Origin of the sequence: Sphingomonas sp. Leaf34, from assembly GCF_001421805.1 — a bacterium.
Classification (GTDB): Bacteria; Pseudomonadota; Alphaproteobacteria; order Sphingomonadales; family Sphingomonadaceae; genus Sphingomonas.
The window spans coordinates 56,498-112,600 of record NZ_LMLC01000005.1; the positions used below are offsets into that span (position 1 = coordinate 56,498).

Annotated in this window: 57 protein-coding genes (1 of these 57 running past the window's edge); 29 read left to right on the forward strand and 28 right to left on the reverse strand. The window is 66.6% G+C overall.

All coding sequences use genetic code 11. The features are described 5' to 3' along the window. Positions 1 to 187: 187 nt before the first annotated feature. Positions 188 to 1,057 (reverse strand): metal-dependent hydrolase, encoded by an 870-nt coding sequence (locus ASF00_RS14650; protein ID WP_082463479.1) that lies wholly within the window; start codon positions 1,055 to 1,057, stop codon positions 188 to 190. 63 nt (positions 1,058 to 1,120) lie between these two features. Between ASF00_RS14650 and ASF00_RS14655 the strand changes: the two genes are divergently transcribed. From ASF00_RS14655 to lptG, 9 genes are all read left to right on the forward strand, one after another. Continuing rightward, entirely contained in the window at positions 1,121 to 1,720 is a 600-nt protein-coding gene (locus ASF00_RS14655) for a TetR/AcrR family transcriptional regulator (protein WP_082463480.1), read from the forward strand. A 67-nt stretch (positions 1,721 to 1,787) separates the two neighbouring features. Then, a complete protein-coding gene (obgE, locus tag ASF00_RS14660; protein WP_055880849.1) occupies positions 1,788 to 2,834 on the forward strand; it encodes a GTPase ObgE in 1,047 nt (348 codons plus the stop codon). A gap of 118 nt (positions 2,835 to 2,952) precedes the next feature. After that, on the forward strand, positions 2,953 to 4,050 hold the full coding sequence (gene proB, locus ASF00_RS14665; protein WP_055880852.1) for a glutamate 5-kinase: 1,098 nt from the start codon (positions 2,953 to 2,955) through the stop codon (positions 4,048 to 4,050). Positions 4,051 to 4,156: 106 nt separating this feature from the next. Continuing rightward, a complete protein-coding gene (locus ASF00_RS14670) occupies positions 4,157 to 5,068 on the forward strand; it encodes an NAD-dependent epimerase/dehydratase family protein (protein WP_055880856.1) in 912 nt (303 codons plus the stop codon). 58 nt (positions 5,069 to 5,126) lie between these two features. Further along, positions 5,127 to 5,372, forward strand: coding sequence for an acyl carrier protein (locus ASF00_RS14675; RefSeq protein WP_055880859.1), 246 nt, complete (start codon positions 5,127 to 5,129; stop codon positions 5,370 to 5,372). 120 nt (positions 5,373 to 5,492) lie between these two features. Then, complete coding sequence (gene spt, locus ASF00_RS14680) at positions 5,493 to 6,755, forward strand: serine palmitoyltransferase (RefSeq protein ID WP_055880862.1); 1,263 nt, start codon at positions 5,493 to 5,495, stop codon at positions 6,753 to 6,755. A 167-nt stretch (positions 6,756 to 6,922) separates the two neighbouring features. Beyond that, entirely contained in the window at positions 6,923 to 8,875 is a 1,953-nt protein-coding gene (locus ASF00_RS14685; RefSeq protein ID WP_055880865.1) for an ATP-binding protein, read from the forward strand. A gap of 89 nt (positions 8,876 to 8,964) precedes the next feature. After that, entirely contained in the window at positions 8,965 to 10,158 is a 1,194-nt protein-coding gene (gene lptF, locus ASF00_RS14690) for an LPS export ABC transporter permease LptF (RefSeq protein ID WP_200910274.1), read from the forward strand. Further along, complete coding sequence (gene lptG, locus ASF00_RS14695; RefSeq protein WP_055880868.1) at positions 10,155 to 11,255, forward strand: LPS export ABC transporter permease LptG; 1,101 nt, start codon at positions 10,155 to 10,157, stop codon at positions 11,253 to 11,255. The genes lptF and lptG overlap by 4 nt, the downstream gene beginning before the upstream one ends. Before the next feature lie 45 nt (positions 11,256 to 11,300). Here the strand turns inward: lptG and ASF00_RS14700 are convergent, their stop codons facing one another. Beyond that, complete coding sequence (locus ASF00_RS14700; RefSeq protein WP_235525891.1) at positions 11,301 to 12,416, reverse strand: fatty acid desaturase family protein; 1,116 nt, start codon at positions 12,414 to 12,416, stop codon at positions 11,301 to 11,303. A gap of 164 nt (positions 12,417 to 12,580) precedes the next feature. Here ASF00_RS14700 and ASF00_RS14705 point away from each other — a divergent pair, with 164 nt between their 5' ends. Then, entirely contained in the window at positions 12,581 to 13,732 is a 1,152-nt protein-coding gene (locus tag ASF00_RS14705; protein ID WP_055880870.1) for a hypothetical protein, read from the forward strand. A gap of 101 nt (positions 13,733 to 13,833) precedes the next feature. Here the strand turns inward: ASF00_RS14705 and ASF00_RS14710 are convergent, their stop codons facing one another. The 7 genes from ASF00_RS14710 to ASF00_RS14740 form a co-directional block, all read right to left on the reverse strand. Continuing rightward, on the reverse strand, positions 13,834 to 14,160 hold the full coding sequence (locus ASF00_RS14710; protein ID WP_055880873.1) for a hypothetical protein: 327 nt from the start codon (positions 14,158 to 14,160) through the stop codon (positions 13,834 to 13,836). Next, a complete protein-coding gene (locus ASF00_RS14715; protein WP_055880876.1) occupies positions 14,161 to 14,955 on the reverse strand; it encodes a transporter in 795 nt (264 codons plus the stop codon). Continuing rightward, positions 14,952 to 15,722, reverse strand: coding sequence for an exodeoxyribonuclease III (xth, locus tag ASF00_RS14720; RefSeq protein ID WP_055880879.1), 771 nt, complete (start codon positions 15,720 to 15,722; stop codon positions 14,952 to 14,954). The genes ASF00_RS14715 and xth overlap by 4 nt, the downstream gene beginning before the upstream one ends. Before the next feature lie 7 nt (positions 15,723 to 15,729). Further along, positions 15,730 to 16,068, reverse strand: a complete 339-nt coding sequence (gene erpA / locus ASF00_RS14725; RefSeq protein WP_055880881.1) for an iron-sulfur cluster insertion protein ErpA — start codon at positions 16,066 to 16,068, stop codon at positions 15,730 to 15,732. 193 nt (positions 16,069 to 16,261) lie between these two features. After that, positions 16,262 to 17,050, reverse strand: coding sequence for a M23 family metallopeptidase (locus ASF00_RS14730; RefSeq protein WP_055880884.1), 789 nt, complete (start codon positions 17,048 to 17,050; stop codon positions 16,262 to 16,264). A 270-nt stretch (positions 17,051 to 17,320) separates the two neighbouring features. Continuing rightward, entirely contained in the window at positions 17,321 to 17,773 is a 453-nt protein-coding gene (locus ASF00_RS14735; RefSeq protein ID WP_055880887.1) for a peroxiredoxin, read from the reverse strand. Beyond that, the gene (locus ASF00_RS14740; protein WP_055880889.1) at positions 17,766 to 20,450 is read right to left on the reverse strand and encodes a bifunctional [glutamine synthetase] adenylyltransferase/[glutamine synthetase]-adenylyl-L-tyrosine phosphorylase; all 2,685 of its coding nucleotides are present in this window, start codon (positions 20,448 to 20,450) and stop codon (positions 17,766 to 17,768) included. Before ASF00_RS14740 ends, ASF00_RS14735 begins: the two co-directional genes overlap by 8 nt. Here ASF00_RS14740 and ASF00_RS14745 point away from each other — a divergent pair. Beyond that, entirely contained in the window at positions 20,434 to 20,709 is a 276-nt protein-coding gene (locus tag ASF00_RS14745; protein ID WP_156348385.1) for a hypothetical protein, read from the forward strand. The two genes, ASF00_RS14740 and ASF00_RS14745, sit on opposite strands and share 17 nt — an antisense overlap. A 183-nt stretch (positions 20,710 to 20,892) precedes the next feature. Here ASF00_RS14745 and ASF00_RS14750 read toward each other — a convergent pair whose 3' ends face one another. From ASF00_RS14750 to ASF00_RS14760, 3 genes are all read right to left on the reverse strand, one after another. After that, positions 20,893 to 21,546: a sigma-70 family RNA polymerase sigma factor gene (locus tag ASF00_RS14750; RefSeq protein ID WP_055880895.1), complete on the reverse strand. Its 654-nt coding sequence runs from the start codon at positions 21,544 to 21,546 to the stop codon at positions 20,893 to 20,895. Positions 21,547 to 21,673: 127 nt separating this feature from the next. Continuing rightward, a complete protein-coding gene (locus ASF00_RS18870) occupies positions 21,674 to 21,811 on the reverse strand; it encodes a hypothetical protein (protein WP_055880899.1) in 138 nt (45 codons plus the stop codon). A gap of 118 nt (positions 21,812 to 21,929) precedes the next feature. Beyond that, the gene (locus ASF00_RS14760) at positions 21,930 to 22,733 is read right to left on the reverse strand and encodes a response regulator (protein WP_055880902.1); all 804 of its coding nucleotides are present in this window, start codon (positions 22,731 to 22,733) and stop codon (positions 21,930 to 21,932) included. A gap of 273 nt (positions 22,734 to 23,006) precedes the next feature. On the opposite strand from ASF00_RS14760, the gene ASF00_RS19090 reads away from it, so the two are divergent. The 3 genes from ASF00_RS19090 to ASF00_RS14770 all read left to right on the forward strand — a co-directional run bounded on the left by ASF00_RS19090 (position 23,007) and on the right by ASF00_RS14770 (position 25,294). Then, on the forward strand, positions 23,007 to 23,210 hold the full coding sequence (locus ASF00_RS19090) for a NepR family anti-sigma factor (RefSeq protein ID WP_156348386.1): 204 nt from the start codon (positions 23,007 to 23,009) through the stop codon (positions 23,208 to 23,210). 95 nt (positions 23,211 to 23,305) lie between these two features. After that, the gene (locus ASF00_RS14765; RefSeq protein ID WP_055880905.1) at positions 23,306 to 24,835 is read left to right on the forward strand and encodes a sensor histidine kinase; all 1,530 of its coding nucleotides are present in this window, start codon (positions 23,306 to 23,308) and stop codon (positions 24,833 to 24,835) included. Positions 24,836 to 25,159: 324 nt separating this feature from the next. Next, positions 25,160 to 25,294, forward strand: a complete 135-nt coding sequence (locus ASF00_RS14770; protein ID WP_055880908.1) for an entericidin A/B family lipoprotein — start codon at positions 25,160 to 25,162, stop codon at positions 25,292 to 25,294. Between the two features lie 79 nt (positions 25,295 to 25,373). Here the strand turns inward: ASF00_RS14770 and tatC are convergent, their stop codons facing one another. From tatC to ASF00_RS14795, 5 genes are read right to left on the reverse strand one after another with little or no spacing between them, the layout of a single operon-like run. Continuing rightward, on the reverse strand, positions 25,374 to 26,156 hold the full coding sequence (gene tatC / locus ASF00_RS14775) for a twin-arginine translocase subunit TatC (RefSeq protein WP_055880910.1): 783 nt from the start codon (positions 26,154 to 26,156) through the stop codon (positions 25,374 to 25,376). A gap of 58 nt (positions 26,157 to 26,214) precedes the next feature. Beyond that, complete coding sequence (tatB, locus tag ASF00_RS18125) at positions 26,215 to 26,739, reverse strand: Sec-independent protein translocase protein TatB (protein WP_082463481.1); 525 nt, start codon at positions 26,737 to 26,739, stop codon at positions 26,215 to 26,217. A gap of 38 nt (positions 26,740 to 26,777) precedes the next feature. Next, positions 26,778 to 27,023 (reverse strand): Sec-independent protein translocase subunit TatA, encoded by a 246-nt coding sequence (locus ASF00_RS14785; protein ID WP_055880913.1) that lies wholly within the window; start codon positions 27,021 to 27,023, stop codon positions 26,778 to 26,780. A 35-nt stretch (positions 27,024 to 27,058) separates the two neighbouring features. Next, positions 27,059 to 27,661, reverse strand: coding sequence for an SMC-Scp complex subunit ScpB (scpB, locus tag ASF00_RS14790; protein ID WP_055880916.1), 603 nt, complete (start codon positions 27,659 to 27,661; stop codon positions 27,059 to 27,061). Further along, entirely contained in the window at positions 27,658 to 28,395 is a 738-nt protein-coding gene (locus tag ASF00_RS14795) for a segregation and condensation protein A (RefSeq protein ID WP_055880919.1), read from the reverse strand. The genes scpB and ASF00_RS14795 overlap by 4 nt, the downstream gene beginning before the upstream one ends. 254 nt (positions 28,396 to 28,649) lie before the next feature. Here ASF00_RS14795 and ASF00_RS14800 point away from each other — a divergent pair, with 254 nt between their 5' ends. Further along, the gene (locus ASF00_RS14800) at positions 28,650 to 30,569 is read left to right on the forward strand and encodes a methyl-accepting chemotaxis protein (RefSeq protein WP_082463482.1); all 1,920 of its coding nucleotides are present in this window, start codon (positions 28,650 to 28,652) and stop codon (positions 30,567 to 30,569) included. A gap of 9 nt (positions 30,570 to 30,578) precedes the next feature. Here ASF00_RS14800 and ASF00_RS14805 read toward each other — a convergent pair whose 3' ends face one another. From ASF00_RS14805 to ASF00_RS14815, 3 genes are all read right to left on the reverse strand, one after another. Continuing rightward, a complete protein-coding gene (locus ASF00_RS14805) occupies positions 30,579 to 31,589 on the reverse strand; it encodes a glycoside hydrolase family 3 N-terminal domain-containing protein (RefSeq protein WP_055880922.1) in 1,011 nt (336 codons plus the stop codon). 108 nt (positions 31,590 to 31,697) lie between these two features. Next, positions 31,698 to 35,777 carry a translocation/assembly module TamB domain-containing protein gene (locus ASF00_RS14810; protein WP_055880925.1) on the reverse strand — a complete coding sequence of 1,360 codons (4,080 nt, stop codon included), beginning with the start codon at positions 35,775 to 35,777 and terminating at the stop codon, positions 31,698 to 31,700. Between the two features lie 62 nt (positions 35,778 to 35,839). After that, positions 35,840 to 37,810, reverse strand: coding sequence for an autotransporter assembly complex protein TamA (locus tag ASF00_RS14815; RefSeq protein ID WP_055880928.1), 1,971 nt, complete (start codon positions 37,808 to 37,810; stop codon positions 35,840 to 35,842). Positions 37,811 to 37,960: 150 nt separating this feature from the next. On the opposite strand from ASF00_RS14815, the gene ASF00_RS14820 reads away from it, so the two are divergent. Beyond that, complete coding sequence (locus ASF00_RS14820) at positions 37,961 to 38,158, forward strand: hypothetical protein (protein WP_055880930.1); 198 nt, start codon at positions 37,961 to 37,963, stop codon at positions 38,156 to 38,158. 224 nt (positions 38,159 to 38,382) lie between these two features. Here the strand turns inward: ASF00_RS14820 and ASF00_RS14825 are convergent, their stop codons facing one another. Next, positions 38,383 to 39,015, reverse strand: a complete 633-nt coding sequence (locus ASF00_RS14825; RefSeq protein WP_055880933.1) for a S24 family peptidase — start codon at positions 39,013 to 39,015, stop codon at positions 38,383 to 38,385. A 90-nt stretch (positions 39,016 to 39,105) separates the two neighbouring features. Between ASF00_RS14825 and ASF00_RS18875 the strand changes: the two genes are divergently transcribed. From ASF00_RS18875 to ASF00_RS14840, 4 genes are all read left to right on the forward strand, one after another. Beyond that, entirely contained in the window at positions 39,106 to 39,282 is a 177-nt protein-coding gene (locus ASF00_RS18875; protein WP_200910554.1) for a hypothetical protein, read from the forward strand. 2 nt (positions 39,283 to 39,284) lie between these two features. Further along, positions 39,285 to 39,605, forward strand: a complete 321-nt coding sequence (locus ASF00_RS14830; protein WP_055880935.1) for a hypothetical protein — start codon at positions 39,285 to 39,287, stop codon at positions 39,603 to 39,605. A 67-nt stretch (positions 39,606 to 39,672) separates the two neighbouring features. Continuing rightward, on the forward strand, positions 39,673 to 40,857 hold the full coding sequence (locus ASF00_RS14835) for an acyl-CoA dehydrogenase (RefSeq protein ID WP_055882315.1): 1,185 nt from the start codon (positions 39,673 to 39,675) through the stop codon (positions 40,855 to 40,857). Positions 40,858 to 40,990: 133 nt separating this feature from the next. After that, positions 40,991 to 42,133, forward strand: coding sequence for a CaiB/BaiF CoA transferase family protein (locus ASF00_RS14840; protein WP_156348387.1), 1,143 nt, complete (start codon positions 40,991 to 40,993; stop codon positions 42,131 to 42,133). Between the two features lie 80 nt (positions 42,134 to 42,213). Here ASF00_RS14840 and ASF00_RS14845 read toward each other — a convergent pair whose 3' ends face one another. Then, entirely contained in the window at positions 42,214 to 43,509 is a 1,296-nt protein-coding gene (locus tag ASF00_RS14845) for a sugar MFS transporter (RefSeq protein WP_055880941.1), read from the reverse strand. Between the two features lie 101 nt (positions 43,510 to 43,610). Between ASF00_RS14845 and ASF00_RS14850 the strand changes: the two genes are divergently transcribed. The 6 genes from ASF00_RS14850 to ASF00_RS14875 all read left to right on the forward strand — a co-directional run bounded on the left by ASF00_RS14850 (position 43,611) and on the right by ASF00_RS14875 (position 48,507). Further along, complete coding sequence (locus ASF00_RS14850) at positions 43,611 to 44,156, forward strand: (2Fe-2S)-binding protein (RefSeq protein WP_055880943.1); 546 nt, start codon at positions 43,611 to 43,613, stop codon at positions 44,154 to 44,156. A gap of 355 nt (positions 44,157 to 44,511) precedes the next feature. Then, positions 44,512 to 45,501, forward strand: coding sequence for an RcnB family protein (locus ASF00_RS14855; RefSeq protein WP_082463483.1), 990 nt, complete (start codon positions 44,512 to 44,514; stop codon positions 45,499 to 45,501). A 100-nt stretch (positions 45,502 to 45,601) separates the two neighbouring features. Next, positions 45,602 to 46,285, forward strand: coding sequence for a prolyl hydroxylase family protein (locus tag ASF00_RS14860; protein WP_055880950.1), 684 nt, complete (start codon positions 45,602 to 45,604; stop codon positions 46,283 to 46,285). 134 nt (positions 46,286 to 46,419) lie between these two features. Then, entirely contained in the window at positions 46,420 to 47,118 is a 699-nt protein-coding gene (locus ASF00_RS14865; protein WP_055880954.1) for a 50S ribosomal protein L25/general stress protein Ctc, read from the forward strand. 217 nt (positions 47,119 to 47,335) lie between these two features. Then, entirely contained in the window at positions 47,336 to 47,905 is a 570-nt protein-coding gene (pth, locus tag ASF00_RS14870; protein WP_055880957.1) for an aminoacyl-tRNA hydrolase, read from the forward strand. Beyond that, complete coding sequence (locus ASF00_RS14875; RefSeq protein WP_055880960.1) at positions 47,902 to 48,507, forward strand: TIGR02466 family protein; 606 nt, start codon at positions 47,902 to 47,904, stop codon at positions 48,505 to 48,507. Before pth ends, ASF00_RS14875 begins: the two co-directional genes overlap by 4 nt. A gap of 151 nt (positions 48,508 to 48,658) precedes the next feature. Here the strand turns inward: ASF00_RS14875 and ASF00_RS14880 are convergent, their stop codons facing one another. After that, positions 48,659 to 49,726, reverse strand: coding sequence for an NAD(P)-dependent alcohol dehydrogenase (locus ASF00_RS14880; protein WP_055880963.1), 1,068 nt, complete (start codon positions 49,724 to 49,726; stop codon positions 48,659 to 48,661). A gap of 353 nt (positions 49,727 to 50,079) precedes the next feature. Between ASF00_RS14880 and ychF the strand changes: the two genes are divergently transcribed. After that, positions 50,080 to 51,177 carry a redox-regulated ATPase YchF gene (gene ychF, locus ASF00_RS14885; protein WP_055880966.1) on the forward strand — a complete coding sequence of 366 codons (1,098 nt, stop codon included), beginning with the start codon at positions 50,080 to 50,082 and terminating at the stop codon, positions 51,175 to 51,177. Positions 51,178 to 51,209: 32 nt separating this feature from the next. On the opposite strand, the gene ASF00_RS14890 is transcribed toward ychF, so the two are convergent. Further along, positions 51,210 to 51,620, reverse strand: a complete 411-nt coding sequence (locus ASF00_RS14890) for an excalibur calcium-binding domain-containing protein (protein WP_055880969.1) — start codon at positions 51,618 to 51,620, stop codon at positions 51,210 to 51,212. A 122-nt stretch (positions 51,621 to 51,742) separates the two neighbouring features. Here ASF00_RS14890 and ASF00_RS14895 point away from each other — a divergent pair, with 122 nt between their 5' ends. Further along, a complete protein-coding gene (locus ASF00_RS14895) occupies positions 51,743 to 53,065 on the forward strand; it encodes an alkaline phosphatase family protein (protein WP_055880972.1) in 1,323 nt (440 codons plus the stop codon). 14 nt (positions 53,066 to 53,079) lie between these two features. Beyond that, entirely contained in the window at positions 53,080 to 53,547 is a 468-nt protein-coding gene (locus ASF00_RS14900) for a MaoC family dehydratase (RefSeq protein WP_055880975.1), read from the forward strand. A 12-nt stretch (positions 53,548 to 53,559) separates the two neighbouring features. Here ASF00_RS14900 and ASF00_RS14905 read toward each other — a convergent pair whose 3' ends face one another. The 4 genes from ASF00_RS14905 to ASF00_RS14915 form a co-directional block, all read right to left on the reverse strand. Next, the gene (locus ASF00_RS14905; RefSeq protein ID WP_156348388.1) at positions 53,560 to 54,210 is read right to left on the reverse strand and encodes a hypothetical protein; all 651 of its coding nucleotides are present in this window, start codon (positions 54,208 to 54,210) and stop codon (positions 53,560 to 53,562) included. 267 nt (positions 54,211 to 54,477) lie between these two features. Beyond that, positions 54,478 to 54,627 carry a hypothetical protein gene (locus tag ASF00_RS18610; protein WP_156348389.1) on the reverse strand — a complete coding sequence of 50 codons (150 nt, stop codon included), beginning with the start codon at positions 54,625 to 54,627 and terminating at the stop codon, positions 54,478 to 54,480. 156 nt (positions 54,628 to 54,783) lie between these two features. Beyond that, the gene (locus ASF00_RS14910; RefSeq protein ID WP_055880983.1) at positions 54,784 to 55,332 is read right to left on the reverse strand and encodes an adenine phosphoribosyltransferase; all 549 of its coding nucleotides are present in this window, start codon (positions 55,330 to 55,332) and stop codon (positions 54,784 to 54,786) included. Between the two features lie 138 nt (positions 55,333 to 55,470). Beyond that, positions 55,471 to 56,103, reverse strand: partial view of a cytochrome c1 gene (locus ASF00_RS14915; protein ID WP_055880987.1) — the 3' portion only. 210 nt of this gene lie beyond the right edge of the window; the window shows 633 of its 843 coding nt (coding positions 211–843); its start codon lies off the right edge, out of view; the stop codon is at positions 55,471 to 55,473.

A 56,103-nucleotide genomic window follows, 5' to 3' on the forward strand; every position in this document is an offset into this window, starting at 1 on the left:
CTCCGTTACCAGACCCTTTCCAAGTGGGCCCCGGCCTCCGCCGGGGTGGTACATCTGGTGACGCTGGAGCTCATCTCCGCGGCTCCCCCGCGAAGGCGGGGGTCAGGAGTCGCGGTCGGTGCCGTTTGCGATTCTGGGCTCCCGCCTTCGCGGGAGACCTAGGACGTGGTCGGGATGACGGACCGCGTCACGCCACCGCCGCCACTCGCTTCGCCACAGGCAGCACCGCCGCCTCATACTCGCTTTCGGCCAACCCGATCAGCGCGCGGTCGTCATGCTTCCAGGGGTGGAAACCCGGCAGGAAATACGCCGCCCAGACGCCTGCAACCTTGCGCGCCATTCCCGGATTGCCAAACGCATACCACGCCATCCGCGCCCAAACCCGCAGCCCGGTCAGGCCATCCTGCCGCAGCAGTTCAGCCATCCCACGCGCACGCCCGGTGAAGAAGCGCCAGGTCGTGATCAGCATCACCCGCGACTTGATCCGCCATCGCAGCAGCCGCGGCCAATCGCGAGTCGCATGCAGCCAAGTGTCGTAGGCGACGCCCTTGTGCTCGATCTCCTCCGCCGCATGCCAGCGCCACAATGCCGCCGCCTGTTCGTCGCCGCCCGCGAGATGCCTCGGGTTGGCGATCAGTTCGTGCGCGAGCATCGCGGTAAAATGCTCGAGCGCGGTGGTCGCCGCGAGACTCGCGATCGCGGGCTTGTCCTTGGTGATCGCCAACTGTGCATCGACATCCGCCATCAACGGCGCGACGTCATAGCCTTGGTCGGTCACATGGCGGTTGAACGCGACATGCTCGCGCGTGTGGATCACCTCCTGCTTGATGAAGGCGTTGATCTCGGCGGTCAGCTTGGGCGGCGTGCCCTCGCGGAACTTGCGCACGCTATCGACGAAATAGCCTTCGCCCTTGGGAAATGTCACCGACAGCGCGTTGTAGAACGCGGTCGCGATCGGATCGTCGTTCAGCCACCAGCGACGAATCACCGCGCCCCGACCGAAGCGGCGGTCGCGCGGGGTAATCGTCAGATCTGCCGGCGTGGTTGCTTTCGCCACGGAAACCTCCAAACAGGGATCAACATTCGTTACTTACATTGATGTAAATAGGTTTCCCGGTCCGTGACGTCAACACCGCGCAAGCGCCTCTCCCCCACCGAATCGCGTGACGCCGCCGTGGAAGCCGCGCGTGCGCTGCTTGTCGAAAGCGGCCCCAGCGCCGTCACCTTGAAGGCGGTGGCAGGCCGGGTCGGGCGAACGCATGCTAATCTGCTCCACCATTTCGGCTCGGCGGAGGCGCTGCACACCGCACTGATCACGCGGATGGCGGCGGACATCGTCGGCACGATCGGCGCCGCGGTGCTGCGCGTGCGTGCTGGCGAGCTCGATCCGCGCGAAGTCGTCGAGATGACGTTCGACGCGTTCGGCAAGGGCGGCGCGGGCGCGCTGGCGAGCTGGATGATCCTGTCGGGCAATACCGACGCGCTCGACCCGATTCTCACCGCGATCCACGATCTGGTCGACGAACTCGCCGAGGGTGACATGCCCGGCGACCAGCCGATCCAGGACCAGACGTTGACGCTGGTGCTGATGGCGCTCGGCGACGCGCTGATGGGGGCGCCGATGGCCCGCGCTCTGGGCCTGCCCGCGTCGAGAGCGCGCGAACTCGCACTCGACGCACTGCTCGCGAGCAAGGACGCCGCCGCCGGCCCATCGGCCTGAGCAACCCGGCCCGGGAACCCGAATCGCAGACACTGGCGATTTTCGCCAATTTCGCTATGTGGCGGCGATGCATTTTCTAGACCAAGCCAAGATCTACGTCCGTTCGGGTGAGGGCGGCCCCGGTGCCGTCAGCTTCCGGCGCGAGAAATATATCGAATATGGCGGCCCCGATGGCGGCAATGGCGGCAAGGGCGGCGACATCGTGTTCGAATGCATCGCCGGCCTGAACACGCTGATCGACTTCCGCTACACGCAGCATTTCCGCGCGCCGCGCGGCTCGGGCGGATCGGGCTCGAACCGCACCGGCGCGGGCGGCGAGGATCTCGTGATCCGCGTTCCGCTCGGCACGCAGGTGCTGTCGGAGGACAAGGAAGAGGTGCTGATCGACTTCACGCAAGTCGGCCAGCGCGAAGTGCTGTTCCGCGGCGGCGACGGCGGGCGCGGTAACGCCAGCTACAAGACCTCGACCAACCGCACCCCGCGCCAGCACGGCACCGGGTGGCCCTATGGCGAGGCGTGGGTCTGGCTGCGACTGAAGCTGCTAGCGGATGCGGGTCTCGTCGGGCTGCCGAACGCGGGCAAGTCGACCTTCATCAACCAGGTGACCAACGCGCAGGCCAAGGTCGGCGAATACGCCTTCACGACCACGCGGCCGCAGCTGGGCGTGGTGCGTCACAAGCAGCGCGAGTTCGTCGTCGCGGACATTCCCGGGTTGATCCAGGGTGCGGCCGAGGGTGCCGGCATCGGCGACCGGTTCCTTGGGCATATCGAGCGGTGCCGCGTGTTGTTGCATCTGGTCGATGCGAACGACGCGGACGTTGCCGAATCGTACCGGATCGTACGCGACGAGCTGGCAAATTACGGCGAGGGGCTGACCGACAAGAACGTCATCGTCGCGCTCAACAAGATCGACATGCTCGATGCCGAGCTGATCGCGGCGCTGTCGGCGGAGCTGGCGGAAGCCAGCGGCGCCGAGGTGATGGCGATCTCGGGCGCGAGCGGTGCGGGGATCGAGGCGGTGCTCGACAAGCTGATCGGCGCGATCGGCCCGGCGCCGGGCGCGGCGAAGGACCTCGAAGAGGGCGAAGTCCCGGTCGCATGGTCGCCGCTGTAGGCCTGCGCTTAGCCCTCTCCCCGTCGGGGAGAGGGTTGGGTGAGGGGCTGTTCCGGGCGGTACCGTCCGTGGCCGCCCCTCACCCCGACCCTCTCCCCGCAGGGGAGAGGGAGCAGTGATGTTTCCACCGTCGTCCTGCGCACGGCTGATCGTGAAGATCGGCTCGGCGCTGCTCGTCGATCCCGACGGCAGCGTCCGACGCGACTGGCTGACGGGCCTCGTCGCCGACATCACCGGGCGCACCGCTGAGGGCCAACAGATCGCGATCGTGTCCTCCGGCGCGATCGCCTTGGGCGCGCGCCGACTCGGGCTATCGAAGGGCGGCCGCGCCAGCCTTGAGGACGCGCAGGCCGCCGCGGCCACCGGCCAGATCGCGCTCAGCCAGGTCTGGGCCGAACTGCTCGCCGCGCGGGGGCTCAACGCCGCGCAGATGCTCGTCACGCTCGACGACCTCGAGGACCGCCGCCGCTACCTCAACGCCGCCGCGACGCTGAACCGCCTGCTGTCGCTCGGGGTCGTCCCGGTCATCAACGAGAATGACAGCGTCGCGACCGAGGAGATCCGCTTCGGCGACAATGACCGCCTCGCCGCGCGCGTCGCGCAGGCGGCGGGCGCGCAGGGCGTGATCCTGCTCTCCGACGTAGACGGACTCTATACCGCCAACCCGCACACCGATCCGTCCGCGACTCATATAGCCACCGTCCCCCGGATCGACGCGGTCGCGGGCATGGCGGACGACGGATCGGGCTCGGGGATGGGATCGGGCGGCATGGCCTCGAAGATCGCCGCCGCGCGGATCGCGACCGGGGCGGGCATCCCGCTGGCGATCGCGTCGGGTCGGATCGCGCACCCGCTGTCGACCCCTGCCCGCCACACGATGTTCACCGCCGAGCGCACGGCGTCTGCGCGGAAAGCCTGGCTGGCGGGTGGGCTGACCGCGAAGGGGGCGATCCATGTCGATGCGGGTGCTGCGGCAGCGCTCGGCCAGGGCCGGAGTTTGCTCGCGGCCGGCGCGACCCGGATCGACGGCGGTTTCACGCGCGGCGATCTGGTGACGATCGAGGGACCTGCGGGTACGATCGCGCGCGGGCTTGCCGAGTATGACGCGGCAGATACTGCGCGTCTGCTCGGTCGCCATAGTGACGATCATGCGGCGATCCTGGGGTACGCTCCAAGATCCGCGTTGGTACACCGCAATCACCTGGCGCTGGTATGACCAGCCGCGCAATGTTCACCCGCGAAGGCCGGTGCCCGGTCTGGGTACCGGCCTTCGCGGGTGAACAAGCTTCGATCTGGCGGACAGCTACCTCGAGAGCACGGTCATGATCCTCGCAATCACCGGCGGCACCGGGTTCGTCGGCAGCCACCTGATCGACCACGCGCTGGAGACCGGCCATACCGTCCGCGCGCTCGCCCGCAAGCCGCAGGCCAAGCGCATCGGCGTGACGTGGGTCGAGGGCGCGCTCGATCGTCCAAAGAGCCTCGCTACGCTGGTAGAAGGCGCCGATGCGGTGATCCACGTCGCCGGCGTGGTCAACGCCGCCGACCGCGCGGGGTTTGCCGACGGCAATGTCGCCGGTACCGAAGGGATCCTCCAGGCGACGAAGCATGCCGGCATCCGCCGCTTCGTCCACGTCTCCTCGCTCGCCGCGCGCGAGCCGGCACTGTCGAATTACGGCTGGTCGAAGGCAGAGGCGGAAACGCGCGTGCAGATATCCGCGCTGGACTGGACGATCGTCCGCCCGCCCGCGATCTTCGGCCCGCGCGATCACGACCTGCTCGACGTCTTCAAGGCTGCGCGATCGGGCTATGTGCCTATGCCCCCCAAGGGCACGCGCGTCTCGTTGCTGTATGTCGAGGACCTGACCGCGCTGCTGCTCGCGCTCGCCGAGAGTGCCGATACACCGGCGATCATGGAACCCGACGACGGGGTGCCGAACGGGTGGGACAACCGTGACTTCGCGCTCGCGATCGGCACGGCCGTGAACGGGGCGGTGGGCAAGCCGGTCAAGGTCTTCTCGACACCCCGCCCCCTGTTGAAGCTTGCGTCCGCCGCCGACCGGCTCGTCCGGCGCCGCAAGGCAAAGCTGACGCGCGACCGTGTCAGCTATTTCTGCCACCCCGACTGGGTCTCGCACAAGCCACCCCCGCCTGCGCTGTGGACTCCCAGCGTCCCGACCCGCCAAGCGCTGGCGCAAACCGCCGCATGGTATCGCGCCGCGGGGCTGCTATAGCGCCGAAAAGCCGCCGCAATTCCCTGTCAGGGATGCGTGCGAGACCGAAGGGATTATCATGAGCGACCGTCAGCAGATCTACGACACCGTCACCGCGCAGATCGAGCCCTTCAACAAGAAGGGCGTCGCGCTCACCGATGCGACCACGTTCCAGGGCGACCTGGAGTGGGACAGCCTTACCGTCATGGATTTCGTCGCCGCGATCGAGGACGAATTCGACATCATCATCACGATGAACATGCAGGCCGAGATCGAAACCGTCGGCCAGCTGGTCGACGCGGTCGCGAAGCTTAAGGCCGCCTGAGCACGCCCATACCCCCCACCCGTTCGTGCTGAGCGAAGTCGAAGCACATGGTACCAAGGCCCTTCGACTTCGCTCAGGGCGAACGGCAGGGGGCGATACCGTCCTGATCTGGAACCGAACATGACCGAAGCCGCCACCACCGCCCACGCCCTCCCCCTCGACATCGCCGAGGTCGCCCCCGAACGCGACCTGATGTCGAAGTTCGACGGCCTCATCGCCGAACGCGAGGCGCTGGTACGGTCCGGCGTGCGCAACCCGTTCACGATCGTGATGGACGAGGTGAAGTCGCCCACGCAGGCGGTGATCCGCGGCAAGGATACGATCCTGCTCGGCACCTACAACTACATGGGCATGACGTTCGACCCGGACGTCATCCAGGCCGGCAAGGACGCGCTCGATAAGTTCGGGTCGGGCACCAACGGCAGCCGCATGCTCAACGGCACGTTCCACGATCACATCGACGTCGAACAGGCGCTGCGCGACTTCTACGACATGACCGGCGCGATCGTGTTCTCGACCGGCTACATGGCCAATCTCGGGATCATCTCGACGCTCGCGGGCAAGGGCGAATACGTCATCCTCGACGCCGACAGCCACGCCTCGATCTACGACGGCTGCAAGCAGGGCAATGCCGAGATCGTCCGCTTCCGCCACAACGACGTGACCGATCTCGACAAACGGCTCGGCCGCCTGCCCAAGGAAGCCGGCAAGCTGGTGGTGCTCGAAGGCGTCTATTCGATGCTCGGCGACATCGCGCCGCTGAAGGAAATGGTCGCGGTCGCCAAGAAGCATGGCTGCATGGTTTTGGTCGACGAGGCGCATTCGATGGGCTTTTTCGGCCCCAATGGCCGCGGCGTGTACGAGGAGATGGGGCTGACCGACCAAGTCGATTTCGTCGTCGGCACCTTCTCGAAGTCTGTCGGCACGGTCGGCGGGTTCGTCGTGTCGAACCACCCGAAGTTCGAGATGGTCCGCTTCGCCTGCCGCCCATACATCTTCACCGCCTCGCTGCCGCCCTCGGTCGTCGCCACCGCCGCCACCTCGATTCGCAAGCTGATGACCGCGCACGACAAGCGCGCGCAGCTCTGGAAGAACGCGCGCGCGATGCATGCGGGCCTGAAAGCGATGGGCTTCAAGCTCGGCACCGAGACGTCCGATTCGGCGATCATCGCGATCATCCTGACCGACCAGGAACAGGCGATCGCGATCTGGCAGTCGCTGCTCGAAGGCGGTCTCTACGTGAACATGGCGCGCCCGCCCGCGACGCCCGCCGGCACGTTCCTGCTGCGCTGCTCGCTGTGCGCGGAGCACACCGACGCGCAGGTCGCGACGATCCTCACGATGTTCGAGGCTGCGGGCCGCGCGGTCGGCGTGATCGACTAAGCCCAGCTAACGGGCGGGGGGTAAGTTTCGTACCGGGACCGCGTCATCCTGGCTTTGGTCAGGATGGCGGCGGCTTTGGGTCATCTCCACCCCGGAGGAACCAGTCACTCTCCCCCCGAAATCGAAATCATTGCGCGGTGGCAACGACTCGCTAGGATGTACGCGTGATGCGAAGCGAGGCCAGAACCGCGACGTCAGGTGACGGAACGACATGGCGGATCGTCATGCTCGTCGCGATGGGGCTGCTTGGCGCGGCGGTTCTCGTCGCGCTCATCGTCACGCTGGGCAACGCCAACCGACAGCGCGATCGCGCGCTCGAATTACAGGCGCACAGCTATGACGTGATGATCCTCGCCCGCACGCTGTCAGGGACGATCGCGCGGTCCGAGGCGTCGCTCGGCCGCTATGTCATCAGCGGCGACAAGCAGCTCGGCCAGCTGTACGTCGACGAATGGCTGCTGGCGGGCACGCAGATCGACCGGCTCGACCAGGTCACCAACGACAATGCCGAGCAGCAACCGCGGATCGACCGGCTGCGCGCCGCATACGACGCACGCGGCCGCGAGCTGTCGCTGACCGCGCTCAACACGAGCTATGGCAAGAACGGCCAGGCGCTCGCGCGCTATTACCAGGGGCGCAAAGCGCCGACGCTCACCGAGATCAACACCACGCTCGACACGCTGATCGCGCGCGAACGTGCGCTGCTCGACGACCGGACGGCGGCGGCAATGGGCTCGGTCGAACGCTCCAGCTGGATCGCGGGGGTGCTCGCGGTGTTCGGCGTGCTGATCGTGCTGGGCGCGCTGATGCTCGGCTGGCTCACGATCCGGGCGGTCGGTGATCGCGCGGTCGCGCAGGCCGATGCCGAGCTCGAACGCGAGCGTGCCGACGAACTGACCGCCGCGGTCGCCACCGCCACCGCCGAACTGCGCGTGCAGGAAGCCAAGCTGCGGCAGATCCAGAAGATGGAGGCCGTCGGCCAGCTCACGGGTGGCATCGCGCACGACTTCAACAACATGCTGGCGGTGGTGCTCGGAGGGCTCGAACTTGCGCGCCGCTGTGTCGCGGTCGATCCTGTCACGGCGCGCCGCCACATCGACAGCGCGACCGAGGGCGCGAACCGGGCGGCAGCGCTGACCCGCCGCCTGCTCGCCTTCAGCCGCGAGGAGTCGTTGAAAACCGAGACGATCGACGCTGCCGCGCTGGTCTGCGGCATGTCCGACCTGCTCGATCGCACACTCGGCGATGCGATCACGGTCATCGTCCGCGACGATGCCGTCGGCGGCTGCATCCGCGCCGACCGTGTCCAGCTTGAGAATGCGGTCCTTAACCTTGCGGTCAACGCGCGCGATGCGATGAACGGCCGTGGCACGCTGACGGTCTCTACCGGCACGACGACATTGCTCGCAGAGCAGGTCGGACGGTGTGCGGCGGGCGACTATGTGACGATCAGGGTCGATGACGACGGTTGTGGCATGGCCCCCGACATCGCCGAGCGCGTGTTCGAGCCGTTCTTCACTACCAAGGAAGTCGGCAAGGGGACCGGGCTTGGCCTGAGCCAGATTTTTGCGCTCGTCCAGCAGTTGCAGGGCGAGGTAGGCATCGTCTCCGCGCCGGGCGAAGGCACGGCGGTCACGCTCTATTTTCCGCGCGCCGCAGCACTGCCCGCCGTTCCGCTATCGACCGCCTTGGTCGCGACAGCCGAGCCGGCCGCACCGACGACGCCCGACCTGTTGCATATCCTGGTCGTCGAGGACGATCCGCGCGTGCTGGCGGCGACGACCGGCGCGCTGGAGGAGATCGGACATCACCCGATCGCGTGCGATGATCCGCTTGCCGCCCCTGCCCTGCTGGCGGAGAATCCGTCGATCGGGCTGATCATCTCCGACGTGCTGATGCCACGCCAGACCGGCCCCGAGATGATCGCCGCGCTTGCCCCGCTCTACCCGCATGTCGCAGTGCTGTTCGTCACCGGGTTCGCCGGCGAGGTGAACGTCGCGCAGTTCGGTGGGCACGAGGTCTTGCGCAAGCCGTTCACGCTCATGGCGCTGGAGCGCGCGGTCATGACGGCGCTGGCCACGGATCGCCCGATGGCACGCGACCGGATCGCCGCTGAATGATCGTTCACTAAGCCGATGCGATTGGGGATGACGCTTTGCCCCCGCCCCCCTATACCCGCGCGACCCAGCATACCGAGCCCTATCCGCGCATGAAATCCATCGACCGCTACATGGCCCGGCTGATCGCGGTGCCGCTGTTCTCGACGCTGCTGATCGCGGTCATGCTGTTCGTGCTCGATCGCATGCTCGGGCTGTTCAATTTCGTCGCGACGCAGGGCGGGCCGATCAGCGTCGTGTGGCGGATGCTCGCCAATCTGCTGCCCGAATATCTGGGGCTAGGCATCCCGATCGGGCTGATGCTCGGCATCCTGCTCGCGTTCCGTCGGCTGTCGACATCGTCCGAACTCGACGTGCTGCGCGGCGTCGGCATGAGCTACAACCGGCTGCTTCGCGTGCCGTATATGTACACGATCGCGCTGGCGCTGCTGAACCTCGCGATCGTCGGCTATGTCCAGCCGATCGCGCGCTATTATTATGAGGGGCTGCGCTTCGAGCTGCGCACGGGGGCGCTCGGCGCGTCGATCAAGGTCGGCGAGTTCACGAATCTTGGCAGCAAGATGACGCTGCGGATCGAGGAGAGCAAGGACAAGGGCCGCGAGCTGTCGGGCATCTTCGTCCATGCGCAGAGCCAGACTGGCGACTGGCTGGGCGTGACCGCGGAGAAGGGCAAGTTCCTGGCGACCGACGATCCCAACGTCATCATTTTCCGGCTCGCCAACGGCACGCTCGTCCACAACCGGCCCGAGTTCAAGACGCCGCGCGTGCTGACCTTCACCAGCCACGATCTGCCGATCAACCTGCCCAAGTTCGAGAGCTTCCGAGTCCGCGGCGGGCGCAATCTCGAATACACGCTGCCCGAACTCGCAAAGCAGGGCCAACGCGGCGCGACGCTCGAGCAGCGCGACGGCAGCCGCTCCGAATTCCATTTCCGCCTCGCCGAAGTCGCGACGATGTTCCTGTTGCCGCTGCTCGCGCTCGCGCTCGGCGTACCGCCCAAGCGCTCGTCGTCCGCGCTCGGCGTGTTCCTGTCGATCGTGATGATCGTCACCTATCACAAGGTGAACCAGTACGCCGCCGATGTCGGCGAACTTGGCCGGATCGACCCGATCATTGCCTTGTGGGTGCCGTTCACGATCTTCGCCGGGTTGATCCTGTGGATGTACTACACGATCGCCTATGTCCCGGGCGGCCAGCCGATCGGTGCGCTCGAACGCGTCTTCTCGAAGACGTTCAAGGCCATCACGAAACGCATTCCGGGCTTCCGCAAGAGCAAGGCCGCATGAAAACCGTCAGCTTCTTCCCGTCGCGCACGGTCGCGATCTACATGGGCCGGATGTTCCTGGTGCGGACGTTCGCCGTGCTGGCGGCGCTCGTGCTCGTCCTCCAGGCGCTCGACCTGTTGAGCGAGTCGGGCGACATCCTCGCCTTTCCAGGCAATGGCGATGCGCAGGTGTGGCAATATGTATCGCTGCGCGTGCCGCAGATCGTCTCGCGCTTCCTGCCCTTCTCGGTGCTGCTCGGCACGATCCTGACGCTGATCACGATGAACCAGAACAGCGAGATCGTCGCGCTGAAGGGCTCGGGCCTGTCCGCGCACCAGGTGCTCGCGCCGCTGCTGGTCGCCAGCCTCGGCGTAGCGGTGATCAGCTTCGTCTTCAACGACCGGGTGGTGGCGCGCGCGACCGCGACGCTGAACCAGTGGCAGAAGGTGAATTATGGCAAGCTGCCGATCGATCGCGGCGACCGCGCCAATGTGTGGGTGCGCGACGGTGACGACCTGATCGAGGTGGCGCAGATCCGCGGCCGCGGCGATGCGACGCGGCTTGGCGGGATCACGCTGTACGATCGCACCGGCGGCAATCTCGTCGCGATCCTGCGCGCCGATCATGGCAAGCGCGCCCCTGCCGGCGGCTGGCTGGTCGGCCCTGCGACCCGGTTCGACGTCGCGCGCGGCACGGATACCAAGCTCAGGTCCGTGGTGATCGGCAAGGATGTTCGCCCCGATCAGTTCACGCTGGCGAGCGTCGATGCGGACGGGCTGTCGTTCGGCGCGCTCAAGGCCGCGATCGCCGACCTGTCCGACGCAGGCCGACCCACCAAGGCGCTCGAGGGGTCACTGTGGCACAAGCTGTCGGGGCCGTTGTCGTCGGTGTTGATGCCGCTCCTCGGCGCGGTCGCGGCCTTCGGTATCGCGCGCTCGGGCAAGCTGTTCGTCCGCGCGGTGATCGGCATGGCGCTGGGCTTCGCGTTCTTCGTCGCGGACAATTTCGCGCTCGCGATGGGCAATCTCGGCGCCTATCCGCCGTTCCTCGCCGCGTGGGCGCCGTTCCTGCTGTTCTTGTTGATCGGCGAAGCGGTGTTGATCCGCTCCGAGGAATAATCCAGCTTTTGGCCTCGCAACGCGGGCCAACGCGGGAGGCCGGTCTCAGCGGCGGACCATCGTGCTGCGCGCGATCTTGCTGACCAGACCCGGGAGCCCGGGATAGCTCGCCTTGTGATAAGGCGACATTGCATCCAGCTCCGCCGAGATCCGGCGATGCGCCTCGCCCAGCGCGTGATACGGGAGCCCCGGCAACAGGTGATGCAGCGCGTGATAGCGCAGACCCACGGGCGCCCACAGCGCCGGCAGCAAAGCCGGCGGTGGCACGTTGACCGTGTCAAGATACTGCGCGGTCACCGTCATCGTCTCGCCGTCATTCTCCCACAGATGCGCGACCAGCGTGCGGACCTGGTTGAGGACCGCAAACGCCGATGCCACGCCGAGGATCGTCAGGAACGCGCGCAGCGGCAGAACGCCCGCCGCGGTGATACCGATCAGCGTTATCGCCCACAGGCTCGCAGCGACTTCGAGACGGTTCCAATAGGCCTTCGCCTCGCCCTCCGGCGCACGACGACGAAATTGCGGATTGATCGCCAGCGCCGAATAGCGCTCGACGACCATCGTCCGCAGCTTGGGCGACAGGAGAGAGAGCGGCGACAGGATCGCAAACCGGATCAGCAGCGCGATCGGTGCCAGCGCAGACACGACGATGAACAGCGGCAACGTCCACGGCTTCATCAGCGCGAGCGGTAGATATTCGGGATCCTCGACCGTGCCATAGCGGGTCTTGGCGTGGTGCAGGTTGTGGACGCCCTCATACATGAACGACGGCGTCATCATCGGCACGCCGACGAGGATGTTCCAGCCCAGCCGGAAGTTGGGCACCGACGCATGCTTCATGTGACTGACTTCGTGGATAAAGCTCAAGCCACGGTACAGCCCGAGCACCGACACGATCGCGGCGACCACCACGACCGCGGTCGAACCGCTCGTCGCCGCCACGACGAGCGCGCCATAGCCGAGCGCGACCGACGCGATCAGGTCGCCCCAATAGACCGACGGCCGCGGCTTCACGAGATCGCGGGTCAGATCCGCGGCCGCGCGCAGCATCGCCTTGTCGTCGGCGATACGCACCACCCCGGCACCGGCTACGGGTGTGGCTGGAACGGGAGCGGCCGTGCCGCGAGCGAGGCTGAGCGAGGTGTCCATGGGCATATCCATTGCCCGAAGATAGTGGCCGCAGCGTGGCATTTACAGGCCGTGTCGCTGCCGCCGCTCCAAGGAAACACGATCACCCTGACAGGTTTTTACGATGATCCATGTGACTCTCGCCTTTGTCGGCCACGCTGGCTAGACACGCGCGACTGCGTATTCGGGAACGACACATGGCTAACATCATCATTCGACCGGTCGAGACGCTGAAGGATCGCAAGATCTTCATCGATCTGCCGTTCCGCCTGTATGCCGACGATCCCAATTGGGTGCCGCCGCTGAAGTCGGAGGCGCTCGGGCTGATCACGCCCGAGAAGAACGGCTGGTTCAGCCATGCCAAGGTGCAGCAGTTCCTCGCCGAGGAGGATGGCCGCGTGGTCGGTCGCATCTCCGCGCACATCGATACGCTCGCGCTGACGATGCCCGCCGAGCAGGGCTTCGGCCCCGGCGTCGGCCAATGGGGACTGATGGAGGCCGAACGCCAGGACATCTTCCAGGCGCTGCTCGCGCGCGCGGAAGGCTGGCTGCGCGATCAGGGCATGACGCGCGCGCTCGGCCCGATCAGCATGTCGATCTGGGAGGAGCCGGGGCTGTTGATCGACGGCTATGATCATCCGCCGACGATCATGATGGGGCATGCCAAGCGCGAATATCGCGGCTGGATCGAATGGGCACAGTATCGCCCGATCAAGCAGTTGATGACCTATGAGGTCGACGTCACGAAGCAATTCCCGCCGATCGTCCAGCGCATCATCAAGTCGGGCGAGAAGAACCCGCGCATCGTCATCCGCAACGTCGACAAGACGAAGTTCGAGGAGGAGGCGGCGATCATCCTGTCGATCCTCAACGATGCGTGGAAGGACAATTGGGGCTTCGTGCCCCTCACCCCGCCCGAAATCAAGGATGTCGGCGTCAAGCTGAAGCCGATCGTCTTCAACGACCTGATCCGCATCGCCGAGGTCGACGGCCGGCCCTGCGCGTTCATGATCACGCTCCCCGACCTGAACGAGGCGATCAAGCCGTTGAAGGGCAGCCTGTTCCCGTTCGGCTGGGCCAAGCTGTTGTGGTGGCTCCGCAAACCCAAGGTGCGGACGGTGCGCGTGCCGCTGATGGGGGTGGTCAAGGACTTGCAGGCGTCGCGGATGGCGAGCCAGCTCGCCTTCATGATGATCGAATATATCCGCCGCGCCTCGGTTGAGCATTACGGCGCCCAGCGCGCGGAGATCGGCTGGATCCTCGACGACAACCAGGGGATGCGATCGATCGCCGAGACGATCGAGAGCCGGGTGAACAAGGTCTATCAGGTCTATGAACGGACGCTGTAGAACGCGCGCGACAATGTTTGACCGCGAAGGCGAAGACCCGGTCTGGGCTCCCGCCTTCGCGGGAGAATAGGGTGGCGGAGACCCGCGGCGGAATGCCCGCGCTACTCCCGCTTTCCCTTCCCGAACGGGATCTTGAGCGTCACCGCTACCCCCTGCCCGGACGCACCGGGCAGTTCGGTGCGGATCGCATGGACATTCCCCCTGCCCCCGCCTGGCAGGCGGAACGACAGCGGATCGCCGCGTAAAGGCTGGACCGGCGCGCCCAGCGTCGCGAGCCGCTGGTCGGTCGGCCGCGCGCAGACGACGATTTCGCCATCGGGATCGGTCTGGACCGGGCACGGCATCGTCGCGCGCGGCCTGCGCCTGCGCAATTCGGGCGGGAGCGGCGGCCCTGCTACCGCTTGCAGCAGGAGCAGGCCGACCAGCACCTAGAAGCGGCGCGATATGCCGGCATAGAGCCGGGCATCGGGGGTATCGGCGGTCAGCCCGGCAGCGCCGAATATGTCAAACTGCAGATCGTCGTTCGCCATCCATGCCAGCGACAGCGCCGCCACCGCCTGCGTCGCATGCCGATCGGGGTCGTCGTCACGCAACGCCTGCACCTCGCCGGTCAGCGTGAACGCCTTGGCGACCTTCACGGACAGGCCAGCGGTCGAGCTATAGGCGAGATGGCGGCCATTGCCGCCCTCGTCGACCGCCGCATCGATCTCCGGCGTCAGGTCAAGCGATACGGCATCCGACAATTCGTACGTCACGGGGACGAGAAACCCCGCCCCCCAGTCACCCGCACCGATCGCAGATCGCCCGACCGGCAGCGTCACGAACGGCAGGACCGAGACCGACAGGTCGGATCCGTCGGGGTGGAGCAGGTTCGCCTTCATGCCCAGCGATACGTCGCCGATCCCGTCGACCGTCTCAACCCCGCTCGGATCGCGCATCCGGTCATGCCCGAACGGCGTAAAGCCGATCCGCGCCTCGATCGTGTCGCTGAGACCGACCCGGACCAGCGTGTCGCCGAACAGGATATTGTCCTCACGCGATCCGGGCTGGTCGTCGCGCGTCCAGTCGGCCAGCGACGTCTCGACCGAGATGCGACCCGGTGCGATCGTGCAGGCCGGCGTATCTATGCCCGGCCGGTCGGGACAATAGTCCCGCTCCTGTGCCGCCGCGGCACCGGCGAAACCCAGTGTGGCGAGCGCGACGCCGAGCAGCGCTCGGCTCATCGCAACCGGACCCAGGTCGGCGCATGGTCGCTCGCCTTTTCACGGCCGCGATACGCCTTGTCGACGCCGGCATCGATCATCCGGTCGGCAGCCTGCGGGCTGAGCAGCAGATGGTCGATCCGGAAGCCTGCGTCGCGCTGCCATGCGCCGGCCTGATAATCCCAGAACGTCCACACGCCACCCTTTGGAAATTGCGTGCGCAGCGCGTCGGTCCAACCCTGCGCGACGAGCGCACGGTAATGCTCGCGGCTTTCGGGCTGCATCAACGCGTCGTTCTGCATCGCGCGCACCGAGTAGGTGTCGTCGTCGTTGGCGATGACATTGTAATCGCCCGCGAGGATGACCGGTTTTTCCTCCGCGAGCAGCACGCGGGCACGGTCGGCGAGGCGATCCATCCAGCGTAGTTTATAGTCGAACTTCGGACCGGGCTGCGGGTTGCCGTTGGGGAGATAGAGCGCGGCGACGATCAGGCCGTCAATCTCCGCTTCGATATATCGGCTGTGCTCGTCTTCGGGTTCGCCGTCGAGACCACGCTGGCGCACCTTGGGCGTTCCGCTCTTGGCGAGGATCGCCACGCCGTTCCACGCCTTCTGGCCATGCCAGATCGCGCCGTACCCCGCCGCCTCAATATCGGCGATCGGGAACGTATCGTCGCTCGATTTCAGCTCCTGGAGGCAGACGATGTCGGGCTGCGCCTCGACGAGATACTCGATCAGCCGCGCCAACCTCGCCTTGATGCCGTTGACGTTGTACGTGACGATTTTCATGAGGCGATCAGACCGAGAAACTGGAGCCGCAACCGCAACCCGACGCGGCATTCGGGTTCTCGACCTTGAACGCGGCCCCGGCCAGCGACTCGACGTAATCCACCGCACATCCGCGGACGAGGTCGATGCTGACGCTGTCGACGACGAGCTTCACGCCGTCATGTTCCGCGATCACGTCGTCGTCCTCGACAGAATCGGCAAAACCGAACTTGTACTGGAACCCCGAACAGCCCCCACCGTCGACGGACAGCCGGAGGATCGCCGGCTTCCCCTGCTTGACGGCGATCGCGGCGACGCGCGCCGCGGCGGAGGGGGTGAGGATGATGTCGGGAGCCAGCGTTGCCATGGGCTGGAGATAGGAGGTTGCGCTATCCGCGGCAACCTTGGGCTTGCCCGTGGGGCGGAGGGCTGGCTCGTCGGCGCGACCGCGGGGCCGCCATTGTCTTCTATCGATGGTCCGTCCCCGTGGAGGGAGATCCCAGCTTTCGCTGGAATGACGGGTCGGGCTTGGGGTTATTGGGGGAGGGCTCGTGCCCCCATTAGTCCTGCGCGGCGGGGCCGCCGGTCGAGACCGGGATCGCGTTGACCGAGCGATCCTGTGCCGCGAGCAGGTAATCGGCGGTCGTCAGGAATGGGATGGGGTTCACCGCATGCCCGTCGATACGCACCTCATAGTGAAGATGCGACCCGGTCGAGCGGCCGGTCGAGCCCATCAGCGCGATCAACTGGCCACGGGTGACGCGGACATTGTCACCGACAAGGATCTTCGAGAGATGGCCGTAGCGCGTCGCGATACCCTTGCCGTGGCTGATCTCGACCATGTTGCCGTAGCCGCCCTGACGACCCGCATGCGCGATGATACCGTCTGCCGTCGCATAGATCGGCGTGCCGATCGGGCCGGGAATGTCGACGCCGGCATGCATCGCCGCGGTGCCGCGGAACGGATCCGAGCGAATGCCGAAATTACTGGTGAACGAGAGCGAGTGAACCGGCTGCACCGACGGGATCGCGATCACGCCCTGCTGCGTAGCGTCGAGCTTCTTCCAGGTCTGGAACAAGGTGCGGAACTGCGCGTCGGCGCGCAGATCGGCGCTCGCCTCTACGGTGTTGGCGGCGATCATCGGGCCGCCCGTGCCGGTCTCGACCGAGCGGTACGCGACCTTTTCCGCGGTGGCGTGCGGCGCGACCTGCGCCTCGGCCGCGGCGCCAAAAGCGGCCAGACCCATCACCGTCGCGGCCATTGCCAACCGGCGACCCGTAAACGCCTTATACACCACGATCACGCCCTTGAGACGGGTCACGATCGCTGCACCGGTAAAATCGACCATTGGTCCCCGACAAAAAAATACAGGGCCGTTCGCCCTTGCAGCGGACGGCTCCGAAACTCTGTCCTGACTCGCAGCCCCTCCGCGCACCAGACATTGTGGGTTAGGCCGGATCCCACTGCCCCGAGCAATAGCATTATGCCGTCCGCGCGGCGGAGCGGCAGGTTGTTGCGGCGAGTTGAAGCGAATTGATACGATTGCCGTGGAACAGGATGAGACCTCGGATCTTCGGCGCGAAATGTCGGCGAATCTCCACGTGTTACTACCTAGTCTTCATAGGGCCTTTACGGCTGCCAAAACCGCCTCCGCATGGCCGGGCACGCGGACCTTGCGCCACGCCTTTGCCAGCGTCCCGTCGGCGCCGAACAGGAAAGTCGCGCGCTCGATGCCCATATATTTGCGGCCGTACATCGCCTTCTCGACCCAGACGCCAAACGCATCACAGGCGACGCCCTCGCCATCGCTCGCGAGACGAACTGCAAGCGCGTGCTTGGCAATGAATTTCGCATGCGAGGCAGGCGTGTCCTTCGAGATGCCGACGACCGTCACACCGGCCGACTCGAACGCTTCGGCGAGCGCGGAAAAGTCCTTTGCCTCGGCGGTGCAGCCCGCGGTGTCGTCCTTCGGATAGAAATACACCACGAGCGGTGCGCCCAGGTTCGCCAGCGACACGTCCGCGGCGTCGATCGTGACCGTCACGTCGGGAATCTTAGCGCCTTCATCCATCCTGCTCTCCCGTCAATTCAGCCCAGAACCGGCTTACCTCCTGCCGTGTCGATTCGAGGGTGGCAACCACGGCGGGCCAATCGGCAACCCCGATCGCACGCGCGATCAGGTCCTCGGTCGCATGGCCCGGCGGACTGGCATCGGGCGCGACGAGCCGGAGCGTGACGAGCAACCGGGTCAGCACGTCATGCGCGCCGCGTAGGGACGCCGGGACGAGCCCTCGCTGGATCAGCGTATCGATTGCCTTGCCGAGGTCGGCATCGAAGCCGGTACGATGGACCAGCTGGACGACGTGCACCGCGAACTCGAGGTCGACGAGCCCACCGGGGAGCAGCTTGGCGTCTAACGGCCCCTTGGGTGGCTTGTGCGCCGCCATATCCGCCCGCATCGACCCGGCATCGGCCACCACGTCCCGCGTCGGGCGGTCGCCCTCGAGCACCGCACGCACGGTATCCGCGACCGCGGTACGCGCGGCCATCGAGCCGAATACCGCGCGCGCGCGAGTCAGCGCCATATGCTCCCACGTCCACGCATCTTCGCGCTGATAGCGGGCGAAGCTGTCGAGCGTGACGACCAGCGGCCCCTGCCCGCCCGATGGCCGCAGCCGCGTGTCGATCTGGTATAGCGGCCCGGCGGCGGTCGCGACCGACAGCGCCGCGGTCACGCGCTGCGCCAGGCGGTTGTAATACAGCGTCGCACCCAACGGCTTTGCGCCATCGGACTCTGCGGTGAAGTCGCCCGTGAACAGATAGATCAGGTCGAGGTCGGATGCGTGCGTGAGCATCGCCCCGCCCATCCGGCCGAGCGCCAGAATGACGAGTTCGCTGCCCGGCACCGCCCCATGCGCCTTGGCGAACTCGTCGATCGTCGCGCGCGCGAGCACCGCGATCGCCGCCTCCGCAACGCGGGCATAGCCGGCAGCGACGTCAAGCGGATCCGACGCTCCCGCAACGATCTGCGCCCCTAGCGCGAACCGTCGTTCACCAACCACCCGCCGGACATGATCGAGCCGCGCCTGATAATCGCCGCCGGCATCGCCCGCGCGCATCGACGCCTCGAGTGCCGCGATGTCGTCGACCGGCTCAAGCGCGGTGGCATCGATCAGCCCGTCGAGCAGGTCCGGCCGCCGCCCGAGATCGTCGGCGAGCGTCGGCGCGTGACTGAGGATCGCCGCGAGCAACGTCGCCAGCCCCGGCCGCGCCTCAAGCAGGCGAAAGATGTTGATCGCGCTCGGCAGGCGTTCGAGCAGCGCATCAAGCCTCAGCAACGCGGCCTGCGGCACCGGCGCGGTGGCAAATGCGGTAACGAGAGTCGGGAGCACCGCCTCCAGCGCCTCGCGCGCGGCAGGACTGCGCAGTGCAGGGTAGGCGCCCCCCCGCCATGCTTCGATCCGGCGACGCGCAGGCTCGGGCGCGACGAACCCGGCGGCGGCCAGGTCGGTCTCCAGCGTCACCGCGTCATGCGAGAACGCAGGCCGCTCCGTGTCGTCGAGCGCGTCGTAGATGCGCCCGGTCGCCGCGACGTGCGGTGACAGAAGCGCCAGCAACGCGCCTGCATCATCCAGCCCGTGCAGCTTCGCAACACGGTCGAGCGCGTCGCCGGTCGGTAGCGCGTGCGTCTGGCGATCGTCGATCATCTGCACGCGGTGCTCGATCGTCCGGAGCAGCGTATAACCGTCGATCAGCGCCTGCGCTTCGGAGGTACCGATCCAACCCGCCCCGGCCAGCCGGGCGAGCGCGTCGCGGGTCGCCGGCGCGCGCAAGGTGGCATCACGGCCGCCGTGGATCAATTGGTGGATCTGCGCGAAGAACTCCGCCTCGCGAATGCCGCCGCGCCCGCGCTTGAGGTCATAGCCCGGGCCGAACGCCTGCCCCTGTGAATGATGGTCGCGGATACGCGCCGAGATACCGCGGATCTCGCCGATTGCACCGAAATCGAGCGCGCGCCGCCAGACGAACGGGCGGATTGTGTCGAGAAACCGCTGGCCCAGCGCAATGTCGCCCGCCGCTGCGCGCGCGCGGATGAACGCGGCCCGCTCCCACGGCAGCGCCTGTGCCTCGTAATAGCCGATCGCCGCCTCCACCGGCAGGACGATCGGTGTGATCTCGGGCGACGGCCGCAACCGCAAGTCGACGCGCAGGACATAGCCATCGCCATCGCGGGCCTGGAGCAGTTCGACCACGCGCTTGCCGATCCTGACCGCGGCCTGTTCGGGCTCCTCGCGCGGTTTTCGCGGCAGCGTCACCGGATCGAACAAGAGGATCGGATCGATATCGGATGAATAATTGAGTTCGCCGCTCCCCTGCTTCCCAAGCGCTATCGCGGTGAAGCCAAGCGGCTCGGCCCCCGGCGTCCGCTCCTCGATGGCAGCGCGGATCGCGGTATCGAGCGCCTGATCGGCAAACCGCGTCAACGCGCCCGTCACCGCGGTGAGATCGAGAACCCCCGCGAGATCGCCGATCGCAACGTTGAGCGCCATCGCGCGTCGCGTAAGCCGCAGCCGCTTGGCAACGGGCATGTCCAGCGCGGCGCTCGACAGGTCCAGATCGAGATGACCTTGGGCGAGGGATTGCGCGATCGCCGGCTCGCGGTCGAGGATCATCGACAGAAATGGCGACCACCGGCGAGCGCGATCGATCGCGTTATTTAACTTATGTTCAGTGTTCACTCTGGTCATCCCGCAATACTCGATAATAAAAGTATCGCTTGACAAACGACAGCAACGAACTGCGCCGTCGCACGTTGTGCGCGGTATGATGTATTCTTCTCTCACGATCAAACGCGAAACGGATGGCCAACAGGTCGTACGGCGGCCGCGCGTCACCGACGCGGTCGGTCATGCGTTGCGCAATGCCTTTAGCGAACAGAATGGCGTGCCCGACGACATGGCCCAACTACTGAGCCGACTCGATGGCACGGGCCGGAGTATTCATTGATCAAGACGCCGTCAGGATGGTGACGAGCTAACACATGAGAAATGGCCCCAGTTGGCCAAACAATACGTAACGCCTATTATACTCCAACCATCTTTTGGCAAATTTGATCGAAACGCGCCGACATTTTCCAAGATACGTCAATCTATATGCCAGACCAGCCAAATTTCTAGCGACCTGCGCGAGTCATCGCCCGCGGCTCAGATGCTCGACATCCCCCATGATTGAGTCGAGCGCGGTCTTGCTGGTATCGGTCTCGTGGTCGCGGCGTGACGGTAGCGACCCGTCGGTCAGGATCGTCTCGAGCGCGACGCGACCACGCGCGACCCGGCTCTTGATCGTACCGACCGCGACGTTACAAATCTCAGCCGCCTCTTCATAGGCGAAGCCGCCGGCACCGACCAGGATCAGCGCCTCACGCTGGGGCTGCGGGAGATGCATTAGCGCACGTTGCATATCGCCGAGCTCGACGTGCCGATCCTGGCTTGCCGGCGCGGCAAGGATGCGATCGGCGACCAAATCGTCCCACTCGCCCTTGAAGCGGGCGCGGCGCATCTGCGACAGATACAGGTTGCGCAGGATGATGAAGGTCCACGCCCGCATATTGGTACCCGCCTGGAAACGCAGCCGCGCCGCCCACGCCTTGAGCAGCGTTTCCTGAACCAGATCATCGGCAAGATCGCGGCTACCCGACAGCGAACGTCCAAACGCGCGAAGATGCGGGATCACTTGCGCGAGCTGAACCTTGAACTCCGCATCGGACAGCGAGACATGCTCCACCGGCGCGACGACTTCGTCGATGTCACCGTCGTCATCGGCGTGTGGAGCAGGCTGAATCATGGAAATCCTATCAATTCCGATAGTCGTCATACTTTGCGGGCGTCGTCGCCGACCCGCGGGATATATCGCGTGACGACAGACATAGGCGCTCTAACCGCCAATGCCAGTCATCCGCGGTAAACCCAGGTCAGCGCAGGACGAGAAAACCAAAGATAACGATTACGAGGACAAGCGAGATCGCCAGAATGTAGCGCGTAATGCCTGGTGTAGCGCCAGCGCGCGCGTCGTTCGTCTCGATGTGAATGCGTTCGTTCGGGTCAGCCATAGCGAGTAAACCCTCGAAAACCGTTTTGGGTCCGCAACCATTTGTGGAAGCGGACCCAGGATGCAGCGATACCGCCACACAATCAAGCGGTTGCCAGCGGTATTGAACGCCGCGGCCGTTAAATGGCGGGGACGGTCGCCTGATCGAAGAACAACGCCTGACTGATTGCGGCCTTCACGGTCGAGCGCTGGAACGGCTTGGTGATCAGGAACGTCGGCTCAGGACGTTCACCGGTCAGCAAGCGCTCGGGGAAGGCGGTAATGAAGATCACCGGGACCTCGAACTCGGCCAGGATATCTTTGACGGCATCGATACCCGAACTGTCGTCGGCGAGCTGGATGTCGGCAAGAACGAGGCCGGGCCGCATTTCCATCGCCAGTGCCACTGCCTCGTCACGCGTGACGGCGACACCGGTGACGTCGTGGCCGAGATCGCGAACGATCGTCTCGATATCCATCGCGATGATCGGCTCGTCCTCGATGATGAGAACCTTGGCGCGCGTCTGGCTTTCGATTTCCGTCAACGCTTCGGCGACGAGGTCGTCGACCTCGCTCGTCTCGACCTCGATCAGATACGCGGCATCCTCGGGGGTGAAGCCTTCCATCGCGGTCAGCAGAAGCGCCTGACGTGACAGCGGCGTCATCCGCGAAAGCCGTGCGCGCGCGACAGCTTCATGGCCTTCCGCATCATTCGCGCCCTCGTCGGCGAGCTCGTCGAAATTCGCCGAGTTCCAGATACCCTGGAACATGCGGTAAAGTCCGAGACGGGGATCGACGTCACGCGGAAATTCCTCGGGCGCGGCAACGATCGCCTCGAGCGTGGCGCGCACGTATTTATCACCGTGCATCTGACTGCCGGTCAGGGCCCGGCCATAGCGCCGCAAAAAGGGAAGGTGCGGTGCAAGTTGCTGTCCAAGCGACATGGGTAACGAATACTCCCTGATCTACGCGGCCCTTCATGTGTCGGGTGGCTCGCGTCATTGCAATGGCGGCGGCCGAAAAACCACGCGCCCGAAAACCACTACCCCGCCCGATTCGCCTGTCAGCATGCAGGCCGACCGGCAACGAGGACGTGTTTTTCGCTCAGGCGTGGAACTAACGACAGCGTGTTTGGTTTCACGAACATCTTTGGCGACTCCGCCGCCCGCTTGATATCCGTCGAGCAGGCGGCGTGTATCGTCTCTATGTGACATGATTTGCCAGATGGCTCGGTTCGCGTCGTGCAGGGGGAAGTTTTGAGTTTGGGCCACGACACGCAGAATACGGTGCCTGCCACGAAACCCGCGCAGGTTCCGGATAAGGACCAGCAAATGGGATCGGCGTTGCGTTCGGTATATCAGAAGACCGTCGACGAAGCGATCCCGGACGATCTGCTCGACCTTCTCGGCAAGCTCGACTGAGCGCGGGCCGCATGGCCTCGCAATCGATGCCGGATAGCGCGCCAACGCCGTCATCGGACGTCGGCGGACCAGGGGAAACGCGTCTGACGGCCGCAATGGGACGCCTGCCTACGGGCGCGAAGCTGTTCCTTATCTTGAGCGCCGCGTTGCTCCCACTGGCGCTGATCGCAGTGTTTGCCACGTTCCAGACCACACGGCTTGCCGATACCGAAGCCCGTGCGCGTCTGCGCGTTACGGCGAACGAAAGCGCGCGCGCGATCGCGATCGAGCTGGTCGGCGATATGACCGCGCTCCGGGTGGCGGTGAACGCGCTGGGTAACGACCCCGCCGATGCACCGAGTTGCGCGCGTGCGCAGGGCGTCTTCGCGCAGCAATCCTCCGCGGGAACGCGTTTCGTCATCACCGACCGCGACGGCACCGTCCTGTGCGGAACACCGATCCCCAATCCCGTCACGCTGCATCAGGACGATATGCCGATCACCGCGGCAATCATTCCGCGTCGCGGTCTTGTACTGGCAATCTCCGGCCCCGGTGGCGATACGTCGGCGCGCGCCTATTTCCCGCAGCCGTTTCTCGAACGGATCGGGCGTCCGTCGAGCCGTGCGCTGATCTTCGGCAGCGCACTGGTTCTCGATCAGGATGCGTTGACGCTCGAGACGATCCCCGACGAGCGTCCGCTCGACCGCATGGAGACGATGCGGACTGATCTGGGGATCGCCGGCATTGCCTTGCGCACCAGCATCCGCAGCGCTCCGGTGACGTCGTCGCTGGTCGTCGCGATGCTGTTACCGCTGCTGATGTGGATCGCCGCGGCGAGCATCGCCTGGTTCGTCGTCGACCGGCTCCTGATCCGACCGCTACGCCGACTGCGGGGCGCGGTCGCGGCGTTCACGCCGGGCGAGGCGCTCGATTTGGGCGCCGTCCGTACATTGCCTGCGCAGGAAATCCGCGAGCTCGGCGATACCTTCCAGGCGATCAGCCAGACTGTGGCGCTGCACGAAGCGGGCCTTGCCGAAGGGCTGGTGCGCCAGACCAAGCTGACGCGCGAAGTCCATCATCGCGTAAAGAACAACCTGCAGGTCATTTCCAGCCTGATCAACTTCCATGCGCGCAGTGCGCCGAGCGCGGACGCGACCGCCGCCTACGCCTCGATCCAGCGCCGCGTCGATGCATTGGCGGTCGTCCACCGCAATCACTTCGCCGAACTCGAAGAAAACCGTGGCCTTAACCTGCGGACGATGATCGGCGAACTCTCGGCGAACATCCGCGCGACCGCCTCCGATCGCTCGCATGGCCTGGGCATCACGCTCGACATCGATCCGTACCTGGTCAATCAGGACGTCGCGGTCGCGATCGCGTTCCTCGCCACCGAGACGATCGAGCTGGCGATGACATGCGATCCCGCCGCACAGATCCGGATCGTCGTCAAACCGTCGGACCTGCCCGATCGTGCGCTGCTCCGCGTCGTATCGCGTGCGCTGGTCGAAAGCGATGCGCTGCGCGAGGCGGCGTCGCGCTATGGCCGCGTCATGGAAGGCCTGTCGCGGCAGTTGCGCGCCCCGTTGCATCACGACCCGCTGGTTGGCGCGTATGAAATCGCATTCGCTGTTAAAGGTCGCGATTAATTCGTAGCAAGTTCAGTAATTAACCGAGATCAGGGCCGAACTTTTTTTCAAAAAGTCATAATCGATAGGGAACGGATCAGCGCGATCGCCGTTCAACATTTCGGACAGCGACTTTATGCCCCCCCGCTCTCGCTGTCCAAGTCATAGGCCCGGAAGCAGCACCCTCCCCCCCCCGGTGATGCTTCCGGGCCTTTATCGTTCGATCGGCCGTGACGGTTCGCATGCCGCGCGAAATAGCGGCATTCTGGTTTCGTGATCGGAACGAATACGCCCCCCGAACATTGCACCTCCGGTGGCATTCAAGCCCGTCTTGGAGGAAGTTATATGCGTAAGTTGGTTGGACTGGTCGTCGCCGCGGGCGCGCTCATGGTGTCGGCATGCAACACGGTTGAGGGTGCAGGCAAGGACGTCGCGTCGGCAGGCAAGACCGTCGCAAAGACCGCAGACAACGCCAAGTAAGCCCTGGCGCTTCCGATACGGGACGGGGTCCGGTGCACACGCACCGGACCCCGTTTTCGTTTCGGTGCTCGACCGCAGATCAGCTTTCGACGATGTCGGTGGACTCGCCTTCGACCGCCTTGGCTTTGGCCCGGCTGCGTTCAGTAAACCAGATTCCGATCAGCGCGAGTTCGTACAGGATGACGAGTGGGATCGCGAGCAGCAGCTGCGACCCGATATCCGGCGGGGTCAGCACCGCAGCGATCGCGAACGCCGCGACGATCGCATAGCGCCGCGCGCCGATCAGCTGTTTGCGCGTCACGATCCCCGCGCGCTCGAGCAGCATCAGCAGCACGGGCAGCAGGAACGATATGCCGAAGCCGAACAGGAACTGCATCGTGAACGACAGGTAGTTCCCGATCGCGGGCAATGCCTCGCGGTGGATGCCGCCGACCATGCCGTCAAACCCGAGCAGGAAGTGCAGCGCCATCGGGATGGCGATGTAATAGGCCATTGCCGCGCCGGTCAGGAATAGCACCGGCGTCGCGAGGATAAATGGCAGGAGCGCGCGCTTCTCCTTCTTGTAGAGGCCGGGGGCGACGAACTGCCACAGCTGGTTCGCGATCACCGGGAACGACAGCATCATGGCGGCGAAGAACGCGACCTTGATCTGGACGAAGAAGGCCTCGAAAATCTCGGTATAGATGACCTTGTTCTGCCCCGCCGCGAGCAGTGGGTGAACGAGGAAGCCGAAGATATCCTCGGCGAAGTACATCGCGATTCCGAACGTCACGATCAGCGCGGCGATGCAATAGAGCAGCCGCCGCCGCAGCTCGATCAGATGGTCGAGCAACGGCGCCCGGCTTGCGTCGATCTCGCTCATGCTGTGCTTTCGGCGTTATTGGAGGCGATCACGGGGGTCACGCTTACGGCAGTCCCGCTCATGACGACGCGACGTCGGACTTGCCGGTCTTGTCATCGGGATGACCTATCGCCGGAACGACCGGAACAGCCGCCGGCGGCGCGATCGGGTCAACACCGGGGTCCTCAAAGGGCGGGTCCGCCGCGGCAGGCGATGCATGCGGCCGCGCGGCGGCGACAACCGGTTTCTCGACCATCACGGGCTCGTTCGTATGATCATCGACCGCGTCGATCGAGCGATAATCGCGACGATGCTCCTCGGTCTCCGGCGAATGCACGACCTGCGTAGTCTCCGCGCCCGGACCAGATTGCGGATGCTCGCGCATGATCCGTTCGTTTTCCGCCGCCCAGCGCTTTTCCATTTCCTCGAGTTCGGCCTCGCGAACCATCGAGTCGAAACCGGAACGAAACTGGCGCGCGACACCACGCGCCTTGCCGACCCAATAGCCGACCACGCGCATCGCCTTTGGCAGATCCTTCGGGCCAATCACGACCAGCGCGACGAAGGCCACGAGCAGAAACTCGGAGGGCGCGATATCGAACATTCAGCCGCGCCTATCTAAAGTCGTCAAGTCCGCCGGCTTCAGGCAGGACGGTCGTCGCGGACGCGATTGCCGTCGCGATCGAACGCCGGATCGGCCGACTTCTGCGCTTCGATCCGGGCCGAAGGCTTGGCGGGCGTGTCGTCGTCATTCTCGGACATGCCCTTCTTGAAATTTTTCACGCCCTTGGCGACGTCGCCCATCAGGTTCGAGAACCGGCCACCGCCGAGAAGGAGGATCGCGACGACCGCGAGGACGAGCAAGTGAATCGGGCTAAAACCGCCCATGGCAATTCTCCTGGAAACTGAACCCTATCTAAGCCTCATCTCGCCGCATTGCCAGCCACCTCGCCATCCCCCGCTCGATCTTCGCCGTCTTCGAGCCGATCAAAGGCGAGATCGACCGGATCGAGCAGCCCGGCAGCACGCAGATCGTCGATCCCCGGCAGGTCGCGGCGGCTCGTCAGCCCGAAATGGATGAGGAATTCGGGCGTCGTCGCGAACATCAGCGGCCGCCCCGGGACCTCGCGCCGCCCCGCCGGTTTCGCCCAGCCCGCCTCCATCAGCACGTCGAGCGTCCCCTTCGAGATCTGGACGCCTCGGATCGCCTCGATCTCCGCGCGCGTGACCGGCTCGTGATAGGCGATGATCGCGAGCGTTTCGATCCCCGCGCGGCTGAGCCGGCGCGGCTCCTCGCGGTCGCGGCGCAGCATGTGCGCCATCTCCGGGGCGGTCTGGAATTGCCATCGATCACCGCGCCGGACGACGACGATCCCGCGGCCCGCATAGTCGTCCGCCAGCCGGTTCAGCGCGGCGCGGACATCGCCTGCCCCGACATGCGCACGGATCATATCGACGGTGAGCGGCGCGTCGGCGGCGAACAGCACCGCCTCGACCGCGCGGGTGAGGGCATCGGGCGGCGTCACGATGCGCGGGACGATGCGCGGGCGCGCAGATAGAGCGGCGCGAACGGCTCAGCTTGGCGCAGTTCGATCCGCCCCTGTCGCGCGAGTTCGAGCGCGGCGACGAAGCTCGACGCGAGCGCAGAACGTCGCAATTTCTCGCCCGCCTCGGGCAGGAAACTCTCGATCGCGCTCCAGTCGATCCGTTCGCCGATCAGCGTCGAGACGCGGTCGAGCGCTGCCTCGAGCGTCATCACCTCGCGATCGGCGACGACGTGCATCACCGGCCGCGTCCGCGCCGAGATGCGGCCATAGGCAGCGATCAGATCGAAGATCTCGGCCTGCCACACCGCCTTGCGCACCGTCCGCAGTCCTTCGGGGGCGCCACGGGCGAACACGTCGCGCCCGCTGCGATCGCGCGCCATCAGCCGCGCGCCCGCCTCGCGCATCGCACTCAGCCGCTCGAGCCTGCGCTGCAGCCGCAACGCCAGCGCCTCGGGGTCGGGGTCGGCCAGCGGATCGCGGGGCAGCAGCAGCGCCGATTTCAGATAGGCGAGCCACGCCGCCATCACGAGATAGTCGGCGGCAAGCTCGAGCTTGAGCGCGCGCGCGGTCTCGACATAGCCCAGATATTGCTCGACCAGCGCCAGGATCGAGATCCGCCGCAGATCGACCTTCTGCGCGCGCGCCAGCGTCAGCAACAGGTCGAGCGGCCCCTCCCAACCGTCCAGGTCCAGCGTCAAGTGTGCGTCGTCCATCGCCCGACGGTACAGCATCGCACCCGATTGGGCAGCGGCGGATCTCTGCTCGATCGACACGCGGTCGACAGCGCGCGACGGCCGCGATCGGGCGCAGCGCGCAGCGGCAGAAGGCGCCTGGGCCCCCGACCGGCGCAATGCCGGCAGGATGCGACGTATGCCGACACAATATTGCTCTGCGATCCTCGGGCTAGTTCAACCTGTCCTATTATAGGAATGTCATTCCGCCCGAGCCTGGAAGAGGTCGCCGAACCATGTCACAGCCGAGTTCCAGAACGCGCGATGCGTCGTTGAACCGTGCCATCCGGATTGCGGGGGCGGTTTTGTTCGGACTCGTGCTGTTATGCGGCGCGACCGGCATCGCCGCCGCCTGGATGCAGACGGCGGCGTCGCACCGCCATACCGCGGCGACCGCGCTGTTCGCCAATCACGAAGCCGCGGCCATGATGCAGGATGCGATCCGCAGCGACGTGCTCGCCGCATTCCAGGTCGCAGCGCCGGGGGGCATGCTCGGACGCAACGAGATCCCAGACGACTTCCGCGCGCATCTCGTCGCGCTGCGCAAACGCATCCCGGCGGACGCCGCGTATACGGGCGACGCCTCGGTCGCCGCGGCCACCTCCAGGCTGTCGGCGCCGACGCGCGCCTATGTCCGGTCCGCCACGCAGCTTGTCGATCGCAGCGGCACCGATCCCGCCGCTGCGCGCGCGATGCTGCCCGGTTTCTTCGATCGGTTCCGCCGCCTCGACGTCGCGATGGACTCGGCGGGGGCGGCGATTGAGGCGAATGCACAGCGGTTCGCGCGCAGTGCGGAGCGGATCGGCACGATCGCGATGGTCGCTCTCGTCATCGCGCTGGCGGTCGGCAGTGCCGGGACCATCGTCTTCGTGACGATGGCGGCGCGGCACGTCGTGCAGCCGATCATCGGCCTTGCGGACACAATGCGCGCGCTCGGGGACGGCAATCTCGCGGCCGAGGTGACGGGGGCGGATCGCGGCGACGAACTCGGCGACATGGCCAGGGCCATTCTGGCGTTCCGCAACCAGCTGCAGGCGGCCGACGCCGAGAAACGGGCGCAGGCTACGCTGATCGTCGACAGCCTGGGCACGGGGCTCACCGCGTTGGCGGACGGCGACCTGACCGCGGAGATCGTCGCCGATCTCCACGCGCCGTTCACCGGGCTCAAGGATAACTTCAACAGCGCGATCGACAGCCTGCGCGGCGTCATCGGATCGGTTGCGCAGGCGACGACGACGATCAGCACAGGATCGAAGGAGATCGCTCAGGCGAGCGAGGATCTCGCGCGCCGCACCGAAGGCAATGCCGCCAGCCTGGAACAGACCGCCGCCGCGATCGCGCAGATGGACCAGCGGTTGCAGGCGACCGCGGTCGCCGCCGGGCAGACGGTCGAGCGCGCGGACGGCGCGATCGCCACGGTCGCCGGCGGTCGCGTGATCGCCGACGAGGCGGTCCAGGCGATGACCCGGGTGAGCGAGAGCGCGAAGGGAATCGACAGCGTGATCGAGGGGCTCGACAAGATCGCGTTCCAGACGCGCGTGCTGGCGATGAACGCTGCGGTCGAGGCGGGACGTGCGGGCGAGGCCGGACGCGGGTTCGCGGTGGTCGCCGATCTCGTGTCCGCGCTCGCGATGCGCGCCGAGGAAGAGGCCGGGCGCGCGCGCGACCAGCTGACCGCGACGCAGGCCGATATCGGCACCGCGGTGGAACGCGTGCAGCGTGTCGACGGCGCGTTGTCGGCAATCTCGGCGGACGTCCGCAGCGTGCACGCGCTGCTTGCGGAAATCGCCGACGACAACCGCGCGCAATCGACCGCCATCACCGAGGTCAGCGCCGCGGTCACCGCGATGGACCAGGCGACGCAGCAGAACGCGGCGATGGTCGAGCAGGCGTCGTCCGCCGCGCGCAACCTGACCTCGGAGGTCGCCGCGCTGTCGGACCAGGCCGCGAAGTTCCGCATCGGCGCTGCGCCCGGCCACGGCGCACCGTCAGCACAGCCGACGCAGTACGCCCACCGGTCCGCGGGCGGCTATGGCGGCGGGCGCAGCGCAGTTTGGGCGGAACCGCCGCGGCGCGAGGCCTGGTCACCGCCCGCGAAGGTTGCCGCGATGGCAGATGCGGCAACGTTCGACGACGACGGGTTCGAGTCCTTCTAACGCCGCTGGCTACGCCGCGCCCGACGCCTGCAACAAGGCGTCACGCGTGGCGATCAGCGCGGCAAGATCGCCGGTGCCGCCGCCGACCGACGCCATCGCCCGATCGAGCCGCGCGCGCGACACGGCGGACATCGGCGCGAGCCGATCGGCGATCTCGACCATCTCGTCCATCCGCGCCCAGCAATCGAGCACGACGTCGCACCCCGCGGCGATCGCGCCGGCCGCCTTGTCGCCCGCCGTTCCTGACAACGCCCTCATGTCGATATCGTCGGTCATCAACAGCCCGTCGAATCCGATCCGGTCGCGAATGATCCGATCGATCACGATCGGCGACAAGGTCGCGGGGCGATCGGCATCCCAGGCATCGAACACGATGTGCGACGTCATCCCCATCGGCGCCTGATTGAGCGTGCGGAAGGGTTCGAGGTCGACCGCGAGCTCGGCATCGGTCGCGGTCACGGTCGGCAGGTGATGATGCGTGTCGAGCTTCGCGCGACCATGGCCGGGCATGTGCTTGACGATCCCGACGACGCCGCCCTCGGCCAGCCCCTCGAGCATCGCACGGCCGAGCGCGGCAACGCGCATCGGGTCCGAACCGTAGGTCCGGCAGGACACCGCCTCGGTCGTATCGGGCTGCGACACGTCGAGCAGCGGCGCGCAGTCGACGGTGATGCCGACCTCGCTGAGCATCACCCCTAGCGCCTGCCCGTTCGCGCGCGCCGCCTGGATCGCGGTCATCGGCGCGCGCTCATACGCCGCGTCGAACACCGGCCCCGCCGGAAACGCCGGCCATTCGGGCGGCCCCATCCGCGCGACGCGGCCACCCTCCTGGTCGATCAGGATCGCCAGATCGTCACGCCCCGCCAGCGCGCGCAGCGAATCCGTGAGCGCGCGGACCTGCGCGCGGTCGACGATGTTGCGCTTGAACAGAATGTAGCCAGCGGGCTCGCACGCGGCGAAGAACGCGCGCTCGGCGGCGGTGAGGACGGGGCCGGACAGGCCGAAGATGACGGGCTTCATGACTGGGTCCTAAACCGAAAAAAATTCTCTTACCGTTCGCCCTGAGCGAAGTCGAAGGGCCTGCCCTCCGGAAGTGGCTTCGACTTTGCTCAGCCCGAACGGGGGTGCTCAATAATCCTTCGACACGCGCACGTTCGCGCTCTGCCGGCCGAGCGTGGAGATGCTCGACAACAGCGACAGCCAGCGCGTGACCTGGAACTCGACCTGCGTCGCCGAATAGCCCTGCCCGTCGGTGACGATCTCCGCATACAGCCGCCGCGTGACGTATTTGCCCGCCGCGATCGAGGTACCCTGCCCGGTCTGCGGATCGGCGGGCAGGATACGCAGGCGGTCGAGCCCGGCGGCGCGGCGCACCGCGTTGATCGGGTTCAGGCCATTGCCGCCCCCCTGCAACGCCGCCACCGCCGCGGCCAGCTGCAACGCCTCGGGCGCGGAAAGATTGGTGATCGAGGTGCCGAACAACAGCCGCGAGAGCAGCTCATCCTCGGGTAAAGCGGGCGTGCTGGTAAAACCGATCTCGGGTTTGAGCGCATAGCCCGTCACCCGGATCGACGCGCTGAGCCCGGTCGAATCGGCATTCGCCTCGATATCGAGCGCGGGATTGGCGGGCACCTGCCCGTCGAAGCGGATGACACCGCGCGCGAGCTCGAACTGGCGACCGGCAAACTCGTAATCGCCGCGAATCAGCGTGGCGCGGCCAGTGATCGCGGGATTGTCGGGCTGGCCGGCGATCTGGAGGTTGGCGGACCATTCGCTGGTCAGCCCCAGACCGCTGACCATCACCTGGTTCGGCGCACGCGCCTTGATCGCCAGCGCCCAGGGCTTGGTCGGCGTCACGACTTCCTCGCCGCCGTCGGGCAGGTTGATCTCACGGATGTTAAGCTGCGGCACCGCGCTGGCGGCGGTCGCCTGGCCGAGACGGTAGCGGCTCTTGTTCAGCACCACGTCGCCCGCGATCGTGCCGCCCGAGCCATTCGACCTGAACGTCAGCGGCCCCGAGACGGTCGCGCCGATATCGTCGCGATTGATCATCACCGCCTTGTCGGCCTGCAGCGTCAGGTCGAGCCCAATCCCCGCCGCGGCGGCGAATTCGAACTGGCCGCTGCCGGTGACCCGGCCCCCCTTGCCCGCATCCGCGCCGAACCGGTCGATCACGAGGCGCGATCCGCCGAACCGACCCGTCGCCTGCACGTTGGTGAGGACGGTGCCGGTGGTCGCGCTCTCGATCCGCGCGCCGTTCGCCTGGACGACGCCGCGCAGCGTCGGGTTGGCGAGCGTGCCGACGACGTCCGCACCGATCGCGACCGGACCCGACAGGTCGAACAATTCGACCCCGGTGAGCCGCCAGAGCGTGTCGGCAGGCCCGCTGTAGCGAAGCTGACCGAACAGGCGCGCGTTGGTGATGCGCGCGGCGAGGTCCCCCTGCCCCAACGGTGCCAGCTGCGCCTGCGCGCGGCCGATCGTCTTGCCGCCCGAGGCGATCACCGCGCGCACGCCGAGCTTGTCGGGCGAGAGCACCGCAGCGACACCGACGTCGATCGGACGCGACGACAGGACGAGACCGGCGCGGCTGAGCCCGCGGATCGTGAGATCGGCCTTGCCGGTCGGCGCGGCGCCGTTCGCGGTGGCGATGTTGACGCGGCCCGACGCCGAACCACTGAGCCCCAGCCCGGGATAGCCGATGTCGAGCAAAGCAAGCGGCATGCGCGTCAGGCTGGCGTCGACCGCCGTGCTATTGCCGGTGAAACGCCCGCCGACCTGCGCCTCGCCGCCGCCGAAGCTGAGTCTGGTCGGCGCGAGGTGCCAGCCGTCCTTGGCTTGGGTCAGGACCGCGGGAATGAGCAGTTTCAGCGGGCGACCGTCGAGCGTGCCTTGCGCGGAGACCGCGTAGCTGTTGGCGGTGACCTGCGTGACGCTCTGGATATCGAACGCCCGCCCGCGCGACCCCGCGATCGACGCGCGGACCGTGCCGACGCCGCCGCGCAGCGAGGCCGCGCCGGTGAATCGCGCAAGGCTGAGCGGGCCGCGGCGCAGCCCGAGGCCGGTCGCTTTCGCCTCGATCGACGTACCGGCGGGATCGAGCAAGGTGACGAAATCGAGCTTGCCCTGGCGCAGCGTAACGGTGTCGAGTGTCGCGGCCTTGGCAGCGAGATGTCCCTCGATGCGCTGGATCTGCCCGACCGGGCGGAACAGGAGTTCGCCCGAGATACCGCCGCCCGCGACCGCCAACTGTCCGTTGAAGCCGCCATCGACGACCGCGACAGCGCCGCTTGCGCGCGTCCCGGCGACGTTCAGCGCCGCGATCTGGATCGTCGCCCCCGCGCCCGGTGGCAGCAGGATCGCGCCGTTGCTGGTGAACGGCCCCAGCCGCGATCCGCCCGCCGCGGTGAACGCGAAGCCCTGCGGCGTCGGGTCGAGATGCGCGCGGACGTTCGACAGGCCGAGCGTGGCGTTGGGGCTGGCAAAAACGAGGTCGAGCGCCGGTTTCTCGATCTGACCGTCGAGGTTCAGCGTCACCGGGCCGTAGGTGGCTTGCCGCCCGCCGCCCTCGAAGTGGAACGTCCCGTCACGCCTGCGATAGCCGTTGCCGGTCAGCCGGATCTGCGGCGCGGTCAGCACCAGGTTGGTGAAGTGCAGCACGCCGTCGGTGGTGCGTTCGAGATTGGTGGTGATTCGCGGCAGGCCGCCCGCGAGGCTGCGGAAGAACGCGTTGTCGAGCCGCACCATCTGCGCGCTGCCCTGCCCGATCACGCGCGTGCCCTTGCGGTTCGGACCGGGCACTACGCGCAACGTCGATTTGACGTCGACGATGCCGAGGCCGGGGATCAGATACCGCCCGAGCCCGCCGTTGATACCAACCTCGAACTGGCCGCTGCGCAGATCGACTGCCAGATTGATGCTGCCGCTGAGCTTGTCGGACCGCAAACGGAGCGCGTCGCCGGTCAGTAGCGTCGGCGTCACGCGGAGCAGTCCGTCGACCGACAGGTTGCGTAGGATGCCCCCCGCCACGCTGCCGACCCCGGTCACGCGCGCGGCGGTGAAGCGGATCGGCACGGTGACCGGCGCGGCGGACAGGCGCCCTTTGCCTGCCGCGTGCGCGTTCTCGAACCCGGTCTGATCGAAGGCGAAACGGCCCGCATCGATCCGGTAGTCGAACGCCGCGGTCGCGAACGGCCCGTCGAGGATCGCACGCAGCTCGACCATGTTGCCGGTCATGGTGTCGAACAACGCCTGCGGCCTCAGCAGCCGCGCCTTTATCCGGACGTTGCGATACGCGTTCGTGCCGAGATCGACGATGCCGGTTGTGTCGATCGCGAGTGCAGGCGTGCGCAGCGAGAGGGTACCGTCCAGCCGGCGGTTGGCGAACCCGGCGCTGCCGTTGACGAGCACGCGCGGCGCGGTCAGCCGTTGCAGCCTGCCCTTGAGGAGCGACGACGGCGAGAGCGTGCCCGACAGCGTGTAACGCCCCGCAACCTGCGCGAGCGCGAGGTCGACGACTCGGGTCGTCCCGATCATGCCGTTCGCGCGGCCGCTCCATTTCGCCCAGCTGCCGTCGCCGGTGACCGCGAGCGCGACCGGGCCCTTCGCCCTGACCATCCGCGCGAGGACGCCGTTGGCCGCGCCCTTTGCGGCGACGTCGATGTCGAAGCGGTCGCGCGCGGGTTCGGCATCGATCCGCAGCTTCAGATCGTCGCTGCCGGCGACGCGGGCTTTCAGGTCGACCAGCGCGCGCCCCGAGCGGATGTCGGCGCGTCCGTCGAGCGTGCCGATCCGCTGCGTCCCCAGCACGCGCTTCGCCAGCGTCAGCCGCCCGACCGAGAGCTGGCCGATATGGATATCGAAATCGGGCAGGATCGGGCCACGGGTCTGCGACGGGCGAGTCCGCGGCGTATGCGTCAGGATCGCGCGATCGACGATCAGCCGCTGGATCTCGAGCCGGTTCGAAAACCAGTCGAACGGCGACCAGTCGAGTTCGACATTGGGCGCCTGGAAGACCAGCCCTTCCAGATCATACACGCGCAAATCGACCAACCGCGTATCGCCGTACAGCGATCCCTCGATCCGCCCGACCGTAAAGCGCAGCCCGTTGGCGGTCCTGATCGCCGCAATGCGGTCCGCGACGAAGCGGTGGCCGATTCCCGTGTCGACGATCAGCAATGCGGTCCCGACGATCACGAGCAGCGCCATGACCGCGCTGACGATCCACCGCCACCACGCGATGCGAGGCTTTGGGAGAGCGGCGTCTTCGCTCAAAACGCCTGCCCCAGCGATACGTACACCGCGATGCGGCTATCGCCCGGCTGCGGGTTGATCGGCGTGCCGACGTCGAGCCGGATCGGGCCGAAGTTCGAATAATAGCGCACGCCGATACCGGTGCCGTATTGCAGCCCGGTGAATTTGGGCAGTGGCGACGTATAGATGTTGCCCGCGTCGAGGAACGGCACGATCCCGAAACTGCCCAGGACGCGCACGCGCGCCTCGATCGAGAATTCGGTCAGGCTGCGCCCACCGATCGGGTCGTTGTTGGGATCGCGCGGCCCGATCGACTGATAGCCATAGCCGCGCACCGACGCGCCGCCGCCCGCGTAGAACCGCCGCGAGGGGGCGACCTCGTCGCGCGGTGCGCCGACGATCGTGCCGAGCCGGGTGCGCGCCGCGAGCACCACGCGGTCGCCGAACGGCTGGTACACGCTGCCGTCGAACTGCGTGCGCGCATAGCCGAACACCGAATTCTGCAACGAGACCTCGGGGCTGAGCCGCGCACCAAGGCGGAACCCCTTGGTCGGGTTCAGCAGATCGTCCGAGCCGTCGTAATTGAGCGTGGTCGGCAGCGCCCCGATGAAGAACGTTCGCCGCCGCGGCGCGCCCGTCGATACGATGACGTCGCGCTCGTCCGATGCGATCAGCTCGGCGCCCAATGACCAGGTCCAGGTCTTCTGGAAGAAGATGTTGGTCTGCCGTTCCAGGCTGCCCGCGAGCGAGAAGGTCTTCGCGTCATACGCATCGCGATTGGTATGCACCCCGGACGCCTGGAGCGTGAGAACCCGGTCGCGCGCGTGGAAATTGTTGCGCCGGAACACGATCGAGCCGAGCTGCTCCTGCGTCCCCAGCACGCCGCGCACCGTCAGCGCGCCCTCGGGCGGGAACAGGTTGCGATGCGTCCAGCTGAGTTCCGCGCGCGCGCCCTCGCCCGTGCCATAGCCGAGCTCGCCCGCGACGGTGCGCGGCGGCGCCGGATCGAGCTTGACCGCGACGTCGACGGTGTCGGGCGTGGCGCCCTGCACCGGCTTCAGATCGACCGCGGACACGAGGCTGGTCTGGATCAACGCGCGGCGCAGATCGTCGAGCTTGGCCGCGTCGTACATATCGCCGGGCGAGAATCGCGCGATCTCCGCGACATGATCCGCGCCGAACACGCGGTTGCCGGGCAACGCGCGGATCGCGCCGAATTTGCGCGCGCCGCCGGGCTGCACCGACAGATCGAGCGTCGCGGTGCGGGTGGCGTGATCGACGACGATCGCCGGATCGCCGACCTTGGCGAACGGAAACCCCTCGCGCCCGATCTGCGTCGTCAGCTTGGCCTGCCCCGCGACGATAGCGTCCGAATTGACCGGATCCGCGGGCTTCACGCCGAACGCGGCCGCCAGGTCCGGCGCCTTGTCGCCCGCCGCGGCGAGGCCGTCGATCGTCACCCCCTTGAAGGTGTAGAGCGTGCCCGGCGCCGCCGACAGCACGACCATCGGCTTCGCGCCGGGCTCGACCCGCGTGACGACGGCGGCATCGTAATAGCCCGCGGCGCGCAGCAGGCTGTTGAGCAGGTCGGCGTCCTCGTGCGCGCGGCGATCGAGTTGCGCAGCGTTGGCGGGCTGGTGATCGTTCGCGTCCAGCGTCGACAGCGCGGCGAACCGCTGCCGCAGCAGCGTGTCGTTGATCCCGTCGATGCCGTCGATCCGCCAGGCATAGCGGCTCTCCGTATTGGCATCGACCGTCGCGATCGTCGTCGCCGGGTCGATCGGTGCGCTCGCAAGATCGGGCCAGGCGACACCGATATCGGGCAGCGCGGCGAGCGGCGAATTGGGATCCAGCGACATCGGCGTATCGGCCGGTGTGGTCTGCGCAGGCGCAGGCGCGGTCTGCGCCCCCGCCCCGGACGCGGCCACGGCGGTCGTCAGAACGAAAAAGGCGGCGGCCGGCCCGGCTCGCGCGACGCGGAACACCATATCCGGCTCCTAGCCGGGCTTGTCGTGGCGGAACAGTATGTAACGCCGTATTTCCGCCACGTTTCGTCGGCGCGGCCGAACGCGCGCGGCGTAGACGTGGGCATGTCGCTGTGACTGGCATCCCAAGGTCGCGCGTGGCAGGACAGGCCGATGGCCGATCCGACTTCCCGCGAACCCCTTCCCCCCCACAAGGACCCCAGTGCCGCGGGCGGATTCCTCGTTGCGCTCGGCATGCTCGGCGGCGCGGGAGTCGGTTTCGCGATCGGGCAGGCGACGCCGGGGTTTCTGATCGGGACCGGGGTCGGCGTCGCGGCAGCGGTGCTCGTGTGGTTGCGCGACCGGCGGTAGACGCCCCGGCCCTCACCCCATCCGTTCGTCCTACGTAGTCGCTGCAGCCAGCGTATCGAGACGGCGAAACTTCTGCTCCTCCCCCGCCAGGGGGAGGTGTCACCGCAGGTGACGGAGGGGGAGGACACGGAACACGGGTTAGCGCCTACCTCCCCCTCCGTCAGGCTGCGCCTGCCACCTCCCCCTTGCGGGGAAGGATCGCTTGGATCCTCTACGTTCGCCCGTCACCGCGGCTTGCGCATCTGCCAGACGACTCGGCCGATCACGACGATAGCCCCTTCGGGGACCGGACCCGCCGCCGCATTGTCGCTCGTCGCCACCAGCGTTCCACCCGCCAGCGCAACGCGCTTCACCATCACCGCGTCGTCGATCCGGATCACGTAGAGCCCACCCTTCGCGCGCGGCGTTCGATCGGCGGTGTCGACGACGATGTGATCGCCGTCGAACAGCCCCGGCTCCATCGAACTGCCCCGCACGCGGATGATCGCCGCCTGTCCGTCGCGTAAGCCGAGTTGCCGCGCCAGCGCCGGGTCGAGCGTATCCGTGCCCAGCACGATCTCGCCATCGACCTGCGCGCCCGGCCCCGCCGACGCCGCGATATCGAGCCGGCGGATCCGGAAGCCCCTCACGCGGTCGGGTGGCCCGCCGAGCACCGCCTCGTTCACGCCGAGATACGCCGCCAGGAGCCGCCGATCGCGTTCGCCCAAGATCCTGGGCGATCCCCGCCGGACATATTGCTGGAGATAGGCGGCGTTGCGCCCGAGCATCGCCGACAGCGCCGCGAGACTGTCGCCCCGCGTCGCCGCGAGCGTCGCCAGCGCGTGCCTCGGGTCGGGATCGGATGCAGATTTCGACACCCCCCGACCCTAGCGCAGGAAATTTCCTAGACAAGTAGGATTTGCAGGAACAGATCAGGAACGAGACGCACAGACTCGGGAGGAACGACGGTGACGATTCTCATGAAGATCGATCGATATCTGCGACAGACGGGCATGCCGATGACCAAGTTCGGGCGGCTGTCGGTCGGCGATCCGCGGCTTGTCCACGACCTGCGTCGCGGCCGTCAGGCGCGCGAACCGATGGTGGCGCGGATCGAGTCGTTCATGGCGGGCAACGCGTCGTGAGGATGGACGCGCTCCGCGGCCCCGACGCCGGCACGCTGCTGATCCGCGGCCTGCGCAGCCATGCCGGCGCGGCCGGCGTGACGATGCACATCGCCACGATCGCGTGCACGCCATGGGCAAGCGCGACGTTCGTCGGCACGCAACACCGGCTGACCATCGTCGCCGATCCCGTACCCGGTCTTCGAGACTGGATCGATTCGCTGCCCGATGCCGAGTTCGCGCTACGCGGGCATATCGTCGCGGATCTTGCGGTCGACCGCGTCGAGTCGATCGACGGCCGGCAGCATGTGACCCTATCCGTGCTGACGCTGATCGATGCGTAAACCGGCCATGGGGGGTGGACTTTCGACCGACGAACCACGAAGTCGGCGGTCAACGAAGGAGATGACGATGGCCGGGATGGGCAAGTTCGACTGGGCAGATCCGTTCCTGCTCGACGATCAGTTGAGCGAGGACGAGCGGATGATCCGCGACAGCGCGAAGGCCTATGCCGACGACAAGCTGGCGCCACGGATCGTCGACGCGTTCCAGCATGAGCATACCGATCCCGCGATTTTCCGCGAGATGGGCGCGCTCGGGTTGCTCGGGCCGACCATCCCGGAAGAATATGGCGGCGTCGGCGCGTCGTACGTGGCCTATGGTCTGGTCGCGCGCGAGGTTGAGCGGATCGACTCGGGCTATCGCTCGATGATGTCGGTGCAGTCGAGCCTCGTGATGTACCCGATCAACGCGTTCGGCTCCGAAGAACAGAAGAAGAAATACCTGCCCAAGCTCGCGACCGGCGAGTGGATCGGCTGTTTCGGCCTGACCGAGCCCGACGCGGGCTCCGATCCCGGTGGCATGACGACGCGCGCGAAGAAGACGGCCAACGGCTATGTCATCTCGGGCGCCAAGACGTGGATCTCGAACTCGCCGATCGCGGATGTGTTCGTGATCTGGGCGAAGTCCGACGAGCATGGCGGCGGCATCCGCGGCTTCATTCTCGAACGCGGCATGAAGGGGCTGGAGACGCCCAAGATCGAGGGCAAGCTGTCGCTCCGCGCGTCGATCACCGGGATGGTGATGATGGACGAGGTCGAGGTCGGCGAAGACGCGCTGCTGCCCGACGTGCAGGGGCTGAAGGGGCCGTTCGGCTGCCTCAACCGCGCGCGCTACGGGATTTCGTGGGGCGCGCTCGGGGCGGCCGAATTCTGTTTCCACGCCGCGCGCCAATATGGCCTGGACCGCAACCAGTTCGGCACGCCGCTCGCCGGACGCCAGCTCTTCCAGAAGAAGCTGGCGGACATGGAGACCGAGATCGCGCTCGGGTTGCAGGCAAGCTTGCGAGTCGGGCGGCTGATGGACGAGGGCCGGTTCGCGCCCGAGATGGTCTCGATCGTGAAACGCAACAACGTCGGCAAGGCGCTCGATATCGCGCGGATGAGCCGCGACATGCACGGCGGCAACGGCATTTCGGGAGAATATCAGGTGATGCGCCACCTGATGAACCTCGAAACGGTCAACACCTATGAGGGCGCGCACGACGTCCACGCGCTGATCCTCGGCCGCGCGATCACGGGTATCGCGGCGTTTTGAGTTCAGTCCCAACGTCATGCCACCCCGGCGAAGGCCGGGGCCCAATTGGGGGACGCACCTTGGCTGATGGTGCGCCCAGTTACTCCGGCCTTTCCAATTGGGCCCCGGCGTTCGCCGGGGTGGTGATTTGAACGTGGAACGGAAGCCCCCCCCCCTCGCCGGGCTGAAAGTCGTAGAGCTCGCCCGCATCCTAGCCGGCCCCTGGGCAGGCCAAGTGCTCGCCGATCTCGGCGCCGACGTCGTCAAGATCGAGAGCCCCTCCGGCGACGACACGCGCAGCTGGGGCCCGCCGTTCATCGACAACCCCGACGGCTCGCGCGATGCCGCCTATTTCCATGCCGCCAATCGCGGGAAGCGCTCGGTCGTCGCCGACTTCACCACCCCCGAAGGCCAGGCCGAAGTCCTGGCGCTGATCGCCGACGCCGACGTCGTCATCGAGAATTTCAAGGTTGGCGGGCTCGCCAAATACGGGCTCGACTATGCCAGCCTCGCCGCGATCAATCCCCGGCTCGTCTATTGCTCGATCACCGGCTTCGGCCAGGACGGCCCCTATGCCCCCCGCGCCGGCTACGACTTCATCGTCCAGGGCATGAGCGGCATCATGGACCTGACCGGCGAGCCCGACGGCGCGCCGCAAAAGATCGGCGTCGCCTTCGCCGACATCATGACCGGGCTGTATTCCGTGATCGCGATCCAGGCCGCACTCGCGATGCGCGAGCGGACCGGCGAGGGTCAGCAGATCGACATGGCGCTGCTCGACACGATGACCGGGGTGCTCGCCAACCAGGCGATGAACTGGTTCGCCAGCGGCGTCTCGCCGACGCGCGTCGGCAACGCGCACATGAACGTGTGCCCCTACGCGGTCTTCCCGACCAGCGACGGTTGGTTCATCCTCGCGGTCGGCAATGACGGCCAGTTCCGCCGCTTCTGCGATGCGATGGGCTTGCCGGAGATGCGTGACGATCCGCGCTTTGCGACCAACGCCGGGCGGCTCGCCTTCAAGGACCTATTGTTCGCGGGGATAGAGGCGGCGACCGCGCAGGTCCCGAAGCTCGCGCTGCTCGCGCGGCTGGAGGCGGTCGGCGTGCCCGCCGGGCCGATCAACACTGTCGCGCAGGCGTTCGACGATCCGCAGGTGATCGCGCGCGGGATGCGAATCAATGCCGAGCGACCGGACGGTTCGACCATCCCCGGCCTCCGCACGCCGATCCGCTTCTCCGGCGCCGACCTCGCGATCGGCCGCGCCGCACCGCCCCTTCCGCGTCCGTCATTCTGACGAAAGTCAGGACCCAGAGCCACATACGCTAGCGGTCGTGGCTCTGGGTCTTGGGTCGAGCCCAGGATGCCGTGGAGGGTTCAGGCGACCGCTTCAGCCACCGGCTTCCGCGCGTACAGCCCATAGGCCAGAATCAGCGCGTAGCAGATCGCCGGGAGCAGCAGCGCGAAGTGCAGGCTGCCCGACGTATCCGCGAGCATCCCCGTCAGATACGGGATGATCGCGCCACCGACGATCGCCGTGGCGATCACGCCCGACCCTTCGGCCGCGCGCTTGCCAAGACCTTCGGACGCCAGCGAGAAGATCGTCGGGAACATCACCGCGTTCATCAGACCGATCGCCAGCAATGCCCAGCCCGAGATCGCGCCCTCGGTGTTCGCCGAGATCAGGATCAGCGCCAGCGTCCCCGTCGCGACGCCGGCGAGCACCTTGCCCGGCGAAACCTTGTTCAGCACGTACGCGCCGATGAACCGCCCGACGAGCGCGCCCCCCCAGTAGAACGGCACGTGCTTGCCCGCCGCCACGTCGCTCAGCCCCATCACGCTCGGCTGCATCAGATAGTTCACGATCAGCGATCCGACCGCGACTTCGGCGCCGACGTACAGGAAGATGCACGCCGCCCCCATCGCGAAGCGCGGGCGCTTCAGCAGCGTGAACGCATGGAAGATGCTGCCGGTCTGGTCCTGCTCCTCGTTGAGCCGGTTGCGCCTGGTCCACACGACCGCCGCGACGATGAGCAGCGCGATCGCGAGGCCGATATAGGTGTGCACCACGGTGCTCGACGATTCGCTGCGATACGCGTCGAGTGCCGCACCGGTGAGCTTGGACGAGTCGACCGTCGCCAGCCCACCGAGGATCAGCGCCGAGCCGACATACGGGAAAATCGTCGTGCCGAGCGAGTTGAACGCCTGCGCGAACGTCAGCCGGCTCGATGCCGACTTGGGATGGCCGAGCGCGGAGATCAGCGGGTTCGCCACGACCTGCACCACGGTGATCCCGGCGCCGAGCACGAACAGCGCGAACAGGAACATGCCGAAGCTCGCCTGCCCCGCCGCCGGAATGAACAACAGGCAGCCCGCGGTCATCGTCACGAGGCCGATCGACGCGGTCCGCATATAGCCGGCCTTGCGCACGATCGCCGCGGCGGGGATCGAGAACAGCGCATAGGCGAGGAAGAACGCCGACTGGACCAGCATCGCGGTCGCATGGTCGAGCGTGAACAGCTCCTTCATCTTCGGGATGATGATGTCGTTCAGCGAGGTGATGCCGCCGAAGATGAAGAACAGCGCGAACACGAACACGCGCAGATCGGGCGCGTCATAGCCGTGGCTGGCATCGCCTCCGGCTGCTGCTGTGGATTTGGTATCGACGTGCATCTGTGTTGCGCCCTCTCGTTATTGCGCGCGACATAAGCCGGGGTGGCGACGCGTGGCAATGCCGCGTGGTGCGATCCGTCGCGGCGGGCTAGGACGGCGGCATGAGCCGCTTCACCGTCAACACCGCGCCGATCGAATACAAGCTCGACAACGACACGCCGTTGCTGTGGGCGCTGCGCGATGCGTCGAACCTGACCGGCACCAAATATGGCTGCGGGACGGGGCAATGCGGCGCGTGCACGGTCGATATCGACGGGCGCGCGATGCGCAGTTGCCGCGTCCCGATCGGATCGATCGAGGGCGCCTACGTCACGACGATCGAGGGACTGTCGCGCGAGCGCAATCATCCCGTGCAACTCGCCTTCATCGCGGAGGCGGTGCCGCAATGCGGGTTCTGCATTCCCGGGATGATCATGGCGGCGGCAGCCCTGCTGAAGCGCAATGCGGATCCGAGCGAGGCGGTGATCCGCGCGCAGATCACCAACCTGTGCCGGTGCGGTGTCTACCCGCGCGTCGTCGAGGCGATCCAGCGCGCCGGGCGGGCGATCCGCGGGGAGGAAGTCATCCCCGCGGGACCGCGGCCCGGAATCGATCCCGCGGACTCCGCACGGCTGGTGCCGGCGCTGGTCCCGCCGCCGGCGCGGTAGCGCGCGCTCAGAACAAGGAGGAGCGAGACGTGCGGCCCGCGATTTCGGCACGGCCGATCAATGGTAGTGCACGGGCTGGCATCAGGATATCGGCCACAGTTGGTCGAGCACCACCCCGGCGAAGGCCGGGGCCCAATTGGAACGTCCGCAGTAGTGCGTCGCGCGCTTCGTTGCCTATCATCCCCAATTGGACCCCGGCCTTGGCCGGGGTGGATATTTTTGAACGGGTGCCAAGTATCCCAACGCAACCTGTCTAATCGCTGACGACCCCATTCAGCGTCGCCTCACGTCGCGCGGTCTAGAGCTGATCCATCATAGGAGCCGGCTCGTGCGCCGGCAGTCGAGGATCACGGCGATGACGGGCAAGTTACTTAAACTCTTGATGGCGGCGTCGGCCCTGGTGCCGGCGACCATGATGGCGACCGCCGCCACCGCGCAGCAGATCGACCAGGACCGCGGCGACCGCGGCGACCGGGGCGACCGGGGCCGCAACGACGGTCCACGCCAGGATCGTGGCCAGCGCCCCGATCGCGGACCACGTCCCGACGCCCAGGCGTTCCAGCAGCGTCCCGATCGCCCCGCCGCGCCCGACCAGGGCCCACGCCCGCAACGCGCCGACCTCGGCGTCCAGGCCCAGATCCGCGGCGACGGCCCCGATGGCCGCGGCCGGCCCGAGTGGAACGGCCAGCGCGGTACTGGTCAGGGGTGGAACCGGCAGGATCGCCCCGGCCTGCAAGCCGGCCAGGATCGCGGCGACTGGAACCGCGGCCCGGGTCAGCCCGGGCTCGATCGCGGCAATCAGCAGGCGGACCGCGGCCAGTTCGACCGCAATGGACGCGGCGACTGGCGTAATAACGGGCGTAATGATGGTCGGGGCGACAACCGGGGCGACTGGCGCAACGGCGGTCGTGACGGCTACCAAAACCGCCAGCCCAACCGCGCTTACGGCGCCGTCCAGGGCTATGGCCGCGGTGGCTATGACCGGGGTTACAGCCAGGGCCGCTATAACCCGGGCCGCTACAACCAGGGTGGCGCGTGGAACCGCGGCTGGCGTAATGACAATCGCTATGCGTGGAGCAACTACCGCGCCTCGAACCGCGGTGCTTATCGCCTCCCGCGCTACTATGCGCCGAGCGGCTGGGGCTCGGGCTATCGACGCTTCGGGGTCGGCTTTTCGCTGAACAGCATCCTCTACAACCAGAATTACTGGATCCAGGACCCGTACACCTATCGCCTGCCAGAGGCGTACGGCCCGTATCGCTGGGTGCGCTATTACAACGACGCGTTGCTCGTCGATCTCGACAGCGGCCGCGTGGTCGACACGGTGTACGACATCTTCTGGTAGGCGCCGCCTGCCCGTCACGCAGTAACAGGGGAGAGCCCCGCGGCGATACACTCGCCGCGGGGCTCTTGCGTTTCCAGACGAGTTCGCCAAATCCTGCGGCGTGGGTATCTTTTCAAAAGCCAAGAAGGTCGATCCGGCCATGGCGCTCCGCCAAGCCGCCGGATCGCAGGTCGCCGCCCGGCTCGACGCCAACCCGGCGGTGCAGCGCATCGCGATGGCAACGGTCCAATTCTATTACCAGGCCGACTTCCTTGATCCCAAGACCTGCAAGCAGCTGATCGCGATGATCGATTCGAAGCGGCGGCCGTCGACCCTGCTGTCGGATCGCCCCAACAGCAGCTTCCGCACGTCGGAGAGCTGCGACATGGATCGCTGGTCCCCCGAGGTACAGCCGACCGACGAGGCGATCGCGACCTTGCTCGGGATCGACCTGCTCCACGGCGAGACGATGCAGGGCCAGCGCTACGCCCCCGGCCAGCAATTCCGCGCGCATCACGACTATTTCCACGAATCCGAAAGCTATTGGGCCAAGATGCAGGAGCAAGGCGGCCAGCGCACCTGGACCGCGATGGTGTTCCTCAACGACGTGCCCGAGGGCGGCGCGACCTGGTTCCCGCAGGCGGGCATCAAGATCGCCCCGAAACGCGGCATGCTGCTCACGTGGAACAACATGAACCCCGACGGCACCCCCAACGGCCTGACGCTGCACGAGGGCATGCCGGTCATGGAGGGCGTGAAGTATATCGTGACCAAGTGGTTCCGCGAGCGGCCATGGATCAAGTGACGGCGCCGGCCCCCTCCGCATGACGACCTGATTGTTTTTTACGCGAATCTCCGCTATGCGCCCGCGCTTCCGGTCCATGGTCATCCCTGGAGGCGTGGGCGGGAAGGACAACAAACGAGTTTCGGAGAATACAGATGAGCGACCAGTTGACGCTCGCAGCCGAGACGCGTGACCGGGTTGGCAAGGGAGCCTCCCGGGCGCTGCGTCGTGATGGCCGCGTGCCTGCCGTGATCTACGGCCTGAACAAGGAGCCGATGTCGGTTCACCTCGAGGAAAAGGCGCTGATGAAGGCGCTGATGACCGGCCACTTCATGAACTCGATCGTGATGGTCAACGGCGTGCGGACGCTGCCGAAGGACGTCTCGTTCCACCCGGTTTCGGATCGCCCGATCCATGTCGACTTCCTGCGCATCGGTGCGCACTCGACGGTGACGGTCGCCGTGCCGGTCGTGTTCACGGACGAAGACGACGCGCCAGGCATCAAGAAGGGCAAGGGCGTCCTCAACATCACGCGCCATGAGATCGAACTGGTCGTCGACGCATCGGATATCCCGAGCGAGATCACGATTTCGCTCGCCGACATGGAAATCGGCGATTCGATCCACATCAGCGACGTAAAGCTGCCCAAGGGCGCAACGCCCGCGATCGACGACCGCGACTTCGCGATCGCCACGATCGTGCCGCCGACCGTGCCGACCGTCGAGGACGAAGAGCTCGAGGCTGAAGTCGCCGAGGCGCAGGCCGCCGAGGCTGCTTCGGACGAAGAGCCCGTGGTCGAGCCTAACGACGATCACAACGACGACGACAAGATCACGCCGCAGAAGAAGGACTGAGGGTTTCGGCCCTTCGTCTTCGGATGAGGATTTTCTGATCGGACGGGCGGGATGGCTAGGGCTTTCCCGCCCGTTTTATTTTATGCGCCTAAGCTGTTCCCCCGCGAAAGCGGGGGTCCAGGACCCAGCAGCGTCAACGCCCGTTACCCTGGGCTCCCGCTTTCGCGGGAGAACCGTATATGGGGCGGACCATCCGTTTCACCTTGGAGAATAGAACGTGCAGATCTGGGCGGGACTCGGCAATCCGGGGGCGCAATATGCGATGCACCGGCACAATGTCGGGTTCATGGTCGCCGACGCGATCGCCGAAGTGCACGGCTTCGGCGCGGTCAAGAAGCAGTTCCAGGGCTGGACGCAGGAGGGCCGGATCGGCACGCAGAAGATCCTGCTGCTGAAACCTGCGACCTTCATGAACGACAGCGGCCGGTCGATCGGCGAGGCGCTGCGCTTCTACAAGCTCGACGTCGACGCGCTGACGGTGTTCCACGACGAGCTCGACATCGCCCCCTTCCGCGTGAAGGTGAAGACCGGCGGCGGGACCGCGGGGCATAACGGGCTGCGCTCGACCGACCAGCATCTGGGCCCCGATTTCCGCCGCGTGCGGCTGGGGATCGGGCATCCGGGGCACAAGGACCGCGTCACCGGCTATGTGCTCGGCAACTACGCCAAGGCGGAGATCGAGCCGCTGTCCGACATGCTCGGCGCGATTGCCGCGGAGGCGCCTTGGCTGGCGGCGGGCGACGACGTCCGCTTCATGAATGATGTCGCTGTGAGGATGCAACCATGACCACCCGCTCGCTGTTCGCCACGCGGTTCTACGAGGCCGATCTCGGCGACGACGATCTGGTCGAGGAGCTCGAGGACGCGGCGCTCGAACTGTCCAAGGCCGATCGCGCGGGTGTCGCGTGGTCGAAGGCGCATGGCTATCGCGGGTACACGTCCTACGCGTCGCTGAACGACCTGCCGCTGCGCGATCCGCGGTTCGGCGATCTGGTGCGGTTGCTCAACAAGCATGTCGCGGCGTTTGCGAAGGATTGCGCGTTCGATCTGGGCGGGCGCAAGCTGAAGCTCGACAGCCTGTGGGTGAACGTCCTCAAGCCCGGCGGCGCGCATTCGGGGCATATCCATCCGCACAGCGTCGTGTCGGGGACGATGTACGTGACGATTCCGGAAGGCGCGGGCGCGCTGAAGCTGGAGGATCCGCGGCTGCCGATGATGATGGCCGCGCCGACCCGCCTCGACGATGCGCCGGAGGATCTGCGGACGTTCGTCTATGCGGTGCCGAAGCCGGGGAGCGTGTTTTTGTGGGAGAGCTGGCTCAGGCATGAGGTCGTGCCGAATGCTGCGAAGGGCGAGCGGATCAGCATCAGTTTTAATTATCGGTGGTGAGGTAGGTAGGCCTCACGACCACCTCCGTCATCCTGACGAACGTCAGGACCCAGAGCCAAGCAGCGTAGGCGCCCGTAACCCAGGGTCCTGACTTTCGTCAGGATGACGGGGGGAAGAGGGCAGCACGCACCGCGCGCCGCCCCCTGCCCGATCAGGCCGCCGTCGGCATCGACGCCATGTCGATGACGAAGCGGTACTTCACGTCGCTCTTGACCATGCGGTCATACGCCGGCTCGATCTCGTTCATGCGGATCATCTCGATGTCCGACACCAGACCGTGCTCGTTGCAGAAATCGAGCATTTCCTGAGTCTCCGCGATCCCGCCGATCAGCGAGCCCGCCAGCTGGCGGCGGCGGAAGATCAGGTTGCCGACCGAAGGCGACGGATGCGGCTCGGCGGGCACGCCGACCAGAGTCATCGTGCCGTCGCGCTTGAGCAACTCGAGGAACGGGTCGAGATTGTGCGGTGCGGCAACGGTGTTCAGGATGAAGTCGAAGCTGTTCATATGCTCCGCCATCGCATCGGCATCCTTCGACACGATCAGGTCCTTGGCGCCGAGACGCTTGGCGTCGTCGCGCTTGTTCGGCGAGGTCGAGAAGACATAGACCTCCGCGCCCATCGCGTTGGCGATCTTGACGCCCATGTGACCGAGACCGCCGAGACCGACGATGCCGACCTTCTGGCCAGGCCCGACCTTCCAGTGCTTCAGCGGCGAATAGGTGGTGATGCCGGCGCACAGCAGCGGCGCGACCGCGGCGAGATCGGCCTCGGGATGCGAGACCTTGAGCACGAAGCCCTCGTCGACGACGATATGATCCGAATAGCCGCCGAAGGTGTGGCCGCCGAGCACGGGATCGGGGCCGTTATACGTGCCGACGAACCCGGTCGTCTCGCAATATTGCTCCTCGCCGTCGGTGCACGACGGGCACGTACCGCAGCTGTCGACCATACAGCCGACGCCGGCGATGTCGCCGACCTTGAACTTGGTGACGTCGCTGCCGACTGCGGTGACGCGGCCGACGATCTCGTGGCCCGGAACGCACGGGTACAGCGTGCCTTCCCACTCGCCCTTGGCGGTGTGGAGATCCGAGTGGCAGACGCCGCAGAACGCGATGTCGATCGCGACGTCGGTCTTGCCCGGCGCGCGGCGCTCGAAGCTGAACGGCGCGAGCGGCGTTGCGGGGGATTGCGCGGCAAAGCCGTTGGCGGTGGTGGTCATGCTATTCCTAAATTCTGACTGGCAGAACGCGATATACGCACGGGAAACGCAATATCTACCGACCGGTACGATAACTTTTGCTGCATTGCGGCAATCGGGCGGGTCGATCACGCCATCAAAACCAGCAGCCACCCCGGCGAAGGCCGGGGCCCAATTGGAAAGGTCGCAGTAACGGTGCGCAGACCTTTGCCAGCGCCGTCCCCCAATTGGGCCCCGGCCTTCGCCGGGGTGGTGCATCACATCGATGTGGTGGATCGAGATACAGGCGCAGGCGTCCTTGCTGGCGTTTGGTGGCGCCCTGTCCTAAAGCTTCCGCACATTCTTATACCCCAATCTCAAACTGAAGGCATATCATGGGTTTTCGCTGCGGCATCGTGGGGCTGCCGAACGTCGGCAAGTCCACCCTCTTCAACGCGCTGACACAGACGGCCGCGGCGCAGGCGGCGAACTATCCGTTCTGCACGATCGAGCCCAACGTCGGTAACGTCGGCGTGCCCGACAAGCGGCTCGACTCGCTGGCGAAGATCGCGGGCTCGCAGAAGATCATCGAGACGCAGCTCGGCTTCGTCGACATCGCCGGCCTCGTGCGCGGCGCGTCGAAGGGCGAAGGGCTCGGCAACCAGTTCCTCGGCAACATCCGTGAGGTCGACGCGATCGTCCATGTGCTGCGCTGTTTCGAGAATGGCGACGTGACTCATGTCGACAACAAGGTCGATCCGATCGCCGATGCCGAGACCGTCGAGACCGAGCTCATGCTGAGCGATCTCGAAAGCCTGGAAAAGCGAGTCCCCAACCTCGCCAAGAAGGGCATGCAGGGCGACAAGGAAGCCAAGATCGGCGCCGCCGTGCTCGGCCAGGCGCTCGAGCTGCTGCGCGAAGGCAAGCCCGCGCGGCTGACGGTGCCGAAGGACGAAGACGAGGCGCGCGTGTTTGCACAAGCGCAGCTGCTGACCGCCAAGCCCGTCCTGTACGTCTGCAACGTCGACGAGGGCGATGCCGCGAACGGCAATGCGCTGTCGGCGCGGGTGTTCGAAAAGGCGGCGGCCGAGGGCGCCGAGGCGGTCGTCGTGTCGGCGGCGATCGAGGCGGAGATCGCGACGATGCCCGCCGAGGATCGCGGCGAGTTCCTGGGCGAGCTGGGTCTGGAGGAGACCGGCCTCGCGCGCGTCATCACCGCCGGCTACAAGCTGCTGCAGCTGCTGACCTTCTTCACGGTCGGCCCGAAGGAAGCGCGCGCCTGGACCGTCCATGCGGGCGCGACCGCACCGCAGGCCGCGGGCGAGATCCACGGCGATTTCGAAAAGGGCTTCATCCGCGCCGAGACGATCGCCTATGACGACTTCATCGCGCTGGGCGGCGAATCGAAGGCGCGCGAAGCGGGCAAGCTGCGTGCCGAGGGCAAGGCGTATGTCGTCCATGACGGCGACGTGATGCACTTCCTGCACAGCTGAGGCCCCGGCCACGCGGCGCGGGCAGTGACGAGTCAGCCGCGATACGGCTCGCAGGCGATCCCGTCATTGTCGCCGTCCATCCCCGGGCGGTAGCCGGGCTGCCCACGATAGATCGGCGCAGCGCCAGCGGCTCGAGCTTCCCGACAGCCACTATAATAGACCGAGCGCTGCGATTGCGTCGCTTGGGGTGCGCTCGGTCGTCCATAGGGCGCCCGGACGACGTTATAGGGCGCGCTATCCTCCGCAGCGACGGGCACGATCGGTCGGGAGCGGACGACGGCATCCGCCTCGCTCGCGTTCGCCTCAGGCGATCGGATCGACATCGGTGCCGACGGCCCGGGATCGGATGCGGCAACGACCGACGCTGGCGCGGTTGCGGTCCAGACCCCGGCGAACATCAGCGCCGAAGCACCGGCGGTGGCGATGATGAAAGAGCGGCCCATCGTGCGATGCTAGGTCCACCAGGTTGACGAAAGCTTAGCACTTCGTTGCCTGGCCACGCTTTCGTCCGCCGACCGACACGGGTAGAGAGCCGCGCATTCGGGACTCGTTCGGGACGACACGCATGAAGACTGCTTCGACGTTCATCGCGCTCGCGCTCGCCGCCGCGCTCGCCGCCGCGCTCGCCGGGTGTGCGTATCCTTACACGCCCCCTGCCCTCGCGCCGATCAGCGCGCCTGCTCCCATCACGGCAGCGACCGCGATGCCGGCTTCGGACGTGCGCGCGCCTGTCACGATCCTCGTGTCGATCGACGGGTTCCGGCCTGATTATCTCGACCGCGGCGTGACGCCCAACCTCAACCGGCTGCGCGCGGGCGGGGTGTTTGCGAGCATGCGGCCATCCTTTCCCAGCATCACCTTTCCCAATCACTGGACGCTGGTGACGGGTCTGCGGCCCGATCGCAGCGGGATCGTCGGCAACAAGATGGAGGATCCCGCGCGGCCGGGCGAGACCTTCACGATGGCGAGCGACGATCCGTTCTGGTGGAGCGAGAGTTCGCCGATCTGGGTCGATGCGGAAAAGGCGGGGATCCGGACCGCGACGATGTTCTGGCCGGGCGCGAACGTCGCGGTCGGCGGCACGGTCAAGCCTGACAGTCACGGCGCGATCGACGGCGGGACGCGACCGGAGGACTGGCAGCAGTTCAACCAGCAGGTGTCGGGGACGCAGCGCGTCAACGCGGTGCTCGACTGGATGCGGCGCCCGGCGGCGATCCGGCCGAAGCTGGTGACGCTGTATTTCGATACGGTCGACAGCGCCGGCCATGCGGACGGCCCCGACAGCGCGGGCGTCACACGCGCGATTGCGGACGTCGATTCGAGCATTGGCGCGCTGGTCGACGGGCTCGCGGCGCTCGGCCAGCGTGCGAACCTCGTGATCGTTGCCGACCACGGCATGGCGGCGACGAGCAGCGACCGGGTCGTCGCGCTCGACATGATTGCGGACAAGGCGGATTACCGGACGGTCGAGACCGGGCCCTATGCGACGCTGTTCGCGGTGCCGGGGCATGAGGCGGCGCTCGAGGCGCGGCTGCTCAAGCGGCATGACCATCTGCAATGCTGGCGCAAAAGCGAGATCCCTGCGCGGTTCCATTATGGGCGCAACCCGCGCGTGCCGAGCTATCTGTGCCTCGCCGATGTCGGCTGGCGAGTCGATCCGAGCGCGCCGACCAAGACGTTCGTCGGGGGCATGCACGGGTACGACAACATGGCGCCCGAGATGCGCGCGCTGTTCCTTGCCAACGGGCCGGCGTTCGCGCGCGGCAAGACGATCGCGAGCTTCGACAATGTCGCGATCGAGCCCCTGCTGCGCGACCTGATCGGGTTGCCGGCGGAGGCGGGGCTGGACGGCACCGCCGCGCCCTTCCAGAAGGTGCTGCAACGATAAGAGGAGAGGCGCGCATGCAGTATTTCGAGGACATCAAGGTCGGTAGGACCGCGTCGTTTGGCCATTATGCCGTGACCCGCGAAGAGGTGATCGACTTCGCCACGAAATACGATGCGCAGCCGTTTCACCTGTCCGACGAGGCGGCTGCGGCGACGCATTTCGGGCGGCTGTCCGCTAGTGGGTGGCATACGTGCGCGATGACGATGGCGATGCTGGTCGCACATCTGAAGGAGAACCGTCAGGCGGGACTCGGCTCGCCCGGGATCGACGAGCTGAAATGGGTGAAGCCCGTCTATCCGGGCGATACGCTGCGGTGCGAGAACGAGGTACTGGAAAAGCGCGTGTCGGCGAGCCGGCCCGAAATGGGGATCTTCAAGAGCCGGATGCGCGTGTTCAACCAGGACGACGTGCTGGTGATGACGTTCGTGTCGAACGGGCTGGTGCAGACGCGCCCCCAGGACGCGCCTGCACAGTCCACCTAAGCCCGGTGCGCCTCAGCGTGGCGTGCGGTTGCCGCCGCCACCGCGGTTGCCGCCGCGATTGCCGCCGCCGAAGCTTCGATTGCCACCGCCATTGCCGCGATTCTGGCGGAATTCTCGGCGGTCCTGCCTGGCTTCGCTGCGATAGCCCTGGCGCGCGTCGCGCCGCTCGCCACGGAACTGGTCACGGGTGATCTGCCCGTTGCGGAGTTGTCCGCGATCCTCGCGGCGGTCCTGGCGGAAATCGCGATTGGCCTCGCGACGATCCTGGCGATAGTCGCGCGCCGCAGGGCTGTTGCCGCGCGCAAAATTGCCCCAATTGCCGGCGCCGCGATAGTTGCCGCGGCGTCCTTGCCAGTAACGCTGCTGATCACCGTTCCAGCGATACGGGCGACGGTTGCGATCATAGACGTACACGCCCGAGCCGGGATAATAATAATCCCCGCTCCAGCCATAATAGGAATTCAGGCCGCCATAGCCTGCAAAGCCGTCATAGCCGCCGCCGTAGCCGCCACCATATCCACCCACACCGTAGCCGCCGCTATAATATGGGTCGCTTGCATAGCCGAGGCCTGCGCCGCCATAGCCATAGCCGTCGGTGCAGCCGGCAACGCCGAGTCCGAGGCCCAGGGCCAAGCCGATAATGCCGAAGCGCTTCATAAACATGGAAAATCTCCCGTACGTGGAGAGCGGACACAACGCGCCGCCATTCGTCGCACAACGGACTCGGTGTGTCGCAAGTTCCATGAACGGGATCTGACGGAGGTGACGGCCGCAGCGAACAAGCTTTGGGCTAACCTGCCCGAGGCTACCTTCCCGGCTGAGGCCGGTGTCCAATAGCGAGGACAGGAGTGACTGCGCGCAGCCTCCCATGAGCGCCGTTTCCCGCCTGGACCCCGGCCTCTGCCGGGGGGATATTCAGGGGGGCGCAGGTCAGTCTGCTCCGAGCAGGAGCTTGGTGCGAGCGATGGATGACGAGTGTGACGGCGCCGGCCCGGCAATCTTTTCGGTCCGCAAATCGACGGCGGCTGATGTGGCGCGGTGGCGGTAGACACGGCCGGGGAAACCCACGTCGAAGATCATGGCCACACCCTAGCTGTTCCCCCGCGGAGGCGGGGGGCCAGGGTAGCGGGGTGCTGCGGTACTTAGCTGGGCCCCCGCATCCGCGGGGGAACGGTTTTTAACAGCGCTGGTGTCCTGCCGGAAATCGGTCAGCGGCACGGGATCAGTGGCGTGTCATCAGTGGCCGGGGAAGTCGATCAGCGCCGTGGCGTCGATGCCGTCGGCGCGCAGGGCCTCCGCGCCGCCGAGATCGGGGAGGTCGACGAGGAACTGCGCTTGCGTCACCACGGCCCCCGCCTTGTTCAGCAGGCGGACCGCGGCGCGCGCGGTGCCGCCGGTGGCGATCAGGTCGTCGACCAGCAGGACGCGGGCGCCGGGCGCGAAGGCGTCGGCGTGGATCGCGATACGGTCCGTGCCATATTCGAGCGCATAGTCTTCGGCGATCGTCGCGCCGGGCAGCTTGCCGTCCTTGCGGATCAGCAACACGCCGGCCTTCAGCGGCGCGGCGAGCGCGGCGGCGAACAGGAAGCCGCGTGCCTCGATACCCGCGACGAGATCGACCGGACCCGAGACCGCCGCGACCATCCGCTCGATCGCGGTCGCCCAGCCGGTCGGGTCGAGCAGCAAGGTGGTGATGTCGCGGAACTGGATGCCGGGCTTGGGGAAGTCCGGAATAGTGCGAATCAGCGCCTTGAGGTCGGCGTTGCGCTCTTCGGTATCGGACATGGGCGTTCCCTTCTTCGCACGGGCGGCAGACGTATCGCGCCGCCGCACTACGGCCAAAACGAAAGCGGCGGATCGGGCTGTTCGCCCGTCCGCCGCTCCCTCTATCCGTGCGCCCTTACCGTGGGAGCCCTGCGATCATCAATGCTTAACGTCGCGCCAGACGTTCTGATACGCGCCCCAGGCAAGCCCGCAGAAGATCAGGATGAAGATGATCGACGCGAACCCAGCGGCGTGACGCGCCTCCAGGTTGGGCTCGGCGGTCCAGGTCAGGAACGCCGCGACGTCGGTCGACATCTGCTCCTTGGTGGGCTTCGTCCCGTCCGCATAGGTCACCTGACCATCCGAGGTCAGCGGCGGCGGCATCGCGATGTTGAGGTTCGCGAAATACGGGTTGTAGTGGAGACCTTCGGGCGTCTTGATGTCCGGGAATTCCTTCAGCAACGCAGCGGGCTGCGTCGTGTAGCCGGTCAGCAGCGAGTGGACATAGGCAGTCCCCTCCTCACGCGCCTTGGTTATGAGCGACAGGTCGGGCGGCAGCGCGTTGTTGTTCGCGGCGCGGGCGGCGACCTCGTTGGCGAACGGCAGCGGGAAGCGATCCGACGGGATGTTCTTGCGCGTCGCCGCCTCGCCCGTTTCCGGGTTGATCGACGGCTGTTCGATCACCCACTGGCTGGCGATCGCCTTAACCTCAGGCTCCGAATAGCCGATCTTCTGCAGGTCGCGGAACGACACCAGCCGCAGCGAGTGGCAGGCGGCGCAGACCTCCTTGTA

What these genes read in the sequence shown, in the direction of transcription:
- obgE (WP_055880849.1), top strand. Translation starts at nt 1,788, where the DNA reads ATGCATTTTCTAGACCAAGCCAAGATCTACGTCCGTTCGGGTGAGGGC.
- proB (WP_055880852.1), top strand. Translation starts at nt 2,953, where the DNA reads ATGTTTCCACCGTCGTCCTGCGCACGGCTGATCGTGAAGATCGGCTCG.
- ASF00_RS14670 (WP_055880856.1), top strand. Translation starts at nt 4,157, where the DNA reads ATGATCCTCGCAATCACCGGCGGCACCGGGTTCGTCGGCAGCCACCTG.
- ASF00_RS14675 (WP_055880859.1), top strand. Translation starts at nt 5,127, where the DNA reads ATGAGCGACCGTCAGCAGATCTACGACACCGTCACCGCGCAGATCGAG.
- spt (WP_055880862.1), top strand. Translation starts at nt 5,493, where the DNA reads ATGACCGAAGCCGCCACCACCGCCCACGCCCTCCCCCTCGACATCGCC.
- ASF00_RS14685 (WP_055880865.1), top strand. Translation starts at nt 6,923, where the DNA reads ATGCGAAGCGAGGCCAGAACCGCGACGTCAGGTGACGGAACGACATGG.
- lptF (WP_200910274.1), top strand. Translation starts at nt 8,965, where the DNA reads ATGAAATCCATCGACCGCTACATGGCCCGGCTGATCGCGGTGCCGCTG.
- lptG (WP_055880868.1), top strand. Translation starts at nt 10,155, where the DNA reads ATGAAAACCGTCAGCTTCTTCCCGTCGCGCACGGTCGCGATCTACATG.
- ASF00_RS14700 (WP_235525891.1), bottom strand. Translation starts at nt 12,416, where the DNA reads ATGGATATGCCCATGGACACCTCGCTCAGCCTCGCTCGCGGCACGGCC.
- ASF00_RS14705 (WP_055880870.1), top strand. Translation starts at nt 12,581, where the DNA reads ATGGCTAACATCATCATTCGACCGGTCGAGACGCTGAAGGATCGCAAG.
- ASF00_RS14715 (WP_055880876.1), bottom strand. Translation starts at nt 14,955, where the DNA reads ATGAGCCGAGCGCTGCTCGGCGTCGCGCTCGCCACACTGGGTTTCGCC.
- xth (WP_055880879.1), bottom strand. Translation starts at nt 15,722, where the DNA reads ATGAAAATCGTCACGTACAACGTCAACGGCATCAAGGCGAGGTTGGCG.
- erpA (WP_055880881.1), bottom strand. Translation starts at nt 16,068, where the DNA reads ATGGCAACGCTGGCTCCCGACATCATCCTCACCCCCTCCGCCGCGGCG.
- ASF00_RS14730 (WP_055880884.1), bottom strand. Translation starts at nt 17,050, where the DNA reads ATGGTCGATTTTACCGGTGCAGCGATCGTGACCCGTCTCAAGGGCGTG.
- ASF00_RS14735 (WP_055880887.1), bottom strand. Translation starts at nt 17,773, where the DNA reads ATGGATGAAGGCGCTAAGATTCCCGACGTGACGGTCACGATCGACGCC.
- ASF00_RS14740 (WP_055880889.1), bottom strand. Translation starts at nt 20,450, where the DNA reads ATGACCAGAGTGAACACTGAACATAAGTTAAATAACGCGATCGATCGC.
- ASF00_RS14750 (WP_055880895.1), bottom strand. Translation starts at nt 21,546, where the DNA reads ATGATTCAGCCTGCTCCACACGCCGATGACGACGGTGACATCGACGAA.
- ASF00_RS18870 (WP_055880899.1), bottom strand. Translation starts at nt 21,811, where the DNA reads ATGGCTGACCCGAACGAACGCATTCACATCGAGACGAACGACGCGCGC.
- ASF00_RS14760 (WP_055880902.1), bottom strand. Translation starts at nt 22,733, where the DNA reads ATGTCGCTTGGACAGCAACTTGCACCGCACCTTCCCTTTTTGCGGCGC.
- ASF00_RS14765 (WP_055880905.1), top strand. Translation starts at nt 23,306, where the DNA reads ATGGGACGCCTGCCTACGGGCGCGAAGCTGTTCCTTATCTTGAGCGCC.
- ASF00_RS14770 (WP_055880908.1), top strand. Translation starts at nt 25,160, where the DNA reads ATGCGTAAGTTGGTTGGACTGGTCGTCGCCGCGGGCGCGCTCATGGTG.
- tatC (WP_055880910.1), bottom strand. Translation starts at nt 26,156, where the DNA reads ATGAGCGAGATCGACGCAAGCCGGGCGCCGTTGCTCGACCATCTGATC.
- tatB (WP_082463481.1), bottom strand. Translation starts at nt 26,739, where the DNA reads ATGTTCGATATCGCGCCCTCCGAGTTTCTGCTCGTGGCCTTCGTCGCG.
- ASF00_RS14785 (WP_055880913.1), bottom strand. Translation starts at nt 27,023, where the DNA reads ATGGGCGGTTTTAGCCCGATTCACTTGCTCGTCCTCGCGGTCGTCGCG.
- ASF00_RS14795 (WP_055880919.1), bottom strand. Translation starts at nt 28,395, where the DNA reads ATGGACGACGCACACTTGACGCTGGACCTGGACGGTTGGGAGGGGCCG.
- ASF00_RS14800 (WP_082463482.1), top strand. Translation starts at nt 28,650, where the DNA reads ATGTCACAGCCGAGTTCCAGAACGCGCGATGCGTCGTTGAACCGTGCC.
- ASF00_RS14805 (WP_055880922.1), bottom strand. Translation starts at nt 31,589, where the DNA reads ATGAAGCCCGTCATCTTCGGCCTGTCCGGCCCCGTCCTCACCGCCGCC.
- ASF00_RS14810 (WP_055880925.1), bottom strand. Translation starts at nt 35,777, where the DNA reads ATGGCGCTGCTCGTGATCGTCGGGACCGCATTGCTGATCGTCGACACG.
- ASF00_RS14815 (WP_055880928.1), bottom strand. Translation starts at nt 37,810, where the DNA reads ATGGTGTTCCGCGTCGCGCGAGCCGGGCCGGCCGCCGCCTTTTTCGTT.
- ASF00_RS14820 (WP_055880930.1), top strand. Translation starts at nt 37,961, where the DNA reads ATGGCCGATCCGACTTCCCGCGAACCCCTTCCCCCCCACAAGGACCCC.
- ASF00_RS14830 (WP_055880935.1), top strand. Translation starts at nt 39,285, where the DNA reads ATGGACGCGCTCCGCGGCCCCGACGCCGGCACGCTGCTGATCCGCGGC.
- ASF00_RS14835 (WP_055882315.1), top strand. Translation starts at nt 39,673, where the DNA reads ATGGCCGGGATGGGCAAGTTCGACTGGGCAGATCCGTTCCTGCTCGAC.
- ASF00_RS14845 (WP_055880941.1), bottom strand. Translation starts at nt 43,509, where the DNA reads ATGCACGTCGATACCAAATCCACAGCAGCAGCCGGAGGCGATGCCAGC.
- ASF00_RS14850 (WP_055880943.1), top strand. Translation starts at nt 43,611, where the DNA reads ATGAGCCGCTTCACCGTCAACACCGCGCCGATCGAATACAAGCTCGAC.
- ASF00_RS14855 (WP_082463483.1), top strand. Translation starts at nt 44,512, where the DNA reads ATGACGGGCAAGTTACTTAAACTCTTGATGGCGGCGTCGGCCCTGGTG.
- ASF00_RS14865 (WP_055880954.1), top strand. Translation starts at nt 46,420, where the DNA reads ATGAGCGACCAGTTGACGCTCGCAGCCGAGACGCGTGACCGGGTTGGC.
- ASF00_RS14875 (WP_055880960.1), top strand. Translation starts at nt 47,902, where the DNA reads ATGACCACCCGCTCGCTGTTCGCCACGCGGTTCTACGAGGCCGATCTC.
- ASF00_RS14880 (WP_055880963.1), bottom strand. Translation starts at nt 49,726, where the DNA reads ATGACCACCACCGCCAACGGCTTTGCCGCGCAATCCCCCGCAACGCCG.
- ychF (WP_055880966.1), top strand. Translation starts at nt 50,080, where the DNA reads ATGGGTTTTCGCTGCGGCATCGTGGGGCTGCCGAACGTCGGCAAGTCC.
- ASF00_RS14890 (WP_055880969.1), bottom strand. Translation starts at nt 51,620, where the DNA reads ATGGGCCGCTCTTTCATCATCGCCACCGCCGGTGCTTCGGCGCTGATG.
- ASF00_RS14895 (WP_055880972.1), top strand. Translation starts at nt 51,743, where the DNA reads ATGAAGACTGCTTCGACGTTCATCGCGCTCGCGCTCGCCGCCGCGCTC.
- ASF00_RS14900 (WP_055880975.1), top strand. Translation starts at nt 53,080, where the DNA reads ATGCAGTATTTCGAGGACATCAAGGTCGGTAGGACCGCGTCGTTTGGC.
- ASF00_RS14905 (WP_156348388.1), bottom strand. Translation starts at nt 54,210, where the DNA reads ATGTTTATGAAGCGCTTCGGCATTATCGGCTTGGCCCTGGGCCTCGGA.
- ASF00_RS18610 (WP_156348389.1), bottom strand. Translation starts at nt 54,627, where the DNA reads ATGATCTTCGACGTGGGTTTCCCCGGCCGTGTCTACCGCCACCGCGCC.
- ASF00_RS14910 (WP_055880983.1), bottom strand. Translation starts at nt 55,332, where the DNA reads ATGTCCGATACCGAAGAGCGCAACGCCGACCTCAAGGCGCTGATTCGC.